This is a genomic window from Kitasatospora sp. NPDC049285 (genome assembly GCF_040678815.1).
In the GTDB taxonomy this organism is placed as follows: Bacteria; Actinomycetota; Actinomycetes; order Streptomycetales; family Streptomycetaceae; genus Kitasatospora.
Genome location: NZ_JBFAQR010000003.1, coordinates 169362 through 225727, shown reverse-complemented (window position 1 = coordinate 225727; position 56366 = coordinate 169362). Strand labels below are relative to the sequence as shown.

The 56366-nt window shown below is 74.4% G+C and carries 52 protein-coding genes (1 of these 52 only partly in view); 29 read left to right on the top strand and 23 right to left on the bottom strand.

What is annotated here, in order from left to right; all coding sequences use genetic code 11:
• Nucleotides 1-177 precede the first annotated feature (177 nt).
• Nucleotides 178-1167: a hypothetical protein gene (locus AB0K51_RS04025; RefSeq protein ID WP_363450211.1), complete on the bottom strand. Its 990-nt coding sequence runs from the start codon at nt 1165-1167 to the stop codon at nt 178-180.
• 147 nt (nt 1168-1314) lie between these two features.
• On the opposite strand from AB0K51_RS04025, the gene dapE reads away from it, so the two are divergent.
• Together dapE and AB0K51_RS04015 are read left to right on the top strand one after the other, a co-directional pair.
• Nucleotides 1315-2388, top strand: a complete 1074-nt coding sequence (gene dapE, locus AB0K51_RS04020; protein WP_363450209.1) for a succinyl-diaminopimelate desuccinylase — start codon at nt 1315-1317, stop codon at nt 2386-2388.
• 61 nt (nt 2389-2449) lie between these two features.
• Nucleotides 2450-3262 carry a TIGR00730 family Rossman fold protein gene (locus AB0K51_RS04015; protein ID WP_363450207.1) on the top strand — a complete coding sequence of 271 codons (813 nt, stop codon included), beginning with the start codon at nt 2450-2452 and terminating at the stop codon, nt 3260-3262.
• Between the two features lie 24 nt (nt 3263-3286).
• Here the strand turns inward: AB0K51_RS04015 and folP are convergent, their stop codons facing one another.
• Nucleotides 3287-4099, bottom strand: coding sequence for a dihydropteroate synthase (gene folP / locus AB0K51_RS04010; protein ID WP_363450286.1), 813 nt, complete (start codon nt 4097-4099; stop codon nt 3287-3289).
• A gap of 181 nt (nt 4100-4280) precedes the next feature.
• Here folP and AB0K51_RS04005 point away from each other — a divergent pair, with 181 nt between their 5' ends.
• A complete protein-coding gene (locus tag AB0K51_RS04005) occupies nt 4281-4706 on the top strand; it encodes a DivIVA domain-containing protein (RefSeq protein ID WP_363450205.1) in 426 nt (141 codons plus the stop codon).
• Nucleotides 4703-5269 (top strand): DNA-3-methyladenine glycosylase I, encoded by a 567-nt coding sequence (locus AB0K51_RS04000; RefSeq protein ID WP_363450203.1) that lies wholly within the window; start codon nt 4703-4705, stop codon nt 5267-5269. Before AB0K51_RS04005 ends, AB0K51_RS04000 begins: the two co-directional genes overlap by 4 nt.
• 95 nt (nt 5270-5364) lie before the next feature.
• Here AB0K51_RS04000 and AB0K51_RS03995 read toward each other — a convergent pair whose 3' ends face one another.
• A complete protein-coding gene (locus tag AB0K51_RS03995) occupies nt 5365-6165 on the bottom strand; it encodes an enoyl-CoA hydratase-related protein (RefSeq protein WP_363450201.1) in 801 nt (266 codons plus the stop codon).
• 337 nt (nt 6166-6502) lie between these two features.
• On the opposite strand from AB0K51_RS03995, the gene AB0K51_RS03990 reads away from it, so the two are divergent.
• Entirely contained in the window at nt 6503-6670 is a 168-nt protein-coding gene (locus tag AB0K51_RS03990) for a DUF3117 domain-containing protein (protein WP_014137929.1), read from the top strand.
• A gap of 133 nt (nt 6671-6803) precedes the next feature.
• Here AB0K51_RS03990 and AB0K51_RS03985 read toward each other — a convergent pair whose 3' ends face one another.
• A complete protein-coding gene (locus AB0K51_RS03985; RefSeq protein WP_363450284.1) occupies nt 6804-7436 on the bottom strand; it encodes a class I SAM-dependent methyltransferase in 633 nt (210 codons plus the stop codon).
• A 178-nt stretch (nt 7437-7614) separates the two neighbouring features.
• On the opposite strand from AB0K51_RS03985, the gene sigE reads away from it, so the two are divergent.
• The 4 genes from sigE (at nt 7615) to AB0K51_RS03965 (ending at nt 10765) form a co-directional block, all read left to right on the top strand.
• Nucleotides 7615-8436: an RNA polymerase sigma factor SigE gene (gene sigE, locus AB0K51_RS03980; protein WP_363450199.1), complete on the top strand. Its 822-nt coding sequence runs from the start codon at nt 7615-7617 to the stop codon at nt 8434-8436.
• Complete coding sequence (locus AB0K51_RS03975; RefSeq protein ID WP_363450197.1) at nt 8433-9299, top strand: zf-HC2 domain-containing protein; 867 nt, start codon at nt 8433-8435, stop codon at nt 9297-9299. Before sigE ends, AB0K51_RS03975 begins: the two co-directional genes overlap by 4 nt.
• Before the next feature lie 136 nt (nt 9300-9435).
• Nucleotides 9436-9870, top strand: coding sequence for a sec-independent translocase (locus AB0K51_RS03970; protein ID WP_363450195.1), 435 nt, complete (start codon nt 9436-9438; stop codon nt 9868-9870).
• A gap of 268 nt (nt 9871-10138) precedes the next feature.
• Nucleotides 10139-10765: a hypothetical protein gene (locus AB0K51_RS03965; RefSeq protein ID WP_363450282.1), complete on the top strand. Its 627-nt coding sequence runs from the start codon at nt 10139-10141 to the stop codon at nt 10763-10765.
• Between the two features lie 46 nt (nt 10766-10811).
• Here AB0K51_RS03965 and AB0K51_RS03960 read toward each other — a convergent pair whose 3' ends face one another.
• Nucleotides 10812-11075: a hypothetical protein gene (locus tag AB0K51_RS03960; RefSeq protein ID WP_363450193.1), complete on the bottom strand. Its 264-nt coding sequence runs from the start codon at nt 11073-11075 to the stop codon at nt 10812-10814.
• Between the two features lie 148 nt (nt 11076-11223).
• Here AB0K51_RS03960 and AB0K51_RS03955 point away from each other — a divergent pair, with 148 nt between their 5' ends.
• Nucleotides 11224-12033, top strand: a complete 810-nt coding sequence (locus tag AB0K51_RS03955; RefSeq protein ID WP_363450191.1) for a protein phosphatase 2C domain-containing protein — start codon at nt 11224-11226, stop codon at nt 12031-12033.
• Nucleotides 12034-12108: 75 nt separating this feature from the next.
• Here the strand turns inward: AB0K51_RS03955 and AB0K51_RS03950 are convergent, their stop codons facing one another.
• From AB0K51_RS03950 to AB0K51_RS03935, 4 genes are all read right to left on the bottom strand, one after another.
• The gene (locus AB0K51_RS03950; RefSeq protein ID WP_363450189.1) at nt 12109-13269 is read right to left on the bottom strand and encodes an Mrp/NBP35 family ATP-binding protein; all 1161 of its coding nucleotides are present in this window, start codon (nt 13267-13269) and stop codon (nt 12109-12111) included.
• A 56-nt stretch (nt 13270-13325) separates the two neighbouring features.
• Entirely contained in the window at nt 13326-13961 is a 636-nt protein-coding gene (locus tag AB0K51_RS03945) for a DUF1003 domain-containing protein (RefSeq protein ID WP_363450187.1), read from the bottom strand.
• Nucleotides 13951-15258, bottom strand: coding sequence for a CBS domain-containing protein (locus AB0K51_RS03940; protein WP_363450185.1), 1308 nt, complete (start codon nt 15256-15258; stop codon nt 13951-13953). Before AB0K51_RS03940 ends, AB0K51_RS03945 begins: the two co-directional genes overlap by 11 nt.
• Nucleotides 15259-15465: 207 nt before the next feature.
• Nucleotides 15466-15996, bottom strand: coding sequence for a hypothetical protein (locus AB0K51_RS03935; protein ID WP_363450183.1), 531 nt, complete (start codon nt 15994-15996; stop codon nt 15466-15468).
• 195 nt (nt 15997-16191) lie between these two features.
• Here AB0K51_RS03935 and AB0K51_RS03930 point away from each other — a divergent pair, with 195 nt between their 5' ends.
• The gene (locus AB0K51_RS03930; protein ID WP_363450280.1) at nt 16192-17052 is read left to right on the top strand and encodes a DMT family transporter; all 861 of its coding nucleotides are present in this window, start codon (nt 16192-16194) and stop codon (nt 17050-17052) included.
• A gap of 21 nt (nt 17053-17073) precedes the next feature.
• Here AB0K51_RS03930 and corA read toward each other — a convergent pair whose 3' ends face one another.
• Nucleotides 17074-18192: a magnesium/cobalt transporter CorA gene (gene corA / locus AB0K51_RS03925; protein WP_363450181.1), complete on the bottom strand. Its 1119-nt coding sequence runs from the start codon at nt 18190-18192 to the stop codon at nt 17074-17076.
• 405 nt (nt 18193-18597) lie between these two features.
• Here corA and AB0K51_RS03920 point away from each other — a divergent pair, with 405 nt between their 5' ends.
• Complete coding sequence (locus AB0K51_RS03920; protein ID WP_363450179.1) at nt 18598-19242, top strand: suppressor of fused domain protein; 645 nt, start codon at nt 18598-18600, stop codon at nt 19240-19242.
• Nucleotides 19243-19249: 7 nt separating this feature from the next.
• On the opposite strand, the gene AB0K51_RS03915 is transcribed toward AB0K51_RS03920, so the two are convergent.
• The 6 genes from AB0K51_RS03915 to AB0K51_RS03890 all read right to left on the bottom strand — a co-directional run bounded on the left by AB0K51_RS03915 (nt 19250) and on the right by AB0K51_RS03890 (nt 25941).
• A complete protein-coding gene (locus AB0K51_RS03915; protein WP_363450177.1) occupies nt 19250-19876 on the bottom strand; it encodes a MarC family protein in 627 nt (208 codons plus the stop codon).
• Between the two features lie 54 nt (nt 19877-19930).
• Nucleotides 19931-20779 (bottom strand): PHP domain-containing protein, encoded by an 849-nt coding sequence (locus AB0K51_RS03910; RefSeq protein WP_363450175.1) that lies wholly within the window; start codon nt 20777-20779, stop codon nt 19931-19933.
• A 31-nt stretch (nt 20780-20810) separates the two neighbouring features.
• On the bottom strand, nt 20811-21449 hold the full coding sequence (locus AB0K51_RS03905; protein WP_363450173.1) for a DUF6758 family protein: 639 nt from the start codon (nt 21447-21449) through the stop codon (nt 20811-20813).
• A gap of 270 nt (nt 21450-21719) precedes the next feature.
• A complete protein-coding gene (locus tag AB0K51_RS03900; protein ID WP_363450171.1) occupies nt 21720-21863 on the bottom strand; it encodes a hypothetical protein in 144 nt (47 codons plus the stop codon).
• Between the two features lie 427 nt (nt 21864-22290).
• A complete protein-coding gene (locus AB0K51_RS03895; protein WP_363450169.1) occupies nt 22291-23136 on the bottom strand; it encodes an alpha/beta fold hydrolase in 846 nt (281 codons plus the stop codon).
• A gap of 324 nt (nt 23137-23460) precedes the next feature.
• Nucleotides 23461-25941 (bottom strand): DEAD/DEAH box helicase, encoded by a 2481-nt coding sequence (locus AB0K51_RS03890; protein ID WP_363450167.1) that lies wholly within the window; start codon nt 25939-25941, stop codon nt 23461-23463.
• 576 nt (nt 25942-26517) lie between these two features.
• Here AB0K51_RS03890 and AB0K51_RS03885 point away from each other — a divergent pair.
• Nucleotides 26518-27243: a ferritin-like fold-containing protein gene (locus AB0K51_RS03885; RefSeq protein WP_363450165.1), complete on the top strand. Its 726-nt coding sequence runs from the start codon at nt 26518-26520 to the stop codon at nt 27241-27243.
• A gap of 42 nt (nt 27244-27285) precedes the next feature.
• Here the strand turns inward: AB0K51_RS03885 and AB0K51_RS03880 are convergent, their stop codons facing one another.
• The 3 genes from AB0K51_RS03880 to AB0K51_RS03870 form a co-directional block, all read right to left on the bottom strand.
• Complete coding sequence (locus AB0K51_RS03880) at nt 27286-27600, bottom strand: hypothetical protein (protein ID WP_363450163.1); 315 nt, start codon at nt 27598-27600, stop codon at nt 27286-27288.
• Between the two features lie 132 nt (nt 27601-27732).
• Nucleotides 27733-27960, bottom strand: coding sequence for a DUF3107 domain-containing protein (locus tag AB0K51_RS03875; RefSeq protein WP_363450161.1), 228 nt, complete (start codon nt 27958-27960; stop codon nt 27733-27735).
• 152 nt (nt 27961-28112) lie between these two features.
• Nucleotides 28113-28769 (bottom strand): TetR/AcrR family transcriptional regulator, encoded by a 657-nt coding sequence (locus AB0K51_RS03870; protein ID WP_363450159.1) that lies wholly within the window; start codon nt 28767-28769, stop codon nt 28113-28115.
• A 206-nt stretch (nt 28770-28975) separates the two neighbouring features.
• On the opposite strand from AB0K51_RS03870, the gene AB0K51_RS03865 reads away from it, so the two are divergent.
• The 6 genes from AB0K51_RS03865 (at nt 28976) to AB0K51_RS03840 (ending at nt 35363) form a co-directional block, all read left to right on the top strand.
• On the top strand, nt 28976-29896 hold the full coding sequence (locus AB0K51_RS03865; RefSeq protein WP_363450157.1) for an alpha/beta fold hydrolase: 921 nt from the start codon (nt 28976-28978) through the stop codon (nt 29894-29896).
• A 280-nt stretch (nt 29897-30176) separates the two neighbouring features.
• Nucleotides 30177-31748, top strand: a complete 1572-nt coding sequence (locus AB0K51_RS03860; RefSeq protein ID WP_363450155.1) for a DUF3492 domain-containing protein — start codon at nt 30177-30179, stop codon at nt 31746-31748.
• Nucleotides 31745-32689, top strand: coding sequence for a hypothetical protein (locus AB0K51_RS03855; RefSeq protein ID WP_363450153.1), 945 nt, complete (start codon nt 31745-31747; stop codon nt 32687-32689). The genes AB0K51_RS03860 and AB0K51_RS03855 overlap by 4 nt, the downstream gene beginning before the upstream one ends.
• Before the next feature lie 106 nt (nt 32690-32795).
• Nucleotides 32796-33740, top strand: a complete 945-nt coding sequence (locus AB0K51_RS03850; RefSeq protein ID WP_363450151.1) for an NAD(P)-dependent oxidoreductase — start codon at nt 32796-32798, stop codon at nt 33738-33740.
• A gap of 161 nt (nt 33741-33901) precedes the next feature.
• A complete protein-coding gene (gene moeZ / locus AB0K51_RS03845) occupies nt 33902-35080 on the top strand; it encodes an adenylyltransferase/sulfurtransferase MoeZ (RefSeq protein WP_363450149.1) in 1179 nt (392 codons plus the stop codon).
• 64 nt (nt 35081-35144) lie between these two features.
• Complete coding sequence (locus tag AB0K51_RS03840; protein WP_363450147.1) at nt 35145-35363, top strand: hypothetical protein; 219 nt, start codon at nt 35145-35147, stop codon at nt 35361-35363.
• Here the strand turns inward: AB0K51_RS03840 and AB0K51_RS03835 are convergent.
• Entirely contained in the window at nt 35360-37912 is a 2553-nt protein-coding gene (locus AB0K51_RS03835; RefSeq protein WP_363450145.1) for a lysylphosphatidylglycerol synthase transmembrane domain-containing protein, read from the bottom strand. The two genes, AB0K51_RS03840 and AB0K51_RS03835, sit on opposite strands and share 4 nt — an antisense overlap.
• Before the next feature lie 275 nt (nt 37913-38187).
• Between AB0K51_RS03835 and AB0K51_RS03830 the strand changes: the two genes are divergently transcribed.
• From AB0K51_RS03830 to AB0K51_RS03815, 4 genes are all read left to right on the top strand, one after another.
• Nucleotides 38188-38538 (top strand): MGMT family protein, encoded by a 351-nt coding sequence (locus AB0K51_RS03830; protein ID WP_363450143.1) that lies wholly within the window; start codon nt 38188-38190, stop codon nt 38536-38538.
• A gap of 130 nt (nt 38539-38668) precedes the next feature.
• Nucleotides 38669-41920: an ATP-dependent DNA helicase gene (locus AB0K51_RS03825; RefSeq protein ID WP_363450141.1), complete on the top strand. Its 3252-nt coding sequence runs from the start codon at nt 38669-38671 to the stop codon at nt 41918-41920.
• Nucleotides 41907-45128, top strand: coding sequence for an ATP-dependent DNA helicase (locus AB0K51_RS03820; RefSeq protein WP_363450139.1), 3222 nt, complete (start codon nt 41907-41909; stop codon nt 45126-45128). The genes AB0K51_RS03825 and AB0K51_RS03820 overlap by 14 nt, the downstream gene beginning before the upstream one ends.
• 196 nt (nt 45129-45324) lie before the next feature.
• Nucleotides 45325-46533 carry a PP2C family protein-serine/threonine phosphatase gene (locus tag AB0K51_RS03815; protein ID WP_363450137.1) on the top strand — a complete coding sequence of 403 codons (1209 nt, stop codon included), beginning with the start codon at nt 45325-45327 and terminating at the stop codon, nt 46531-46533.
• A gap of 136 nt (nt 46534-46669) precedes the next feature.
• On the opposite strand, the gene AB0K51_RS03810 is transcribed toward AB0K51_RS03815, so the two are convergent.
• Nucleotides 46670-47587 (bottom strand): endonuclease/exonuclease/phosphatase family protein, encoded by a 918-nt coding sequence (locus AB0K51_RS03810; RefSeq protein WP_363450135.1) that lies wholly within the window; start codon nt 47585-47587, stop codon nt 46670-46672.
• Nucleotides 47588-47664: 77 nt separating this feature from the next.
• Between AB0K51_RS03810 and AB0K51_RS03805 the strand changes: the two genes are divergently transcribed.
• The 5 genes from AB0K51_RS03805 to nudC all read left to right on the top strand — a co-directional run bounded on the left by AB0K51_RS03805 (nt 47665) and on the right by nudC (nt 54384).
• Nucleotides 47665-48306 (top strand): PadR family transcriptional regulator, encoded by a 642-nt coding sequence (locus AB0K51_RS03805; RefSeq protein ID WP_363450133.1) that lies wholly within the window; start codon nt 47665-47667, stop codon nt 48304-48306.
• Between the two features lie 16 nt (nt 48307-48322).
• Nucleotides 48323-49087 carry an ABC transporter ATP-binding protein gene (locus tag AB0K51_RS03800; protein ID WP_363450131.1) on the top strand — a complete coding sequence of 255 codons (765 nt, stop codon included), beginning with the start codon at nt 48323-48325 and terminating at the stop codon, nt 49085-49087.
• Entirely contained in the window at nt 49084-51918 is a 2835-nt protein-coding gene (locus tag AB0K51_RS03795) for an FtsX-like permease family protein (RefSeq protein WP_363450129.1), read from the top strand. Before AB0K51_RS03800 ends, AB0K51_RS03795 begins: the two co-directional genes overlap by 4 nt.
• 74 nt (nt 51919-51992) lie before the next feature.
• Nucleotides 51993-53390 carry a dipeptidase gene (locus tag AB0K51_RS03790; protein WP_363450127.1) on the top strand — a complete coding sequence of 466 codons (1398 nt, stop codon included), beginning with the start codon at nt 51993-51995 and terminating at the stop codon, nt 53388-53390.
• 52 nt (nt 53391-53442) lie between these two features.
• Nucleotides 53443-54384 carry an NAD(+) diphosphatase gene (gene nudC, locus AB0K51_RS03785; protein WP_363450125.1) on the top strand — a complete coding sequence of 314 codons (942 nt, stop codon included), beginning with the start codon at nt 53443-53445 and terminating at the stop codon, nt 54382-54384.
• A 69-nt stretch (nt 54385-54453) separates the two neighbouring features.
• Here nudC and AB0K51_RS03780 read toward each other — a convergent pair whose 3' ends face one another.
• Nucleotides 54454-54981 (bottom strand): ATP-binding protein, encoded by a 528-nt coding sequence (locus AB0K51_RS03780; RefSeq protein WP_363450123.1) that lies wholly within the window; start codon nt 54979-54981, stop codon nt 54454-54456.
• 186 nt (nt 54982-55167) lie between these two features.
• Between AB0K51_RS03780 and AB0K51_RS03775 the strand changes: the two genes are divergently transcribed.
• Complete coding sequence (locus AB0K51_RS03775; RefSeq protein ID WP_363450121.1) at nt 55168-55956, top strand: GntR family transcriptional regulator; 789 nt, start codon at nt 55168-55170, stop codon at nt 55954-55956.
• Between the two features lie 162 nt (nt 55957-56118).
• Here AB0K51_RS03775 and AB0K51_RS03770 read toward each other — a convergent pair whose 3' ends face one another.
• Nucleotides 56119-56366, bottom strand: partial view of a mycoredoxin gene (locus AB0K51_RS03770; protein WP_363450119.1) — the 3' portion only. Its footprint extends 4 nt past the window's final position; the window shows 248 of its 252 coding nt (coding positions 5-252); its start codon lies beyond the right edge, outside the window — the gene reads right to left on this strand; the stop codon is at nt 56119-56121.

The following is a 56366-nucleotide window of genomic DNA, read 5'->3' as shown; positions in this document are numbered from 1 at the left end:
GGGAAGCGCTGAAGAACCGTCACTCCGCTTGCCGCGACTGGGCTGCGGCGGTCTCGCCGGGAGCCGCCCGCCACCCGGCGCGCCAGGGTCCGCGCCGTCAGGTCCGGTTGACGAGAATCACCCGGCAGGCGGTAACCCGTGCACCAGTGCGTCAACGGAGCGAACCGGCGCGCGGCCTCACTTCGAGGCCGGCGCGCCCAGCGTCACCAGCACCCGGTCGGACGGCGCGCCCGCCAGCGGCTTCCAGCCGTCGCGCGGCCGGTCCATCCGCCACACCTTGCCGTCGAACGCCACCGCGCCGATCCCCAGGTCCGCCGCCCGGGCCACCGACCAGTGCGCCAGCGCCCAGCCGGTCTGCTTCGCGCCGCCGCCGCCCGCCGTGCTCGCGGTGGCCTGCGGGGTGAGCGCCAGCACCTCGCGCGGGTCCTTCGCCGCCTTCGGGCCGGCCGCCACCGCGACCGCCTTGCCGAACTCCCGGCGCACCCGCTCCGACACCCCCGAGGGTGGCGCCGCACCGGCCGGCGAGGCCGTGGCGGACGCGCCGGACGGCGACGCCCCCGGGGCGGGCAGCGCGTGCACCACGCAGTCCAGCGCACCCGGCTCACGGCCCGTCAGCACCGAGGCCACCAGCATCGCGTCGTTCTCGTGCTTGGCGTACGCCTGCGGGTAGCCGCTCTTCTGCACCTGCTGGGCGGCGTCGGTCAGCGGCATCTGCGCGTAGCCGTTCACCTTGACCAGCGCGTCCAGGAACTTGTTGGTCGCGTACACCGGGTCCATGATCTGGTCGACCGTGCCCCAGCCCTGCGAGGGGCGCTGCTGGAACAGGCCCACCGAGTCCCGGTCGCCGCCCTCCAGGTTGCGCAGCTTCGACTCCTGCATCGCGGTGGCCAGCGCGATGGTCACCGCGCGCTCCGGCAGCCCGCGGGACATCGCCACCGCGGTGATGGTCGCCGCGTTCGCCGCGGCCGGCAGCTCCAGCGTCCCGGAGCCCGCGGCGGTGGCGATCTTGCACTGCTCGTCGGGGACCGAGATCTTGTCCCGGTTCAGCCACACCACCAGGGCGCCGACCACGGCCAGCGCCAGCACGCCGACCAGCACCCGTCGCCACGGCCGCCGCCGACGCGCCCCGCCCGCGGCGTTCCCGTCGTTACCGGCGTACTCGGCCACCGTGGCCCCTCTCCCTCGTGCGACGCGACCGTCCTGTGCCCGGCGCGCTCCGTTCGCGGACACCGTAACCGCTCGGACGGCCGTACGGGTCCGCGCGGTTGCGCGCCCGCCTCCGGGGGCGTCCGGCGCCTCGATAAGGTGACCGCCATGAGCAGCCCGATCGAGCCCCTCGACCTCACCCTCGACGGCGGCACGCTGACCGCCCGCCTCGTCGACTTCCCCTCCGTCAGCGGCGACGAGGCCGCCCTCGCCGACGCGGTCGAGGCCGCGCTCCGGGCCTACCCGCACCTCACCGTCGACCGGTTCGGCAACAACGTGGTGGCCCGGACCCAGCTCGGCCGCGCCGAGCGGGTGGTGCTCGCCGGGCACCTGGACACCGTGCCGATCGCCGACAACCTGCCCTCCCGGGTCGAGGGGGACCTGCTCTACGGCTGCGGCACCTCCGACATGAAGTCCGGCGTCGCCGTGCAGCTGCGGCTCGCCGCCACCGTCACCGAGCCCAACCGGGACCTCACCTTCGTCTTCTACGACTGCGAGGAGGTCGAGGCCTACCGCAACGGCCTCGGCCGCCTGGTCGAGACCCACCCCGACTGGATCGCCGCCGACTTCGCGGTCCTGATGGAGCCCAGCGGCGCCGTCGTCGAGGGCGGCTGCCAGGGCAGCCTGCGCGCCGACATCGTGCTCACCGGCACCCGCGCCCACGCCGCCCGCAGCTGGCTCGGCGACAACGCCATCCACAAGGCCGCCGACGTGCTGCGCCGACTCGCCGAGTACCAGTCGCGCCGGGTGGTCATCGACGGGCTGGAGTACCGCGAGGGCCTGAACGCCACCCGGATCGCGGGCGGCGTGGCCGGCAACGTCATCCCCGACGAGTGCCGGATCCACGTCAACTTCCGCTACGCGCCCGACCGCAGCGTCGAGGAGGCGAAGGCCCACCTGCACGAGGTCTTCGACGGCTACGAGCTCGACCTGGTCGACGTCTCGCCCGCCGCCCTGCCCGGCCTGTCCCAGCCCGCCGCCCAGGCCTTCCTGGCCGCGGTCGGCGGCGAACCGCGGGCCAAGTTCGGCTGGACCGACGTGGCCCGGTTCTCCGCGCTCGGCGTCCCCGCGGTCAACTACGGCCCCGGCGACCCGAACCTGGCGCACAAGCGGGACGAGTACTGCTCGCTCAGCGCGATCGCCGACGTCGAGAAGCGGCTGCGCGACTGGCTGACCCGATAGGCCGCTTCGGCTTTTCCCGGTGTTCCCCGGAAAGTTGCCTCGTCAGGCGTAGGGTTTCGTCATGACAGCCAACGGAGATGAGCCGTACTACGGACACGGTCCGGAAGAAGTCTCCGCGCCCGCGCGCAAGAAGCCGTGGCCGGAGAAGCGCAAGGGCCCGGTGCTGCTGCGCCGAGACCAGGTCGAGACCAGCACCACCGACCAGCGGCTGCTGGACACCACGGGACCCACGGACTGGTTGCACACCGATCCGTGGCGGGTCCTGCGGATCACCTCGGAGTTCGTCGAGGGCTTCGGCGCGCTGGCCGAACTCCCGTCCGCCGTCAGCGTCTTCGGCTCCGCCCGGACCCCGGTGGACTCCCCGGAGTACGCCGCGGGCGTGGCGATCGGCCGGGCCCTCGCCGAGGCCGGCTACGCGGTGATCACCGGCGGCGGCCCCGGCGCGATGGAGGCCGCCAACCGCGGCGCCTCCGAGGCGGGCGGCCTGAGCGTCGGCCTCGGCATCGAGCTGCCGTTCGAGCAGGGGCTGAACGAGTTCGTCGACCTCGGGCTGAACTTCCGGTACTTCTTCGTCCGCAAGACGATGTTCGTGAAGTACGCGCAGGGCTTCGTGGTCCTCCCCGGCGGCCTCGGCACGCTGGACGAGCTGTTCGAGGCGCTCACCCTGGTGCAGACGAAGAAGGTCACCCGGTTCCCGGTGATCCTGTTCGGCACCGACTACTGGGGCGGCCTGGTGGAGTGGCTGAAGTCCACCCTGGTCGCCCAGGGCAAGGCCGCCCCGCAGGACCTGGAGTTGTTCCACGTCACCGACGACATCGCCGACGTGCTGAAGATCCTGGACGCCAGCCGCGCGCCCAAGGGCACGCCCGCGTAACGCCGCCGACCGGGCGTCAGGCCGCTACGCCAGCCCCCGGCGGGCCACCGCCGGGGGACGGGTGCCGCGGATCGACGCCACCATGTCGAGCACCTGCCGGGTCTCCGCCACCTGGTGCACCCGGTAGACCTGCGCGCCCAGCCAGGCCGAGACCGCGGTGGTCGCCAGGGTGCCCAGCAGCCGCTCGTGCACCGGCTTGTCCAGCGTCTCGCCGACGAAGTCCTTGTTGGAGAGCGAGACCAGCACCGGGTACCCGGTCGCGGTCATCTCCGGCAGCCGGCGGGTGGCCTCCAGCGAGTGCCGGGTGTTCTTCCCGAAGTCGTGGCCCGGGTCGATGATCAGACCGTCCCGGCGCACGCCCAGCTCCAGCGCCCGCTCGGCCAGCCCGACGGTCACCCGCAGGATGTCCGCCATCACGTCCTCGTACCCCACCCGGTGCGGACGGGTCCGCGGCTCCGCACCGCCCGCGTGCGTGCACACCAGCCCCGCGCCGTACCGGCCCGCGACCTCCGCCAGCTTCGGGTCCCAGCCGCCCCAGGCGTCGTTCAGCAGGTCCGCGCCGACCTCGCAGACCGCCTCGCCGACCTCGTGCCGCCAGGTGTCCACGCTGATCACCACGTCCGGGTGGCGCTTGCGGAGCTCGGCCACGAACGGGACGGTGCGGCGCAGCTCCTCCTCCACCCCGACCTCCTCGCCGGGCCCGGCCTTCACGCCGCCGATGTCCAGGATCGCCGCGCCCTCGGCCACCGCGCGGTCCGCCGCGGCGAACGCGGCCTCGTCCGCGAAGGTCGCACCCTGGTCGAAGAAGGAGTCCGGAGTGCGGTTCACGATGGCCATGATGACCGGTTCGTCCGGACCGAACTCCCGCGTGCCGAGGCGTAGTGCCACCGGTGTCTCCTCCTCCGCGCCCCCGGGTGCAATGATGGGCCCCGGCCTACTGGGGACCATGATCCCACCTTGGTCCCGCCCATGGCCGATGCCGACCGGCAACTGACCGGGAACTGACGGAGGACAGCTCGTGTTCTGGGTGATCGTGGTTGCGATGGCCGTGGTCGTCGGCGGCGCCGCGCTGGTGGCGTTGGGTGGCGGCGGTTCCCTCCCCGAGGCGGAACACGACCGGCTCTCCGCCCGTCTCCCGCAGGACCGTGCGCTCAGCCGCACCGACGTCGACGAGCTCCGCCTGCCGATGGCGCTGCGCGGCTACCGGATGGACGAGGTGGACGACGTCCTCGACCGGCTCGGCGCCGAGCTCGCCCTCCGGGACGAGCGGATCGCCGAACTCGAGGCGGTCGGCGCGGTACGCGGCTCCGTCGAGGCGTCCGGCGTGGCCGGGGGCGAGCCGCTGCCCGGGCTGGAGTCGTTCACCGCGGTGCTCGAGAAGCCGGGCACGCCCGCTCCGGCGGCGGCCGAGGCCGACGAGGACGAGAAGAGCGACCGGACGTGAGTGGCGCGGTGCTCGGCGCCGACGGGCTGCGACGGTGCGGGTGGGGGGACTCGACGGACGACTACCGGGTCTACCACGACACCGAGTGGGGCCGGCCGGTGCACGGGGACCAGCCGCTCTTCGAACGCATCTCGCTGGAGGCCTTCCAGTCCGGCCTCTCCTGGATCACGATCCTGCGCCGCCGGGAGGGCTTCCGGGCCGCGTTCGCGGGCTTCTCGATCGAGGCGGTGGCGCGGTTCGGCCCGGCCGACGTCGAGCGGCTGCTCGGCGACGCGGGGATCATCCGGAACCGCGCGAAGATCGAGGCGACCATCGCCAACGCCCGGGCCGCGATCGAACTCGGCGTCGGGCTGGACGAGTTGGTGTGGCGCCACGCGGGCGACCCGGCCCGTCCGGCACCCGCGACGCTCGCGGACGTGCCGGCGGTGACCCCGGAGTCGACGGCACTGGCCAAGGACCTGAAGAAGAACGGGTTCCGCTTCGTCGGGCCGACCACGGCCTACGCCCTGATGCAGGCCTGCGGACTGGTCAACGACCACCTGGCCGACTGCCACGCCCGGTAGCCCGCGCCCCTCGCGGGACGCGGCGCTCCGTCCGGTGCCCCAGGGCGGGTCTTCCGGATCACGCCGGGCGGGCGCCGTGATCCGGAAGACCCGCCCTAGCGGCCCACGAAGTCCGGCTTGCGCTTCGCGAGGAAGGCGTCGACGGCGATCTGGTGGTCCTCGCTGTTGCCGGCCAGGGTCTGGAGTTCGTCCTCCTTGTCCAGCAGCTCGTCCAGGGAGTGCGAGGCGCCGTAGGCCAGCGACTCCTTGATCGCGCCGTAGGCGACGGTCGGACCGTTGGCCAGGGTGAGGGCGAACTCGTGCGCGGTGGCGGCGAGTTCGGCACCAGGGACGATGCGGGTGGCGAGGCCGAGGGTGAGCGCCTCGTCGGCGCGGACGGTGCGGGGGAGCATCAGCAGCTCGGTGGCCCGGGCGTGGCCGACCAGCCGGGGGAGGGTCCAGGAGGCGCCGGAGTCCGCGGTGAGGGCGACGCCCGCGAAGGACGTGTTGAAGCCCGCGGTGTCGGCGAGGATCCGGAAGTCGCAGGCGAAGGCGAGCGACGCGCCCGCGCCCGCGGCGATGCCGTTGACCGCGGCGACGGTCGGCTTGCGCATCCCGGCCAGGGCGCGGACCAGCGGGTTGTAGTGCTCGGCGACGGTGCGCAGGGCGCCTTCGCCGGTCTCCTGCTGGTGCTTGAGCAGGCCGAGGTGCTCCTTGAGGTCCTGGCCGACGCAGAAGGCCTTGTCGCCGGCGCCGGTGAGCAGCACGGCGCGGACCGAGGGGTCCTCGGCGGCGGTGGTGACGGCGTCCCGGAGGGCGACCTTGGTGGCGACGTCGAGGGCGTTCATGGCGTCGGCGCGGTCGATGGTGAGGACGGCGAGGGCGCCGTCGCGCTCGTAGCGCACGGTGTCGGACATGGGTGAGGGCTCCCGGGTCGCGGTGGGCTGCTGGGGGGCCGCCTGGGTGGTCGGCGGGCCCTGCGGGTCAGCATGCCGGAGGCGGGCGCGGCGGGGGAGTACCGTTCGGGCGAAGTGTGAGCTGCCGCACCCCGAGCAGGCGTGTCGGAGTGCGGCGCGGTGTCGCTTTCGGCAGGTAATCGACGCTTTGCGGCCGCTTGGAGCGGGTTGGCGCAGAGAGTGATGTTGGTCATCCAGCGGTCGCATGCGGGATAATGGCTTCCGATCAATGCGTTCGATGCCGGCGGTGGACGGACTGCCGGTGCGTACCTGAACGGTTGCAGGAAGGGGAACGAGCATGGCGGCCATGAAGCCGCGGACGGGTGACGGCCCGCTTGAGGTCACCAAAGAGGGGCGGGGCATCATCATGCGAGTTCCGCTCGAAGGGGGCGGGCGCCTGGTGGTGGAGCTGACGCCGGACGAGGCCGACGCGCTGGGCGAGGCGCTGAAGAAGGCCTGCGGCTGACCTCTGGCTGCTGCCCTCCACCTCCGCAGCCCGGAGGTGTGCGACGGGCCCGGATCCCACTCAGGGATCCGGGCCCGTTCCGCGTTCCCGCGGTGCTGTTCCGGCGGTGCGGGCCGGGGTTCCCGCGGTGCGGTCAGCGCTTGACCGCGCAGAGCAGGCCGTCGCTGACCGGCAGCAGTGCGGTCAGCAGCAGGTCGCTCTCCCGGATGTCGGCGACCAGTTCGCGGACCGCGTGGGTCTGCGGGTCGTCGACCAGGGGTTCGGCCAGTCGGCCCTCCTGGAAGACGCCTTCGAAGCAGACCATGCCGCCCGGGCGGAGCAGGCGCAGCGACTCGGCGAGGTAGAACCGCGACTCGGCCGGGTCGCCGTCGCAGAACACCAGGTCGTACTGGCCGTCGGCGAGCCGGGGGAGCACCTCGCGGGCGCGGCCGGGGATGAAGCGGGCGCGGTTGGCGGCGAAACCGGCAGCGAGGTAGGCCTCGCGGGCGTACTGCTGGCGGACCGGCTCGGAGTCGACGGTGGTGAGCACGCCGTCGGCCCGCATGCCGCGCAGCAGGTAGACGCCGGACACCCCGGTGCCGGTGCCGATCTCGGCGACCGCCTTGGCGTCGAGCGCGGCGGCGAGCAGCCGCAGCGCGGCGCCGCCGCTGGGGCCGATGGCGCGTATCCCGGTGCGGGCGGAGAGGGCCCGGGCGTAGGTCAGCACCGCGTCCTCGCCGACGTAGGTGTCGGCGAGCGCCGCTCGCTCGGGCCCGAACTCGGTGATGGCTGCCTCTTCCGGAGCGCAGGTGCCGACGGGGGAAGTCGACAATTCCAGCCGACAGACTACTGGCCGCCCGGGAACCGCGTTCGACGGCTGGCCGTTGTTCTTCCATGGGTGGCGCGGCCGCCCGCGGAGGCGGTTGTTCGACCGCTCTTATCCTGGCTTGACAGGTGAGGTGGATATGGTGGTGGCTCTGCTGGGCAGAAGAGCCGACCGAGGAGGTGTGGCCGAGGGCGACGTCCCTGTGCAGCGGCACTCCCGCGGCACCACGTCGGCCCGTACGCCGAAGCCCGTGATGAACCAGTCTGTGCACTCCCCCCTAGATGAGCCGACCGCAGCCGACGGCACGGCGCCCGAGGTCGCCGGCACGCTCGCGTCCTTCGCCGAGGGGCCTGACGCGCAGGGCTGGACGCCGCCCAGCTGGGAGGAGATCGTCGAGGCGCACAGCGCCCGGGTCTACCGCCTGGCCTACCGGCTGACGGGCAACCAGCACGACGCCGAGGACCTCACGCAGGAGGTCTTCGTGCGGGTGTTCCGCTCGCTCTCCACCTACACGCCCGGCACCTTCGAGGGCTGGCTGCACCGGATCACCACCAACCTGTTCCTGGACATGGTGCGCCGCCGCCAGCGGATCCGCTTCGACTCGCTCGCCGAGGACGCCGCGGAGCGCCTGGCCAGCCGCGAGCCCAGCCCGGCGCAGCACTTCAGCGACACCCACTTCGACGCGGACGTCCAGCAGGCGCTGGACACCCTGGCCCCGGAGTTCCGGGCCGCGGTGGTGCTCTGCGACATCGAGGGACTGTCGTACGAGGAGATCGCCGCCACCCTCGGGGTGAAGCTGGGCACCGTCCGCAGCCGGATCCACCGTGGCCGCTCGCACCTGCGGGCCGCCCTCAAGCACCGGGCGCCGAACACCGCCGAGGGCCGTTCCCGCCGTGGCGGGTCGGTCGAGCCCGTGCCGGTCGGCGCGGAGCCCGGCGGCAGCGACCGGAGGGGGTCATGAACGATCGCGCCCCCGAGCGCGCGGACGCCACCGGCCGCTCGCGGTGGGCACTCGCCCGCCGGGCCGAGCCGGCCCCGGCGGCGCCCGAGCTGCGCGCCGTGACGGTCCGTCCGGTCGAGCCGGCCGCCGAGGAGCACCATCTCGGCGACCGCCTCTCGGCGTACCTGGACGGCGAGTTGGGCCATGACGCCCGCGAGCGGGTGCAGGCCCACCTGGCCACCTGTCCGGACTGCCTGGCGGAGGCGGACGAGGCCCGCTCGGTCAAGCGGATGCTGACCGGCACCGGCACGCCCGGCCCGTCGGCGGCCCTGATGGCCCGTCTGATGGCCGTCGCCGCGCTGCCCGACGAGGACTCCGGTCCGGACGGCCCGGGCGCGTCCGGCGGGGTGTTCGGCGGCAGCCGGCTCACCGGCGGCTCGTTCGGCTCCGGCTCCGGTTTCGGCGGCGGGGCGCTCGGGGCGGAGGCCCCGATACCCGGGATCGATCCGCGGGCCGCCGGGCCGTTCGGCTCCCGGCCGGCCTTCGGGGCGCGCCGCCCGGCCGCGATGCCGCGTCCGCTGGCCGCCGCGCTCGGCGAGCTGCCCTCCGTCCGCCCGGCCGCGCCGCGCGGACGCCGCCTGGTGTTCGCCGCCGCCGGGGCGTTCTCGGTCGCCGCGGTCACCCTCGGCGGGGTCGGCGGCCTCCCCAACGGCCAGGCCGGCACCAACCGCCAGCCCACCACCATCACCCCGGTCGGCGGGGCGATCGTCCCGGTCAACGCCCAGCAGCCGGTCGACGTCCAGGACTACCCGATGCGCGCCGCCCGGCAGCAGGCCAGCCCGGCTCCGTCGCCCACCGGTGACCCGCGCCAACTGCTGCGCTAGCCTGCCCTCACCGGCCCGACCCGTTGGGACGGCGGTCGCCCGGGTGGTCTTCACCACGGCTTCATGAGCAGGAGGCCGCGGATCGGCCGCCCGCGTTTACTCTTGGTTCAGCGTTGTCGGGTGCTGGGGAGTTCAGGTGTTCGGAGACATAGGCGGACTGGAGGTCCTGACGATCCTCGTCATGGCCATCGTGATCTTCGGTCCGGACAAGCTTCCCAAGCTGATCCAGGACACCATGGCGCTGGTGCGCAAGCTGCGCTCCTTCGCGGACAGCGCCAAGCAGGACATCCGCAACGAGCTCGGCCCGGAGTTCCAGAACTTCGAGTTCGAGGACCTGCACCCGAAGACCTTCGTGCGCAAGCAGCTGCTCGGCGACAGCGAGGACCCGCTCGGGCTGAAGGACCTCAAGGACGGCGTCGACCTGAAGTCGGCGCTGAACGGGGAACCCGCACCGTCCTCGACGCCCACGCCCACCGCCTCGGTGGCCCCCGCCGACTTCATCAAGGTCGGCGCCGCGAGCCCGAGCCTGGCGGCCGGCGAGCGCCCCCCGTTCGACCCGGACGCCACCTGACGCGCCCCGCCCCGCACTCCGACGCCCCGCCCGAGCAGGCGGGGCGTTCGCGTTCCCGCCGCTATCGTTGCGACTACCTCCCAGGACGGCGGCACCCGTGCCGTCCGTCCGTGCCGTCGGTCACACCCGGCCGTGTCGGGCCCGGATTGCCGGACGGAGGGGCCGCGGTGCGCCACCATGGAGCCCCGCCCGTGGCAGGAGCGCACAGCCGAGGAGACCCGCAGTGGACGCCACGCACAACACCGGAGGCACCGTCACCACGCGCCCGGTGGGAGCCCAGGCCAAGCCGGCCGACCCGCTCGTCCCCTACCGGGCCGCCGACTTCCCCTGGTACGGCCTCGACGAGGGCTGGACCGGCCGCCGCTGGCTCGGCCAGGTCGGCACCGGCCAGCACCCGGGCAGCGTGGAGGGCGGCGTCCCCGACTACGGCACCCTCGGGCACGGCGACGAGCCCGCCCGGCAGCCCGACAGCCGCGACCACCGCCGCTTCGCCGTGGTGGTCACCGTCGCCCGCCGCCCCGGCCGCCGCAGCTCCGACAACACCGGCACCCTGGAAGCCACCTCCGCCTCCTCCGCCGCCTGGCTGGCCGGCGCCGGACTGCTCGCCGCCACCTGGCCCGGCAACCTCGACCGCACGCTGCGCCAGAACTGGCTCGACCAGCAGACCGCCCTCGCCTGGGACCTCGCCGACGACCTCGAAGGGTCCGCCTGGTCCTCCCTCACCCTCCCCGTCAACGGCCTCCCGCAGCCCTTCCGCTACCGCGAGTCCGAGTACGGCTGGGTGCTTGCCGGCGAGGCCCCCGGCGTCCTGATCGGCGCCTACGGCCGCTCGGTCTCCGCGTACGGCGTCGGCTTCACGGCGGTCTCCGACCTCGCGGCGTACGACGGGCGCTGAGACCTGCCGGGGCCGGTGCAGCTGGTACGGCTGGTACGGAGGTCGGCTAGAGGTCGGTGCAGACGTAGGAGCCGTCGTCCTGGGCGGAGATCCGGCTGCCGTCGCAGGCGAGCATCGGGGCCAGCACCGTCATCCGGAAGACGCCGAAGGCCGGCAACGGCACGGCGACCGCGGCGACCGCGATGCGGCGGGCCCGGCCGCCCGCGCGCAGCGCGAGGACGGCGCCGGCGAGCAGCATCAGCAGACCCGGGACCAGGAGCAGCACGGCCGGCCCGGCGGCGTTGTCCTGGAAACCAGGATGGGTCTGCATCGGGCCCTCCAGCTCCAGTGTGAAAGCCGCGCTGAGGAGCATGACCGGGGCCGAGATTCCCACCAGGGCCAGGCCAAGGGATCCTTGTGCTCGTCTGTCCATGCCGAGTGGACGGCGTCCCCACCCGCCCCGGTTCCGGAGTCCGCCCGTGCAGATCTCGCTCGCCACCGCCCCCGGCACCGCCCACCCCAACGAGGACTACGCGCTCGCCGGGCCCGACACCGTGCTGGTCCTCGACGGCGCCGGGCTGCCCGAGGGCACCCCCACCGGCTGCGTGCACGGGGTGGGGTGGTTCGTCCGGTCGCTCGGCGTGCGGCTGCTGCGCCACGCCGCCGAGCGGGACGCAGAACTGACGGAGTGTCTGGCCGACGCGCTCGCGGAGACGGCCGGGCTGCACGCGGGCGGCTGCGACCTCGGCGACCCGATGACGCCGAGCGCCACCGTCGCGGTGGTGCGGCGGCGCGGCGAGCGGCTGGAGTGGCTGGTGCTGGCCGACTCCACCGTCCTGCTCGACCTGGCGGACGGCCTGCGGGTGGTCGCCGACCACCGGGTCTCCGAGGTGACGACACGTCAACGTTTTGAACTGGCAGGGCGGTTGGAAGGTCTGCCGGCCGGCGAGCGGCGTGCCCTGCTCACCGCCGCCCAGCGCGAGGCGATGAACACCTCCGACGGCTACTGGGTCGCCGCCGCCAACCCGGACGCCGCCGCCCACGCCCGCACCGGCAGCGCCCCCTGGACCGACCTCCGGCACGCCGCCCTGCTCACCGACGGCGCCGCCCGCCCCGTCGACGACTTCGCCACCGACGACTGGCCCGGCCTGCTCACCCTCCTCCGCGAGGCCGGCCCACAGGCCCTCATCGACCACACCCGCGCCCTCGAACGCACCGACCCGCACCACCACCGCTGGCCCCGCACCAAGACCCACGACGACGCCACGGCCGCCTTCCTGACCCCGTGACCGGGCCACCGGACCAGGCGTGCGCGCACATGCGACGGCCCCGGGACACACGTCCCGGGGCCGTCGGCGGGTGGATCAGAACTTGTTCTTCGGGGTGAGGCCGAGGGAGAGGCCGGAGAGGCCGCGCTGGCGGCCGGAGAGCTTGCCGGCGATGGTGCGGAGGGCGGCGGCGGCGGGGGATTCGGGGGTGGAGAGGACGACCGGGCGGCCGTCGTCGCCGCCCTCGCGGAGGCGGACGTCGATCGGGATGGAGCCGAGGACGGGGACGGTGGCGCCGACGGTGCGGGTGAGGGCGTCGGCGACGGTCTGGCCGCCGCCGGTGCCGAAGACGTCGATCATCTCGTCGCAGTGCGGGCAGGGCATGCCCGACATGTTCTCGATCACGCCGACGATCTTCTGGTGGGTCTGCAGCGCGATCGTGCCGGCCCGCTCGGCGACCTCCGCGGCGGCCATCTGCGGGGTGGTGACGATCAGGATCTCGGCGTTGGGGACCAGCTGGGCGACCGAGATGGCGATGTCGCCGGTGCCCGGCGGCAGGTCGAGCAGCAGGACGTCGAGGTCGCCCCAGTAGACGTCGGCGAGGAACTGCTGCAGGGCGCGGTGCAGCATCGGTCCGCGCCACACGACGGGCGCGTTGCCCGGGGTGAACATGCCGATCGAGATGACCTTCACGCCGTTCGCGGACGGCGGCATGATCATGTCCTGGACCTGGGTGGGCCGGCCCTCGACGCCCAGCATCCGGGGGATGCTGTGGCCGTAGATGTCGGCGTCGACCACGGCGACCTTCAGGCCGTCGGCGGCCAGCGCGGCCGCCAGGTTGACCGTCACCGAGGACTTGCCGACGCCGCCCTTGCCGGAGGCGACCGCGTAGACCCGGGTCAGGGTGCCGGGCTTGGCGAACGGGATCTCCCGCTCGGGCGCGCCGCCGCGCAGCAGCGTGGACAGCTCGCGGCGCTGCTCCTCGCTCATCACGTCGAGCTCGACGGCCACCGAGGTGACCCCCGGGACGCGGGAGACCGCGTCGGTGACCCGCTGGGTGATCGTCTCGCGCATCGGACAGCCCGAGACGGTCAGGTACACCGCGACCTGCACCGCGCCGCCGTCGCCGATCTCGACGGATTTCACCATGCCGATGTCGGTGATCGGGCGGTTGATCTCCGGATCGTGGACGGTCGCCAGGGCCTCGCGGACGGACTGCTCCGTCACCCCGGCCGCCACCTCTGTCTCGTTGGCCATGTGTTGATGGTACGGCGCGGCGCGCCGCGCCCGACTCGCCGGTAGCGTGCCGCCGGTCACAACCTGTCGGCGGACTCCCGGAGGTCCTCGATCTCCTTGAGCAGCGACTGCAGTTCGGAGCGGATGAAGTCGCGGGTCGCCACCTCGCCCAGGCCCTGGCGCAGCGCCGCGACCTCGCGGGTGAGGTACTCGGTGTCGGCGATGTTGCGGTCGCTGCGGGCCCGGTCCTGCTCCATGTTGACGCGGTCGCGGTCGTCTTGGCGGTTCTGCGCGAGCAGGATCAGCGGGGCGGCGTACGAGGCCTGCAGGGAGAGCATCAGGGTGAGGAAGATGAACGGGTAGTCGTCGAAGTGCACGGTGTCCGGCAGCAGGGTGTTCCACACCACCCACGCCACGATGACCACCGACATCCAGACGATGAAGCGGCCGGTGCCGAGGAAGCGGGCGATCCGCTCGGACAGCTTGCCGAACGCCTCCGGGTCCCAGGCGGGCAGCGTGATCAGGCCGGGGCGGGCGGTGCGCGGCTGGTCCAGGCGGGAGCGGGCGGGGCCGGACGGCGCGCGTTCCTCGCGGCGGTCGCGATCCCGGCCGCGTTCGCGGGAGCGCAGTTCGCGCAGCTGGCGGAGTTCCCGCAGCTCGCCCTGGAGGCGCTGGCGCGGCGTCTCCTCGCGCTTCTTGCGGTCACTGTCCACCGGGTACTCCGCTCGTCTCGTCGTCCGGCACGTCGCCGCGGGCGGCGATGCCGTGCACCGCGCCCTCGCGCCAGTCCTCGGGCAGCAGGTGGTCGAGCACGTCGTCGACGGTGACCGCGCCGAGCAGGTGGTCGCCCTCGTCGACCACGGCGGCGGCCACCATGTTGTACGTCGCCAGGTAGCTGGTGATCAGCGGCAGCGGGGTGTTCGGCGGCAGCGGGTCGAGGTCGTCGTCGACCAGCGCGCCGACCAGGGTGAACGGCGGCTCCCGGAGCAGGCGTTGGAAGTGCACGGTGCCGAGGTAGGTGCCGGTCGGGGTCTCGTTGGGCGGCCGGCAGACGTACACCTGGGCGGCCAGCGCGGGCTTGGTGTCGGCGATCCGCACCCGGGCCAGTGCCTCGGCGACGGTCGCGTCCGGCTCCAGCACGATCGGCTCGGTGGTCATCAGGCCGCCCGCGGTGTCCTCCTCGTAGGAGAGCAGGCGGCGCATCTCCTCGGCGTCCTCCGGCTCCATCAGGCGCAGCAGCCGTTCGGCGTCCTCGGCGGGCAGGTCGGAGAGCAGGTCGGCGGCGTCGTCCGGGTCCATCGCCTCCAGGATGTCGGCGGCCCGTTCCTCCTGCAGCTTGCCGATGATCTCCACCTGGTCGTCCTCGGGCAGCTCCTCCAGGACGTCCGCCAGCCGGTCGTCGTCGAGGGCGGCGGCGACCTCGGCGCGGCGCTTGGACGACAGGTGGTGCATCACGTTGGCGAGGTCGGCGGGGCGCAGCTGCTCGAAGGTGGCGAGCAGGTTGGCGGCGCCCTGGCCCTCCTCGGTGAGCGAGAAGCCGGTGACGGCGGACCAGTCCAGCAGCAGCTGCTCGCCCTTGCCCTTGCGCAGCCGCCCGGGCCGGCCGACCTGGACGAAGACCCGGTCGATCTCCCACTCGCGCAGCCGGGTCTGCACCATGGCGACGTCCAGGACGGTCACCTCGTCCGCGGTCTTGGTGCGGGTGACGGTGCGGTCCAGCAGTTCGGCGAGGACCAGGGTCTCGGACGGGCGCTGCTCGAAGCGGCGCATGTTCAGCAGGCCGGTGCTCAGCACCTGCCCGGACTCCATGCTGGTCACCCGGGTCATCGGCAGGAAGATCCGGCGCCGCCCGATCACCTCGATCACCAGCCCCAGCACCCGCGGGGGCCGGCCGCCCAGCCGCAGCGTCACCACGACGTCCCGCACCCGCCCGACCTGGTCGCCGTTCGGGTCGAAGACGGCCACCCCGGAGAGGTGCGAGATGAACACCCGACTTCCCGGCCCCGCCACGGCAGCTCCTCCCAAAACGGACTTAACCCGACAAATCTAGCGGGCGGGGCGAGTGTGGAGCCTGCGGCTCGCGCGGGAGCGGGACGGGAAGGGGAGGCAGGGGAAGGGGAACGGGACGGAGAGCATGACGCCAGGGGCTCGCGCGGAGCGGGGCCGACGGGGCGGGATGCGGCTCGCGCGGAGCGGAGGGCTCGCGGCCCGCGAGGGCTAGCGCTTGCGCTTCTTGAAGAGGAGTTTCGGGAGGCCGGCCGGGATGGGCTGACGGGTCGTCACCGGGGTGGGCATGGGGGCGGCGGCGAGCGAGTCCTCGGGGAGGGGCGTGAGCGGGCCGGTGGGGGTCAGGCGCAGGACGCGGCACTCGCGGGACCAGCGGTCGGTGATGGTGTCGGTGTCGGGGGCGTTCAGGCGCTTGCCCTTGAGCTCCTCGACGGCGCCGTCCCAGCCGGCGGTGCCGGGGTCGACGGCGGTGACGGTCGCGGTGAAGGCGACCAGGCGGCCCCACTTGTCCTTGCTGCGCAGCGTCACCGCGGCGGTGGAGCCGGCGGTGAGGCCGTGCAGGGGCTGCTCGGCGCCGTCGCCGACCACGACCACCGCGCCGTCGTGCCAGGCGTGCCAGAGCGGGCGGGCGGACGGCTCCCCGGCGGGCTGGACCCACAACAGGCCGGACTTCTTGGCGGCCTCTTCCACCAGTGCCCGGTCGAGGAAGTCTGCCGCGCTCGCGGCCGTCGTACGCTCCATGGCGGACAGCGTACGGCCTGGGTGTCCGCGGCCGGTCCCATCCCCCGGGACGACAGTGCCGTCGGTGGCGGACAGCCCTTACCGTAGGGGGGCCTCCCGTACCGCCAGAGCACCGTAAGGAGAGCCGTGCCCGCCGCCCGGCCCGCCACCACCGCACCTGCGACCACCCTCGCCACCCCCGTCGAGCGGCCCCGACTGCCGCGCACCGACCTGTTGCTGCTCGCGGTGTCGATCGGCGGGATCTCGCTGTCGGCCCCGCTGATCAGCGCCACCGCCGCGCCGGCGCTGGCGATCGCGTTCTGGCGCAACGCCATGTCGGTGGCGGTGCTCGGCCCGTACGCGCTGGTGCGGCACCCGGCGGAGCTGCGGGCGATCCCGCGTCGCGCGCTGCTGCTGGCGATGGCGGCCGGCGTGCTGCTGGCGCTGCACTTCGCGCTGTGGATGCCGAGCCTGCGGATGACCTCGGTGGCTTCGGCGACGGCGCTGGTCACCACCACGCCGTTGTGGACGATCCTGCTGATGCGGCTGTTCGGCGTCCGCGCGCCGCGGATGGTGTGGCTGGGTACCGGCCTGGCGTTCGCCGGGGTGCTGGTGCTGACCGGCGTCGACCTGTCGGTGTCGCCGCGGGCGCTGCTCGGCGACGCGCTGGCGCTGGGCGCGGGCGCCGCGGCGGCCGGGTACATGCTGCTGGGCGCGGAGGTGCGCCGGACGGTGTCGACCACCGCGTACACCCTGGTCTGCTACGCGACCTGCGCGGTGGCGCTGCTGACGGTGTGTCTGCTGACCGGCACCTCGATGGCCGGCTGGTCCGCCGGGGTGTGGTGGCAGATCTTCCTGCTGATGGTGGCCGCCCAGCTGCTCGGGCACTCGCTGAGCAACCGGGTGGTGCGCACCCTGGGCCCCTCGGTCACCTCGACGGCGATCCTGCTGGAGACCCCGGGCGCGGCGCTGATCGCGGCCGTGTGGCTGGGCCAGTGGCCGCCGGCCGCCGCCTACCCGGCGGTCGGCCTGATCCTCGCGGGCCTGGTGCTGGTGGCCCGCGCCGGGCGGCGCTGACGCCCCGTCGGGGCGCGGGCGTCAGAGCCAGCCGTTGCGGCGGAAACCGCGGTACATGCCGACGCAGATGACGGCGATCACGCCGAGCACGGTCGGGTAGCCGTACGTCCAGCGCAGCTCGGGCATGTTCTCGAAGTTCATGCCGTAGACGCCGGTGATCATGGTCGGGACGGCGAAGATGGCCGCCCAGGCGGTGATCTTGCGCATGTCCTCGTTCTGGGCCACCGAGACCTGCGCCAGGTTGGCCTGGAGCAGCGAGTTGAGCAGCTCGTCGAAGCCCTGCACCTGCTCGGCGACCCGGGCCAGGTGGTCGGCGACGTCCCGGAAGTACTTCTGGATCTCCGGGTCGACCAGCCGCTGCAGCGGCTCGGAGAGCTGCACCATCGGGCGCAGCAGCGGGGTGACGGCGCGCTTGAACTCCAGCACCTCGCGCTTGAGCTGGTACACCCGGCCGACGTCGGCGCCGCGCCCGCCCTTGTTGGCGAAGACGTCGTACTCGATCTCGTCGACGTCGTTCTGCAACCGGTCGGCGACCACCAGGTAGTTGTCGACCACGTGGTCGGCGATGGCGTGCAGCACCGCGGCCGGGCCCATGGCGAGCAGGCCGGTGCCCTCGGCGTCGGCCTCCAGGCGGTGGCGCAGCTCGCGCAGCGAGGAGTGCGCGCCGTGCCGGACGGTGATCACGAAGTCCGCCCCGGCGAAGACCATCAGCTCGCCGGTCTCCACCACCTCGCTGGTCGGGGTGAGCTGCTCGTGCTCGACGTAGCGCACCGTCTTGAAGACCGCGAACAGCATGCCGTCGTACCGCTCGACCTTCGGGCGCTGGTGCGCGTGCACCGCGTCCTCCACCGCCAGCGGGTGCAGGCCGAAGCGCTGCGCGATGCCCTCGAACTCGGCCTCGGTCGGCTCGTGCAGCCCGATCCAGCTGAACGAGCCGGGCCCGGCCGCCTGCGCGGCCTTCACCTGGCGGGCGGCCTCGCGCGGGCTGCAGCTCTCCCCGGCCCGCTTGCCCTCGTGGTAGACCGCGCAGTCGACCACGGCGGACGGGGTGTGGCCGGGGTGCAGCGGGTAGCCCGCGTCGTCGGCACGGCGGCGGGCGGGACGGACGACGGCGGCGCGCAGGTTGTTCATCATCGACATGGCGCAGGCTCCTAGGGCCGGACCGGCGCGCCCCGGCGGGTGGGGGGCGCGGCGGTGGGAAACACCGGTGGGCGCCGGAGCCGATGGATCGTCAAAACGCCGCTGGCGTACGGTGTTTCGAGGTGCGGACTCCGGGGAAGGTGCTCTCCCGGGCCGTGGCGCGACGCTGCGCGGGTGCCTGGTTCAGCCGAAGTGACGGCGGAGCCGGGTGGCCGAGGGAGAGCTGCCGGTACTGCATGGTCGACTGCTATCCACCGTGACCACCTCCTCCACGCCGGGGCCCCGGGCGGGCCGTTGGGCCCTGGTTGGTGTTCACAAGGCCAGCCGCCCATATTAACGGTTCCTGCCCCGCCGAGGCCCCCGGGTGGGCCAACTCCTCGGTAAAGATCGCGCTAAGGTCGCGTCATGGCGCACGACTTCCCGCTCTTCGGCGACTTCTCCGACCCGGACGCCGGCTCCGGCCCCACCCGCCAGGACGTGCTCACCGCCGTCGAGGCGCGGCTGATCACCACCTTCGGCGAACCCACCGGCCGGGCCGCGGTGACCTTCCTCGGCGCGGACCGGATCGAGGTGCTGCGCTTCGGCCCGGACGCCGACGGCCTGGTCCGCTACGCCACCCTCGGGATGTCCGCCGCGCCGATGGCCGACCCCGCCGCCCCGGTCGCCGACCCGGTCCGCGGCCCGCGGGTCGAACTGGTGCTCACCGTCCGCGGCGGCCGCGACGAGGCGCACAAGGCGCTCGCCGTCTTCGCCGCCAGCCCGCAGGTGGAGGGCCTGGTGGTGGCCCCCGGCGGCTCGCTCGACCTGGGCTCCCCGCTGTGGGCCGGCGCCCCGTTCACCTCGGTGCTGGCCGCCGAGCCCGGCGGCCTGGTGGAGGACCTCGACCTGCCCGCCCCCGCCGACCCGGTCCGCTTCCTGCCGCTGCTGCCGATGACCCCCAACGAGGCCGCCTTCAAGCGGGTCCAGGGCGCCGCCGCCCTGGAGGAGCGCTGGCTGCAGCAGGGCACCGACCTGCGCGACCCGCAGCGCCGCGGCGTCCCGCTGGACTGACGCTCCGTCAGCCCTGCGCGGGGTAGGCGTCGATGAAGCCGAACACCCCGCTGGCCACCAGCTGCACCGCGATCGCCGACAGCAGCAGGCCGGACAGCCGGGTGATCAGCACCACGCCGCCCTCCTTGATCACCCGGATGATCACCAGCGAGAAGCGCATGGTCAGCCAGAGCACCACGTGGATCGCCACGATCGCCGACCACACCGCCACGTACTGCGCCGAGCCGTCGGCCTGCTGCACCGCCAGGATCACCGCGACGATCGCCCCGGGCCCCGCCAGCAGCGGGGTGCCCAGCGGCACCAGCGCCACGTTGACGTCCTTGGTCTGGGTCGGTTCCTCGATCTTCCCGGTCAGCAGGTCCAGCGCGATCAGCAGCAGCAGGATCCCGCCGGAGACCTGCAGCGCCGGGATCGAGACGTGCAGGTAGCTGAGGATCTGCTGCCCGAACAGTCCGAAGCAGGTGATCACCCCGAGCGCCACCGCCGCGGCCTGCCAGGCCATCCGGCGCTGCACCCGGTGCGCGCGCCCCGAGGTGAGCGCCAGGAAGATCGGGATGGTGCCCGGCGGATCCATGATCACGAACAGCGTGACGAACAGCGATCCGAAGACCTTGCCGTCCGCGAAGCCGCCCATACCGGGCATTGTGCGCGCCCCGGCCGCCCGCGGACGGGGGACGCGCCGAACGGGTCACCCGGTGATCGGCTTCGCCCCCGTCGCCTGCGCCACCAGCGCCTCGTACACCGCCGGGTCGGTGGTGTACTCGCCCAGCCGGACCGTCTTGCGGCTGCCGTGGTAGTCGCTCGACCCGGTCACCAGCAGGCCCAGCTCCGCAGCGAGGCCGCGCAGGTGCGCCCGGGTCTCCTCGTCGTGGTCGGTGTGGTCCACCTCCAGGCCGCCCAGGCCGGCCGCCGCCAGGTCCGCGATCACCTGGTCCGACACGGTCTCCCCGCGCTTCGCCGCCCCCGGGTGCGCGAACACCGGCACCCCGCCCGCCGCCCGCACCAGCCGCACCGCCACCGTCGGATCGGTCTCGTGCTTGCGGACGTCCGCCCGGCCGCCGTTGGCCAGCCACTCCGCGGTGAACGCGTCCGAGACGGTCGCCACCACGCCGGCCTCCACCAGCGCCGAGGCGATGTGCGGACGGCCCACCGAGCCCGCCCCGGCGATCCGCTGCACCTGCTCCCAGCTGATCGGCGCGCCCAGCTCCCGGCAGCGCTCCACGATCGCCCGGCCGCGCCGGAACCGGTCGGTGCGCACCAGCTCGCGCTCCGCCGCGAACTCCGGCTCCGTCGGGTCGAACAGGTACGCCAGCAGGTGCAGGCTGATCCCGCCGACGTGGCAGGAGAGTTCGGCGCCCGGCACCAGGGTCAGCCCCGTCCCGGCCACCGCCGCGGCCGCCTCGCCGTACCCGGCCACCGTGTCGTGGTCGGTCAGCGCCACCACGTCCAGCCCCGCGGCCACCGCGTTGGCGACCAGCTCGGCCGGGGAGTCGGTGCCGTCCGAGGCATTGCTGTGGGCGTGCAGATCGATACGCATGCCGCCCAGGATAGGGAGCCGCCCGCGGGCCTCAGCCGAGCAGGCGGGGGGAGAGCGCTCCGCAGGGGAGCAGGCCGAGTTCGGCGCCCGCGTCACGGAGGTCGGTCAACACCAGTTCGTCGTGCATCAGCAGGGCCGACTGCTCGGGCCAGGCGATCGCCCACAGCCACAGGCCGCGCGCCTCGCCCACGTAGACCGCGCGGTCGTCCGGTGCCTGCGGCACGTGGAACATCGGGGTCGGCCGGCCCGCGGCCATCAGCTTGGCGTCGGCCGGCTTGTACAGGGCCACCGACTCGCCCGGGTCGGGACCGTCCAGGCCCGCGTAGCGCGCGCCCAGGCCGACGCCCAACTCCTCGGCCACCAGGACCAGTTCACCGAAACCGCCGAGCGGAGCCGGGCCGGAGCAGGCCACCGCCGTCGCCCGGGCGCCCGACAGGTCGTCGCCGGCGTGCGCGATCCCGGTGAACAGCCAGCCCACCGGCAGCGGCCAGGGCAGCCAGACCGGCACCTGCGAACGGTTCACCGCGACGTTCAACGCCTCGACGCTCGGGGGCAGCACGGGCTGCATCGGGTACACGGCACCGTGCTGGTCGCATTGCCAGGTGTCGGAGAAGAGACCGGGGGCGCGGACCCGACCGGCGCACCTCGGGCAGCTTGGCTCGCCCCTCATAACCGACAACGGTCCTCCCTCCGGACTGCCGCGTCAAGGACGATCACCCGTAAGGGGTGCGTCGCGAGCCGCCCCCGGCGCCAGCCCGGGCCCGGCTTGGGTGATGTCCCCAGCGGGGCGGCGTCAAACCCCCGCAGGTCGGATCATGCGAACACGCGCGGGCGGATCCGAACACACTGACGCCCCGCCATCCCAGGGTTCTCCCTGCGGTGACGGGGCGTCAGCCGGGTATCGGAACGTCGGACGGCGCGGCGGCCGGTCCGCTTCCGCTCACACGGCCTTGCACGGCCGGATGTACAGGCGTTCACCGGTGAGCGCGGCGGCCTTCACATATTCGGAGACGGTCTCCGCGTCGGCGATCAGCCGATCGGTCTCCGCTCCCGCGTGATCCAGGCGAAGGATCTCGAAACGCATGGGCCTCTCCCTTCCCGACCTCGGTATCCGAGGCGGACTCGGCCGACGGTCGGCCATCTCCCGATGGCTCGCCGGCACTGGTTGAGTCGGACGTCAGGTACTGACACCCCTGTCGCTCCCCCTACTCTCGGGCAGGACTGCCTTGGTGGCACTCCCCTTGTGGCACTGGAGGGAGGCGACGGTGCCTCATTCGTCCACAGTGCCGCGACGCTGCTAACGGGCGGTTGCCCGCCCGTAAATCCGTGGTTTCGGCGGCCGGAGGGTGCGACCGACGGAGGGTGTGGTGATCCCGGACAGAATCAAATATTACCCGACCTAACGATCGGTGTCGCGTGAAAACCCCGGCCGACTTCTGAGTGGACGTCAGTAAGCCTGCAAGGGGCGGTGGTTGGGGCCGAAGCGGGCCCGCGGCGGGGTGTGTCCCGGGTCAGGCGGTCCAGAAGGCGGCCAGCGCGGCGGCGGTCTCGGCCGGGCGTTCGGCGTTCGGCGAGTGGCCGGCGCCGGCCACCACCGTGCGACGGGCGTGCAGGCGCTCCGCCATCGCGGACTGCTCCGGCACCGGCCAGGCATAGTCCTGCGTGCCGGAGACCACGTGGGTCCGAAGGCCGACCGCGGCCAGCTCGTCCACCCGGTCCTGGGCGGAGACCAGATGCGCGCCGGTGGTCTTCAGCGACTGCGGGACGTTCGCCAGCCAGCGCCGGTGCAGGAACTCCGCCACCGCGCGGCTCGGCGGCGGGTTCTTGCCCTCGTCCAGCTGCTGCATCACCTGCCAGATCGACTCCAGGTCCATCGACTCCAGGGCGTCCAGCAGCAGCTTCGTACGGGCCGCCTCCGAGGGATCGATCGCGGCCGGGCCGGTCGACAGCAGCGTCAGCGAGCGCCACGGGCGGGCGTCCTGCAGCACCGCCTCGCGGACCACGTGGCCGCCGAAGGAGTGGCCGAGCAGGTGGATCGCCTCGTCCCCGGTACGGCGGAGGATCTCGGCGGTCAGGGCGTGGACGTCCGCGCCGAGGGCCGCGGTCGCGTAGGCCGACGGGTCGTCGGGGCCGCCGGTCTCGTACTGGCCGCGCTGGTCCACGGCGACGATCCGGAAGCCCGCGTCGGCCAGCGGCTCCAGCAGGGCGACGAAGTCCTCCTTGCTGCCGGTGAACCCCGGCACCAGCAACGCCGTCCCGGCGACCGGCCCCGTCGGCTCCGCCCACAACGCGGCCCACCCCGCGAGGCGGACCGCCCGCGCGCACTCCGGCAAGGTCAGGAACGGCGGCGTACTCATGCCCGGCACCTCTCAGATCGCCCGAAACCCGAGGCCAACAGTAGGGGGTGGGGGAGCCGGGGGCGGAGATGGGAGGTGGCGTGGCGCGGTGAGGGTGAGGGGCACGGCGGGGTGGGGGAGTGGGGGGCGGAGACGGGAGGTGGTGTGGCGGGGCGGGGATGGCGAGCGGCTGGGCGGGGGTGGGGCGATCGGGGGACGGGCGGCGGAGGTGGTGTGGTGGGGGCGGATGTCGGAGGTGGTGTGGCGGGGGTGCCCCGGGGGCGGGAATGCCGACGGGGAGGGCCGACGTGGTGGTCGGGCCCTCCCCGGTCGGGGTGGTGCGGGTTACTGCTCGACGGCCTTGCGGGTGCGTCGCGGGGCCGGGATCTCCTCGGCGGAGGACTCGGCCGCGGCGGCGGTCTTCCGGGTGGCCCGCTTGCGCGGGGCCGCCGGCTCGTCGGTGGTGGTCGCCTTGCGGACGGCACGCTTGCGCGGAGCCGGGGCGGTCTCGGCGTCGGCCTCGACCGGTGCGGCGGCGGCCGCCTTGCGGGCGGTGCGCTTGCGCGGCGCCGGGACCGCCTCGTCCGCCGCCGGGGCGGCGTCGGTGACGGGCGCGGCGGCCTTCCGGGTGGCCCGCTTGCGCGGGGCCGGGGCGACCTCGGTCTCCACCGGCTCGGCCGGGGTCTCCACCACGGAGGTGGTCGCCTTCCGGACGGCGCGCCTGCGCGGGGCGGGGGCCTCGACGGTGGCGGCGGCCTCGGCCACGGGGGTTTCGTCGACGGGCGCGGCCGGGGTCTCCACCACGGAGGTGGTGGCCTTGCGGACCGCGCGCCTGCGCGGGGCCGGGGCCTCGACGGCGGCCTCGGACACCGGGGTCTCGTCGACCGGCGCGGCGACCGGCTTGCGGGCCGGACGCTTCTGCGGGACGCGCGCCGCGGGAGCCTCGGCCGGAGCCTCGGTCACCACGGTCTCCTCCACCGGGGAGACGTCCGCCTTGCGGGCGGTGCGCTTGCGCGGGGTCCGGGCCGGGGCCTCGTCCGGGGTCCGGACCGACGGCTCGTCGACCAGCGAGGTGATCGGCTTGCGGACCGGGCGGCGCTGCGGGACGCGGGACGACACCGGGGCGTCGGCGGTCGCGACCGGCGCGGCCGGGGCCTCGACGGTCTCGGCCACGGTCTCGGTCGCGGTCTCGGTCGCGGTCTCGGTCGCGGTGACGACCGCGGTCTCGGCCACGGCCTCGGTCACCGGCTGGGCGCCGCCGCCACGGCGGGTGCGCTTGCGCGGGGAGCGGGCGGCCGTGTCCTCGACGGTCTCGACAGCCGGGGCGACCGGGGCGGCCGGAGCCTCGACGGTCACGGTGTCGACCGCCACCGCCTCCACCGCGGCAGCGCCGGACCGGCGGTTGCGGCTGCGCTTGCGCGGGCTCCGGGCGTCGGCGGGGGCGTCCACGGGGACGGCGGTGGTCTCGGCGGTCAGCTCGCCGGCGGGGGCGAGGCCGCCGCTGCGGGTGCGGCGCCGCTCGCGCGCCTTGCGGGCCGGACGCTCGGCGGGCGCCGGGGTCTCGGGAGCCCCGCCGCGCCGACCGCGGCCGTTGCCGCCGCCGGTCCCGCTGCTGCTGCGGGCGTTGCGCTGACCGGTCTCGCCGAGGTCCTCGACCTCTTCGGCGGCCAGGCCGGCCCGGGTGCGCTCGGAGCGGGGCAGGATGCCCTTGGTGCCCGGCGCGATGCGCAGCAGCTCGTAGAGGTGCGGCGAGCTGGAGTAGGTCTCCTCCGGCTCGTTGAACGGCAGGTCCAGCGCCTTGTTGATCAGCTGCCAGCGCGGGATGTCGTCCCAGTCGACCAGGGTGACGGCGGTACCGGACGCGCCGGCGCGGCCGGTGCGGCCGACCCGGTGCAGGTAGGTCTTCTCGTCGTCGGTGCACTGGTAGTTGATGACGTGCGTGACGCCCTCGACGTCGATGCCACGGGCGGCGACGTCGGTGCAGACCAGCACGTCGACCTTGCCGTTGCGGAAGGCGCGCAGCGCCTGCTCGCGGGCGCCCTGCCCGAGGTCGCCGTGGACGGCGCCGGCCGCGAAGCCGCGCTTGGTCAGCTGCTCGGCGACGTCGGCGGCGGTGCGCTTGGTGCGGCAGAAGATCATCGCCAGCCCGCGGCCGTCGGCCTGCAGGATGCGCGAGACCATCTCGACCTTGTCGAGCGAGTGCGCACGGAAGACGTGCTGCTCGATGTTGGCGACGGTGGCGCCGGTGTCGTCCGGCGCCGCGGCGCGGATGTGGGTGGGCTGGCTCATGTACCGGCGGGCCAGCGAGATGACCTGGCCGGGCATGGTGGCGGAGAAGAGTAGGGTCTGCCGCTTGGCGGGCAGCATGGTGATGATCTTCTCGACGTCCGGCAGGAAGCCCAGGTCGAGCATCTCGTCGGCCTCGTCCAGGACCAGCGCGCGGACCTGCGAGAGGTCGAGCTTGCGCTGCCCGGCCAGGTCGAGCAGGCGGCCGGGGGTGCCGACGACGATGTCGACGCCCTTCTTCAGCGCCTCGACCTGCGGCTCGTACGCCCGGCCGCCGTAGACGGCGAGGACGCGGACGTTTCGGACCTTGCCGGCGGTCTGCAGGTCGTTGGTGACCTGGGTGCACAGCTCGCGGGTGGGCACCACGATGAGCGCCTGCGGGCTCTCGGTGAGCTGCTCCGCGGTGGCCCGGCCGGCCGCCACGTCGGCCTGCACGACGACCCGCTCGATCAGCGGGAGGCCGAAGCCGAGGGTCTTGCCGGTGCCGGTCTTGGCCTGGCCGATGACGTCGTGGCCGGTCAGCGCGACCGGCAGGGTCATCTCCTGGATCGGGAACGGGTGGACGATGCCGACGGCCTCCAGGGCCTCGGCCGTCTCCGGGAGGATCCCGAGTTCCCGGAAAGTGGTCTTGGTGGGTTCAGCGGTGGTGGACAGGGTGCTGCCTCTTCCATGTGGAGGGCCGAGTCCGAGCGCGTCCTGCCGTACCCGGGCAGCCCCGAACCGGGGCGCGTCGGGCGGGCGGCGCGGGGGAGGGTGTCCCGTGAGGGGGTCGCGCGGCCCGGCGCTCCTGGCGCGGTTCGCGGCGGCCCTCGCTCGGCCTGATGCGGTGCCTGGGCCCGAGGCTCGGGCCAGGTCGGAGCCGATCGGGTCTCCGACCGGGCATCCGCGTACGTGAGCGCCGGGTGTGTTTCGTACCGGGCGGCTGATGCCGCCGGGGCACGACTGCGCGGCCTGCCGATTGAACGGACGGGCCGCGCCTACACCTGGCCTCGGTACCACCATACAGTCAAGCGACGACTCGAACACGTGACGGGTACTACTCCGACCGGCCCCGCCCGGGTGGCGGAGCAGGTCCGGCCGGGCCTCGGGCGGGTACGGGCCACTAAGGTCTGTGCCATGGAGACTCAGGAATCTGGCGACGCCGTCCCCGACTCGATCGGCAGCTGGGAGGCCCGGGCGGCCGACCCGCAGTACCGCGCGGCGGTGCTCGACCTGCTGGGCGCGCTGGCCTACGGCGAGCTGAGCGCCTTCGAACGGCTGGCCGAGGACGCCAAGTTCGCGCCCGGGATCGAGGACAAGGCCGCACTGGCCCGGATGGCCTCCGCCGAGTTCCAGCACTACCAGCTGCTGCACGACCGGCTGGCCGAGGTGGGCGCCGACCCGACCGAGGTGATGGACCCGTTCGTGGAGCCGCTGGAGGCCTTCCACCGGATGACCGCGCCCTCGGACTGGCTGGAGGGCCTGGTCAAGGCGTACGTCGGCGACTCCATCGCCACCGACTTCTACCGCGAGGTGGCGGTCCGGCTGGACGACGACACCCGGGAGCTGGTGCTGAGCGTGATGTCCGACACCGGGCACGCCCAGTTCGCGGTGGACCGGGTGCGGCAGGCGATCGCCGAGGACCCGCGGGTCGGCGGACGGCTCGCCCTGTGGGGCCGGCGGCTGATGGGCGAGGCACTCAGCCAGGCCCAGCGGGTGGTCGCCGAGCGGGACGCGCTCTCCAACCTGCTGGTCGGCGGCGCCCAGGTGGCGGGCTTCGACCTGGTCGAGGTCGGCAAGATGTTCAACCGGATCACCGAGTCGCACACCCGCCGGATGGCCGCGCTGGGTCTGGCCTCCTGACCCACCCTGGCCTCCTGGCGCGCGTCGGCCGGGCCTGACCCGCTAGCCGTGCCCGACCCGCCGGCCGTGCCCGACCCGCCGGCCGTGCCGGTGCCGGCCGCGCGGGTGCGGGGCCAGGTCCGGGCGGGCCGGTACCGACACCAGCAGCGCCGACACCAGGGCCGAGATCAGCAGTTGCACCACGGGCGCGTTCCCGTCCAGCACGTAGTGCGAGAGCCGGCCGGCCAGCACGGCGGCGACCAGTGCGGTGCCGACGGTCAGCGCCCGCGGGCCGGGGAACAGGTCCGGGAACAGCCGCAGCGCGGCCGCGCCGACGGCCAGGCCGATCAGGACGAAGGCGGTCGTCTCCCAGAGCATCGGACTGCCTCCCGGGGGTGCGAGGATGCGGCACCCACGCCATACCCGCCGCCGGCCCCTCGTACGCGGAGCAGGCGGACAGCACGGTGCCCCGTCCCCCCGGCGGGGGAACGGGGCACCGGTCGAGCAGGCTCAGAGCGTGCCGAAGCCGACCTTGCGGATGCTCGGCTCGCCGATCTCCACGTAGGCGAGACGGTCGGCCGGGATGAGCACCCGGCGGCCGTGCTCGTCGGCCAGCGAGAAGAGCTTCGCCGTGCCGTCCAGGGCCTTGGCGACCGCGTCCGCGACCTCTTCGGCAGTTTGCGCGCTCTCCAGGACGATCTCCCGGTTCGCGTTCTGCACGCCGATCTTGACCTCCACGGCTTCCGTCCCTCCGGTAGCTGGCAGCACGCGCTCGAACCGCTGTTCGCGGACGGGCGCGCCGTACGGGCTCACCTTAAGGCAGCGGGGCGGCTCGGCGGTGAAGGTCCGGGGGCGCTCCGCTCAGGGCTGATTCCGCGGCGGCCGGGCGGTCACTCGCCGGGCTGGGCGACGCCGTCCTGCGCGGGGTGCATCGGGAAGCCCTTCAGGCCGCGCCAGGCCAGGCTGGCGACCAGCCGGACCGCCTCCTCGCTGGGGATCTCGGCGTCCTGCGAGAGCCAGTAGCGGGCGGTGATCTGGGCCATCCCGCAGACGCCGACGGCCAGCAGCTTGGCCTCCGCCTCCGGCAGGTCGGTGTCCTCGGCGATCACCTTGGAGACCAGCGTGGCGCTCAGGTCGGTGGCGCGCTCCACCCGCTCGCGGACCGCCGGGTCGTTGGTCAGGTCCGACTCGAACACCAGCCGGAACGCGCCGGACTCGCTGGAGACGTAGTGGAAGTACGCCTCCATGGTCGCGGCGACGCGCTGCTTGTTGTCGGTGGTCGCCTCCAGCGCGGCGCGGGTGCCGTCGACCAGGGCGTCGCAGTGCTTGTCCAGCAGCGCGAGGTAGAGCTCGAGCTTGCCCGGGAAGTGCTGGTACAGCACCGGCTTGCTGACCCCGGCCCGCTCGGCGATGTCGTCCATCGCGGCCGCGTGGTAGCCCTGGGCGACGAACACCTCCTGGGCGGCACCGAGCAGTTGTTCACGGCGGGCGCTTCGCGGCAGGCGGGCACCGCGCGGGCGCTCCTGCGCCTCCTGGATGGCCGTCACGGCGGTCCTCACTTCACGGTCAGCTTGGGCTGGCAAGGCAACTGATTCTACTTTTCGGTAACCCCGGTGTGCGCGGGTGAAGCCGAGTAAAGCGCACAACAGCCCTTGTCGGGAGCCCACAATACGACCCGACCCGATTCGTCCACAGGTCGAGACGACGGCCAGGCGCGCGGCCGGCGGGCCCGGCCTCACTACCATCGTGCTCCATGAGCGCCGACCAGTACCCCCTCGCCGCCCTGGAGCCCTACCGCACCGTCGAGGTGCCCGGGGCTTCGCTGGCGGTCAGCCGCCACTCCGAACCCGTCGGAGGCCTGCCGCCCGCGCTGTTCGTGCACGGCCTCGGCGGATCGGGCGACAACTGGCTGGAGCTGCTGGCCGAACTCTCCGCCGACGTCGACGGCGAGGCGGTCGACCTGCCCGGCTTCGGGTACTCCGCGCCGCCGCTGGACGGCAACCTCTCCCTCAACGGCCACGTCCGCGCGGTGATCGGCTACCTGGAGGAGACCGGGCGCGGGCCGGTCCACCTGTTCGGCAACTCGCTCGGCGGCGCGGTCGCCGTCCGGCTCGCCGCGCTCCGGCCCGACCTGGTGCGCAGCCTGGTGCTGATCTCGCCCGCCCTGCCGGAACTGCCCCCGCAGTACACCGCCTGGCCGACCGGCCTGCTCGCCGTCCCCGGCCTGGCCGAACTGGTCCGCCGGCGCAGCAACTCCGGCACCGACGCCGAGACCGCCACCGAGGAACTGCTGCGCCTCGTCTACGCCGACACCGCCGCCATCCCCGCGCACCGCCGGGCCCGCGCCGTCGCCGAGTACCGCCGCCGCTCCACCCTGCCGTATGCGCTGCAGGCCGTGGTCGGCTCCGCGCGCGGGATCGTCTCCGCGTACACCGAGCGCGGCGGGCAGTCGCTGTGGCGGCAGGCCGAGCAGGTCACGGCGCCGGTGCTGCTGGTCTACGGGCTCAAGGACAAGCTGGTCTCCTACCGCTCCGCGCGCCGGGCCTGCGCCGCGTTCCGGGACGCCAGGCTGCTGGTGCTGCCCGACTCCGGCCACGTCGCGATGCTCGAACACCCCGAACCGGTGGCCCGCGCGGTGCGCGAACTCCTCGCGGAGGCCGACGCCCGGAGCTAGCCCGCGCAGGGCGTGCGCCGGGCGCGTGGGGCGGAAACGCGGGGGGTGCGGGCGAGGACACGGGCGTTCACTCGATCAGGTGGCAAGCGGGGCCGGGTTCCTAGGGGGCTCGGCCCGGCGCTCTACCGTCGTGTTGTCGGACCGAACAGGTGTGGGGGGCGAGACGGCGAGGACGGCGGACGCGGGGAGCGGACACCGGCTCAGCGGCCGTCGAGCACCGACGGGATCCCCTGTGTCGTAGGCCGTGAACCCAGTCGAAACGCTCTGCTCTGGAGGCGTCGTGCGCATTGCTCTGCTCACCGAGGGCACCCTTTCGAACGCGCAGCGTGGTGACGGCGGCTGGTGCGGCCGCCTGGTCGAGGGGCTGCCGGAGCACGAGTTCAGGCTCTACCGGCTGCTCCCCGCCGACCGCCCCGCCGCGCCGGCCGGCGTGCCCGGCCCGCACGGCGTCCACGAGCTCGCGCTCTGGGGCCGCCGCCCCGGCGGCCGCGGACCGGCACTGCACCGCCGCCGCGGCTACCAGCGGGCCTACGAGGAGCTGATCCGCTCGCTGGTGATGCCCGGCGAGCGCGGACTCTTCGGCCCGGCCCTGTACCGGCTCGCCGCCCTCAACCGGGAGGACGACGCGCTGCCCGCCTTCCTCGCCTCCGGCCACGCCCAGCGCGTGCTGGAGCGGATCTGGCGCTCGCCCGGCGCCGACACCGCCGCCGGCGAGCCGCTGGTCTGCGACGTCCTGGTCGCCGCCGACCTGCTGGAGCAGAGCCTGCGGCCGCTCTCCGCCCCCTGGTACGGCACCGGCGCGGCCGGGCTCGGCGGCACCGACCTGTGCCACGTGGTCGGCGGCGGACCCGCCGCGCTGCCCGCGCTGGTCGCCCGCGAGCTGCACGGCATCCCGTTCGTGGTCACCGAGCACGGGCTGCACCTGCGCGAGCAGTACCGCGGCTACCGCAGCGCCCCCTACCGCTGGCCGGTGCGCGCCCTGCTGCTGGCGTTCTTCCGGCAGCTCACCGAGGAGACCTACCGGCAGGCCGCCGTGCTCACCCCGGGCAGCGCCTACGACCAGCAGTGGCAGCAGCGCTGCGGCGGCGACCCCGCCCGCACCCGGGTGGTCTACGAGGGCACCCCCGCCACCGGCCGGGCCGCCGCCGGCGCCGAACCCGACGCGCCCACCCTGGTCTGGGCCGGCGCCCTGGAACCCGGCCGCGACCCCGAACTGATGCTGCACGCCTTCGCCCACGTCCGAGCCGAACTGCCCGACGCCCGGCTGCGGATGTACGGCGAGGAGAGCGCCCGCGGCTACCTCGCGCACTGCGGGGCGATCGCGGAACGGCTCGGCATCGCCGACGCCGTCGAGTTCGCCGGGCGGCCCGCCGCGCTGGCCGACGCCTGGGAGAGCGGCACCGCCGCGGTCTTCACCGCGCTCGCCCAGCGCAGCCCCCGGCTGCTCGCCGACGCCATGCTCAGCGGCCGCGCCGTGGTCGCCACCGAGGTCGGGGTGGCCCGCGAGGTACTCGGCCCGACCGGGCTGCTGGTCCCGCCGCGCAGCCCGCGGGCGCTCGCCGCGGCCTGCCTCGCGCTGCTCGGCGACGCCGAACGCCGCTCCCGGCTCGGTCTGGCCGGCCGGTTGCGGGCGCAGGAACGCTTCGCCGTGGAACCGGTGGTCGGTGCCTTCCGCGAGGTCTACCTCGAACTGGTCTCCCGTTACCCCGCGTTCCCCGCCCGCCCCGGCGCCGAGGCGCGGCCGTTCGCCCGCCCCGCCGAGTACTGGGTGGCCGGTGCCACCGCCGCGCCCGAACGCGCCGCCGGCGGCGGCCGGTTGGCGGCCGGGCCCGCCCTCGCGGAGGCGCTGTGACGCCGCCCGCCGACCCCGTCCGCGAACTGCTCGACGCCAACCGGGAGGTCTGCGAGCAGGCCACCGACCCGCTGGAGATCGCCGCCGCGCTGGAGGACTCCGGCCTGCCCACGGCCGGCACCGGGCGCTACCGGCACGCCGACATCTTCGGCCTCGCCGAGGAGCTGTACGCCCGCGTCCCGCGCCGCCCGCCGGTCGAGGAGTCGCCGCCGCCCGTCCGCGAACGCGCGCTCGCCCCGGCCGCCCTCGGGCTCGCCGCACACCTGCTGCCGTTGGCGCCGGTCGCCCTGCTCGGGGCCGGGGCGGCGGGCGGTGCGCTCGCGGTGCTGTGCGGCGCGCTCGGCGGAGCGGCGGCCGAGCACTGGTCGCCGCGGGCCGCGGGCGCGGAGCCGGCGGGGCGGCCCGGACGTGCCTGGGCCGCGCTCGGGCACGGGGCCGGGACCGGACTGCTGCTCGCGCTGCTGGCCGGTTCGGCGCCCGGGGCGGCGCTCGCGGTCGCGCTCGGCGGCGGGACGGCCGGCTGGTGCGCGGCACGGCTGCGCCGGGTCGGGCGGCGACAGCTCACGGCGGCGACGCTGGGGGAGTTCCGCTCCCGGCTGCGCCCCGCGCTGCCGCTGGCCGTGCTGGCGCAGCTCACCGCGACCGCCGCGCTCGCCGTCCTCACCGCGCGCGGTGCGGGCGCCACCGGCTGGGCCGCCCTGCTGGTGCTCGGCACCCTGCTGCTGCTCGCCGCCGTGGTCCGCGGCGGCGGACGGCAGGGCACCGCCGCGACCGCCGTGCTGACCGCCGCGGCGGGTGCGGCGGCCCTCACGCTGCCCGCCCCCGCCCACTGGCTGGGCGCCCCGCCCCCGGGCGGACTGCTCGCCGCCTGCCTCGGGCCGACGGCCCTGCTGGCGGCGGCCGCCTGGCCGCTCACCGGCCGCCCGGGGGCGTACCGGTGAGGGCGGCCGGGGCCGAGCGCCGGACCGGCGCCCTCGGCTCGGCGCGTTTCCCGTTCCCATCTCTCTGCCCGGTCGTCTCCGGGCCTCGTGGAAGGACTTCGGCCCGATGAGGGTGCTGCTGCTGGGAGCCGACGGGTTCATCGGCCGGCGGGTGGCCGACCGGCTGCTGGCGGAGGAGGGGCTCCAGGTGACCGTGCTGGGGCGTAGCGACGCCGCCGACATCCGGTTCGACCTGGCCGCGGGGAGTCCGGGCGCGCTGGCCCGGTTCCTGGACGCGGTCGCGCCGCAGGTGGTGATCAACTGCGCGGGGGCGACCTACGGGTCGTCGCGGGCGCTGATCCGGGCGAACACGCTGGCCGTGGCCACCGTGTGCGAGGCGATCCGGCGCAGCCGGGAGCCGGCCCGGCTGGTGCACGTGGGATCGGCGGCGGAGTACGGGCCGACCCCGCCGGGCGGGCCGGTGCCGGAGAGCGCGGAGCCGCGCCCGGTCGGGCCGTACGGGGTGTCGAAGCTGGCGGGCACCGAGCTGGTGCTGAGCTCGGGGCTGGACGCGCTGGTGCTGCGGGTGTTCGACGTGGTGGGCCCGGGGTCGCCGACGGCGTCGCTGTTCGGGCGGCTGGCGGAGGGGCTGCGGCGGGCGCTGGAGCAGGACGAGTCGCAGGTACGGATGCCGGACCTGTCCGGGTACCGGGACTTCGTGGACGTGCGGGACGTCGCGCGGGCGATCCAGGCGGCGGCGGTCTCGGCGGCCACCGGGGTGATCAACATCGGCAGCGGCCACGCGGTGCGGGCTCGGGACGCGGCGCACCTGCTGGTGCGGGCCTCCGGCTTCGAGGGCGCCGTGATCGAGGACGCCCGCCAGGTGGTGCTGCCCGCGCAGGCGGCGGGCGGGGACGGGCTGCGCGCGGCCGAGGCCCGGCCGGCCGCGGAGCCGGTGCAGTGGCGGCAGGCGGACGTCCGGACCGCCAGGGACCGTCTCGGATGGCGGACACAGGTGCCGCTGGAGGAGTCGCTGGGAGACGTCTGGCTGGAGACCGCCTGCCGGGTCTGATCCCGGCCGCCCCGGGCTGACCAGCGGCGATGGTGCGAGGGGCGGCGTCTCGGCATGCGATGTCGCCCATCTCACCCAGTGGACCCCTTGCCGTGGAATACCCCGGGCACGTGACACTGTTGGCGTAGTCGAACGTGAAACTGACGACCATCGGAGTCTTCGTGTCGCTGCCACCCCTGGTCGAGCCCGCCGCCGAGCTCACCGTCGACGAGGTCCGCCGGTACTCCCGCCACCTGATCATCCCCGACGTGGGCATGGACGGGCAGAAGCGGCTGAAGAACGCCAAGGTGCTGTGCGTCGGCGCCGGCGGCCTCGGCTCGCCGGCCCTGATGTACCTGGCCGCCGCCGGCGTGGGCACGCTCGGCATCGTCGAGTTCGACACCGTCGACGAGTCGAACCTGCAGCGCCAGATCATCCACGGCCAGTCGGACATCGGCCGCTCCAAGGGCGAGTCGGCGCGGGACTCCGTCAAGGAGATCAACCCGTACGTCAACGTGATCCTCCACGACGAGCGTCTCGACAACGACAACGTCATGGAGATCTTCTCCGGCTACGACCTGATCGTGGACGGCACCGACAACTTCGCCACCCGGTACCTGGTGAACGACGCCGCGGTGCTGCTCGGCAAGCCGTACGTGTGGGGCTCGATCTACCGCTTCGACGGCCAGGCCAGCGTGTTCTGGGCCGAGCACGGCCCCTGCTACCGCTGCCTCTACCCGGAGGCCCCGCCGCCGGGCATGGTCCCGTCCTGCGCCGAGGGCGGCGTGCTGGGCGTGCTGTGCGCCTCGATCGGCTCGATCCAGGTCACCGAGGCGATCAAGCTGCTGGCCGGTGTCGGCGACCCGCTGGTCGGCCGACTGATGATCTACGACGCCCTGGAGATGCAGTACCGCTCGGTGAAGGTCCGCAAGGACCCGAACTGCGCGCTCTGCGGCGAGAACCCGACCGTCACCGAGCTGATCGACTACGAGTCGTTCTGCGGTGTCGTCTCGGAGGAGGCCCAGGAGGCCGCCCAGGGCTCGACGATCACCTCCAAGCAGCTCAAGGAGTGGATCGACGGCGGCGAGAACATCGACATCATCGACGTCCGCGAGATCAACGAGTACGAGATCGTCAACATCCCGGGCGCCCGCCTGATCCCGAAGAACGAGTTCCTGATGGGCAACGCCCTGCAGGACCTGCCGCAGGACAAGCGGATCGTGCTGCACTGCAAGACCGGCGTGCGCTCCGCCGAGGTCCTCGCGGTGCTGAAGTCCGCGGGCTTCGCCGACGCCGTCCACCTGGGCGGCGGCGTGATCGGCTGGGTCAACCAGATCGAGCCCGAGAAGCCCGTCTACTGACGGACGCCCGCACGTCGCAGGACCATGACCGCCCGGTCGGGGAGCTCCCCGGCCGGGCGGTCCCGTGCGTTCAGCGGTCCCGTGCGTTCAGGGCGCGGTCGGGCCGGTGCTCGCCCTGCTCGGACTGGTGAACCCGACGGTGCGCGCGGCCCGGGGGACGGCGTACCAGTTCCAGCGGCCGTTCGTGCTCGACGACCGGGCCGGCCGCGAGCTGTTCGGGCTGGCCCCCGTGCCGTGGGAGCGGATGCTGGCGGAGATCGCCGCCGTCCACGCGCAGCGCTAGATCGCGCCCTTGCGCTGCAGCACGTTGTAGGCCACCCAGCCCGGCAGCACCGGCAGCCAGAAGGTGAGCAGGCGGTAGAGGAAGACCGCGGGGGTGGCGGCGGTGGCCGGGACGCCGGCCACCGTCAGGGCGGTGATCAGGGCGATCTCGACCGGGCCGATGCCGCCCGGGGTGGGGATCGCCGAGCCGGCCGCGTTGGCGGTCAGGAAGACCACCGCGACCGCGGCGAAGGTGACGTGGCCGCCGCCGAAGGCCTGCACCGAGGCGTCCAGGCAGGCGGTGAAGGAGAGCGTCAGGAGCAGGATGCCGCCGAAGCCGGTGACCAGCTTGCGGGGGGTCTGCATCAGGTCGAGCATCCGCGGGATCACGCCGAAGAACAGCGAGCGCACCCGGGTCACCACGAACCGGCGCAGCGGCGCGACCGCGGCCACCACCAGGGCGAGCACCGCGGCGGTCAGCACGCCGATGATCACCGCCCGGGAGGCGCCCAGGTCGCCGTTGGTCTGGGTGCCGGTGATCAGGCCGAAGGAGAACAGCAGCAGCAGGTGCCCCCCGAGGCCGGCCAGCTGGGAGGCGCCGACCGAGGCGACCGCCTGCACCGGACGGATGCCGGCCCGCTGCAGGTAGCGGGTGTTCAGCGCGATGCCGCCGACCGCGGCGGGCGCCACCAGCTTCACGAACGAGCCGGCGAGCTGCGCCGCGACGGTCCGGCCGAACGGCAGCCGCTCCGGGACGAAGCCGGTCAGGCTCATCGAGGCGGCCACGTACGAGACGGCGGAGGCGGCCAGGGCCAGCGCGGCCCAGCCCCAGTTCATCTGGGAGACCTTGAACTGGTCCGGGCGGATGGTGGTCAGCGCCAGGTAGGCGGCGAAGGTCAGCGCCACCACCATGATCAGCGTCTTCGGCTTGAGCCGTTCCAGCTTCGCCGGGGCCATCGGCGCCTCGGGGACGATCGCCAGGATCTGCCCGCGGATCTTCGACAGCAGGTCCTCGCCGGCCTGCGCGATGTCCTCCTCGGCCTGCTGCTGGGTGCGCTCGCCGGCCGCGACCTGCTCCAGGGCCAGCGCCTGCGCGGCGGCCTTCCGCTCCTTGGTCATCCGCTGCAGGTCGGCGCGGGTCTGCCGGCTCAGGCCGACCGGCTGCAGCAGCGGCAGCGCCTCGGCGACCCGGGTCGGCCCGAGCACCGTGGTGGCCACCGCGACGGCCCGCTCCGGGCCGATCCGCAGCGCGAAGGTGGTGAGCAGCTGGGCGACGTCGATGCGCAGCGTCAGGTCGCCGGCCGCGATGTCGCCGCCGGACAGGTTGACCAGGCAGCCGGTCTTGTCGTCGACCGCCAGCAGGGACTCGCCGGTGAGCCGGCGGTGCGCGATCCGGCGCTCGTGCAGGGTGGCCACCGACTCCCAGAACGAGGCCATCACCGCGTCGGTGATCTCCTCGGCGTCGAGTTCGTCGAGGGTCCGGCCGGCCACGTTCTCGTAGACCAGGATCGCCGCGTCCGGGCCGAGCTCGGAGGTGGCCACCAGCTGCGGGGCGCGGGCCCCGGAGGCGGCCGCGGCGTACGCGATCAGGGCTTCCTGTTCGAGCGCCTGGCGCAGCGACTGCGGGCTGCGGCGGACCGCCACCGAGCGCAGCCGCAGCCGGCGCCAGGCCCGGTAGAAGAAGCCGGAGGCCTGCTGCTCGCGGTCGATGACGTGGACGTCCAGCAGCGGGCCGTGCTGCTGGGTGACCAGGTAGCGGCGGGTGCCGCCGGGCGCGTCCGGGGCGAGGTGCGCGGCGGACGGCACGAAGCCGACCTTGCGCAGGCCGATCATCAGGTGCTGCCCGGTCGGCCGGATGTTCGGCGAGCCGATCGCGTACAGCGTGCCGTACGCCACCGACCAGCCGATCAGCACGGTCAGCAGCAGCGACAGCGGGGTGGTGTAGCCGCTGATCAGCTCGGTCGCGCCGGAGAGGATCACCACCACCCACAGCGCCACCCGCCAGCGGGGTCTGCTCGACATGCCGACGGCGGTCATGTAGGCGATCACGGGGGCGAGGTAGCCGTGCACCGGGTCGGTGAGGGTCTCCCCGCCGCCCGGTGGGAACTGGGTGAGCGCGTTGCGGATCGCGTCGGGCGCGCTGGCCGCCACCCACCAGTCCACGCCCAGCGAGACGCCGTACGCCAGCACCGAGGCCAGCACGCCGTCGGCGACGCGCAGGCCGTCGCGTTTGATCAGCCGTTCCACCGCGAAGGCCAGCGGCACCGCCAGCACCGCGATGGAGGAGACCAGCGCGGCGATGGTGGAGAGCACGCCGGGGATGCGCTTGGCGTTGACGGTGATGTCGTTCTCGATGCCGGTGGTGGTGGAGACCGCCACCTGCGCCAGCACGAACACCGCGATGATGCCGAGCAGCCCGGCGAGGAAGCGCAGCAGATCGGACGGTCGGTGGGCGCGCGGCGGCAGCAGGGGTTCGTCGACCGCCAGGTACTCACCGGCCGGTTCCTCGGCCGGCGGCTCCGGCGGCCGGTCGTCGGCCGGCCCGTCGTCCGGCGGCTGCTGAGCGGCCACCGTGTCCTCCCCCGTGTGATGCGTGTCCCGCGCCCCGTGGCGCAGGGAGACCGTCGGGGCGTACCCGCCCCGGCCGGCGGAACCGGGCGTGGCGGACTCCCCGGAGTCCTCGTCCACGTTCAATTCTGCCGTCCCGGTCATCTGCTCTGGTTTCCTCGTCGTTCGCGTCGCCCCGAAGATGCTGCCATGCCCGCCCGCCCCGTGCGGGCCAGGGGCGGTATCCCGCGCGGCGGGTCGCCCGCACGGGGTGCTGGAAATCGACCGGATGGGGAAGAATGCGTCGGATGACCGAGCCCGACGACGCCGCCGAGGCGCCCGAACTCCCGCCGTACGCCGAGGCGGTGCTCGACCTCGCCGAGCGGATCCCGGCGGGGCGGGTGATGACCTACGGAGACGTCGCCGAGTACCTGGGCCGCGGCGGACCCCGCCAGGTCGGCCGGGTGATGGCGCTGTACGGCGGCTCGGTGCCCTGGTGGCGGGTGATCCGCGCGGACGGCCGCCCGCTGCCCGGCCACGAGCACCGGGCGCTGCCGGAGTACCGTTCCGAGGGCACCCCGCTGCGCACCACCGCCGGCGGCGAACCGCGCGTCGACCTGCGGACCGCCCGCTGGGACGGGACGGACTGACCGAAAGCCGAGCGCGGCCGGGGACTGACGGTGCAGGATCGTAGGCTCGGTGCGGGCGGTCCTGCCGCCACCGCCCGCCGAACCGCCGTACGACCCTGGACCTACCGCAGTGACCTCACCGTTCCGCCTGGTGCGCAGCCCCCTCGCGCAGCCCGACCCGCCCGCGCTGGACGACTACCAGCGGGCGGTGGTCGAGCACGCGTCGGGGCCGCTGCTGGTGCTCGCCGGGCCGGGCACCGGGAAGACCACCACGCTGGTCGAGGCGGTCGCCCGGCGGATCGAGCGCGGTACCGCCCCCGAGCGGGTGCTGGTGCTCACCTTCAGCCGCAAGGCCGCGATGGAGCTGCGCGACCGGATGACCGCCCGGATCGGCGCCACCGCCCCGCAGGCCACCACCTTCCACTCGTTCTGCTACGCCCTGCTGCGCGCCCACCAGCCGCCCGAGGAGTACGCCGAGCCGCTGCGGCTGCTGTCCGGCCCCGAGCAGGACGTGATGGTCCGCGAGCTGCTGGCCGGCGGCGCCGAGGACGCGAAGGCGGGCACCGGCACCATCCACTGGCCGCTCGACCTGCGGGCCTGCCTGACCACCCGCGGCTTCGCCGACGAAGTCCGCGCCGTGCTCGCCCGGAGCCGCGAACTCGGCCTCGGCGAAGCCGAGTTGGCGCGCTTCGCGGAGGGAGTCCAGCGTCCCGACTGGGCGGCCGCCGCGCACTTCCTGGCCGAGTACCTGGACGTCCTGGACCTGCGCGGGGTGCTCGACTACGCCGAGCTGGTGCACCGCGCCGTGCTGCTCGCCGAGCGCGAGGAGGGCGCCGCCGAACTGCGCGCGCGCTACGACGTGGTCTTCGTCGACGAGTACCAGGACACCGACCCGGCGCAGGTCCGGCTGCTGCGGCGGCTGGCCGGCGGCGGCCGGGACCTGGTCGCGGTCGGCGACCCCGACCAGTCGATCTACGCGTTCCGCGGCGCGGACGTGAACGGCATCCTGGAGTTCCCCGACACCTTCCGCCGCGCCGACGGCCGCCCCGCCGAGGTGAAGGTGCTGCGGGTCTCCCGGCGCTCCGGCGCGGTGCTGCTGGCCGCCTCCCGCGAGCTCGCCCGGCGGATGCCGATGAGCCGGCTGCCCGCAGACAAGCTCGCCGCGCACCGCGCGCTGCTGCCGTCCCGCGAGGGCGGCGCGGTCGAGGTGTACACCTACCCGACGCCCGGCGCCGAACTCGACTCGGTCGCCGACCTGCTGCGCCGCGCCCACCTGGAGGACGGCGTCCCCTGGGGCGAGATGGCGGTGCTGGTGCGGGCCGGCGGCCGGTCGATACCGGGCGTCCGCCGCGCGCTGTCCGCCGCGGGCGTCCCGCTGGAGATCGACGGCGACGACCTGCCGCTGCGCGAGGAGCCCGCCGTCACCCCGCTGCTGCTCGCCCTGCGGGTCTGCGCCGAGGGCGAGGCCGCGCTGACCGCGGAGCTCGCGCACACCCTGCTCACCGGCCCGCTCGCCGCGCTGGACGGCTCCGACCTGCGCCGGCTCGGCCGCACCCTGCGCGAGGAGGAACGCCGCGCGCTGGCCGCCGAGGGCACCCCCGGCGTGGTCCGCCCCGCCGAGGAACTGGTCCGCGAGGCGCTCGCCCAGCCCGAGCTGCTGGCCCTGGTGGACGCCTCCTACGCCCGCCGCGCCTACGAACTCGGGCTGCTGCTGCGCAAGGTCCGCGAGCTGCTGGCCGGCGGCGCGAGCGCCGAGGAGGCCCTGTGGGAGCTGTGGGACGGCTCCAGGCGCTGGCGCGAGCGCCTGGAGCGCGCCGCGCTGCGCGGCGGCCCGGCCGGCCGCAACGCCGACCGCGACCTGGACGCGCTGTGCGCCCTGTTCGAGACCGCCGCCCGCGCCGAGGAGCGGGTCAGCGGCCACCGCGGCGCCCTCGACCTGCTCGCCGAGGTCGAGGCGCAGGACATCGCCGCCGACACCCTGCACGTGCGCGCCGTGCGCCCCGACGCGGTCCGGCTGATGACCGCCCACCGCGCCAAGGGCCTGGAGTGGCGGCTGGTGGTGGTCACCGGCGTGCAGGACGGCCTGTGGCCCGACCTGCGCCGCCGCGGCTCGCTGCTGGAGGCCGACCGGATCGGCCGGGACGGCCTCGCCGAGCCGCTCTCCCCGGCCGCGCTGCTCGCCGAGGAGCGCCGGCTGTTCTACGTCGCCGCCACCCGCGCCAAGGACCGGCTGGTGGTGACCGCCGTCAAGGCTCCCGCCGAGGACGGCGACGAGCCGTCCCGGTTCCTGCGCGAGCTGTACCGGGAGACCGTCGACCCGCGCACCGGCCGGGTGCTGGAGCGCACCCCGCAGGTGCAGGTCGCCGACGTCACCGCCCGCCCGCGCCGCCCGCTGTCGGTCCCCGCGCTGGTCGCCGAACTGCGCGCCGTCACCGTCGACCCGGACCGCTCCCCGCAGCTGCGCCGGGCCGCCGCCGAACGGCTCGCCACGCTCGCCGCCGCCCTCGACGAGGAGGGCCGCCCGCTCGTCCCCGCCGCCCACCCCGACCAGTGGTGGGGGCTGGTGGACGCCACCGCCGCCCCGCAGCCGCTGCGCGAGCCGCAGGCACCGGTGCGGCTGTCCGGCAGCGGCCTGGAGCAGCTGGAGTCCTGCACCCTGCAGTGGTTCCTGGAGAAGGACGTGCAGGCCGGCCGGACCGCCAGCGCCGCCCAGGGCTTCGGCAACGTGGTGCACGCACTGGCGGACGAGGTCGGCTCCGGCCGCACCCCCGCCGACCTGGCCGTGCTGATGGAGCGCCTGGACACGGTCTGGGACGCGCTGGCCTTCGACGCGCCGTGGAAGTCCCAGCAGGAGAAGACCGAGGCCCGCGCCGCCCTGGAGCGCTTCCTGCGCTGGCACGTGCTGGAGCGCGACCGCACCACGGTGGCCACCGAGCACGGCTTCGACCTCACCCTCGACGTCGGCGGCGTCGCGGTGCGCATCCGCGGCTCGATGGACCGGGTCGAGACCGACGCGGTGGGCCGCGCGTACGTCGTCGACTTCAAGACCGGCAAGCAGATCCCCACCGAGAAGTCGCTCCCCGACCACCGCCAACTCGCCGTCTACCAGCTCGCGGTGCGCGGCGGCGCACTCGACGGCCTGCCCGGCTTCGAGGACGGCGCGACACCCGGCGGTGCCGAGCTGGTCCACCTGCGCGAGCCCGCCAAGGGCGACCCGGACGCCCCCAAGGTGCAGCGGCAACTGCCGGACGACAGCACCCCGTGGATCGAGGACCTGCTGGTCGACACCGCCGGGAAGGTCCTCGCCGAGCGGTTCACCCCCACCGCGGGCGAGCGCTGCGGACGCTGCGCCTTCCGCGGTAGCTGCTCCGCGCAGCGGGACGGGCGGCATGTCGTCGACTGAGCCGTTGGAGGCCGGGCTGCTGGAACACCCCGCACAGCTCCGCGAACTGCTCGGCATCCCGTTCAACGGCGAGCAGGTGGCGGCGATCGGCGCGCCCCTGGAACCCGGCGTGATCGTGGCCGGCGCGGGCTCCGGCAAGACCACCGTGATGGCCGCCCGAGTGGTGTGGCTGGTCGGCTCCGGCGCGGTGCGCCCCGAGCAGGTGCTCGGCCTGACCTTCACCAACAAGGCCGCCGGCGAACTCGCCGAACGCGTCCGGGCCTCGCTGCTGCGGGCCGGCGTGCGCGACCAGGACGAGGACGCGCTGGGCGAGCCGCAGATCTCCACCTACCACGCCTTCGCGGGCACCCTGCTCAAGGAGCACGGCCTGCGGCTGGGCATAGAGCCGGACGTCCGGCTGCTCGCCGACGCCACCCGGTTCCAGCTCGCCGCCCGGGTGCTGCGCCAGGCCCGCGGCCCGTTCCCGGCGCTGACCGGCACCTTCAGCGCGCTGGTCGCCGAACTGATCGCGCTGGACTCCGAGTTGGCCGAGCACCTGGTCGAACCCGCGCAACTTCGGTCGTACGACCAGGAGTTGCTCGACACCCTGGCCGGCGTCCGGTTGAGCAACGACGACCTCCGGGCCGTCCCGAAGGCCGCCCGCGGCCGGCAGGAACTGCTGCACCTGGTCGAGGACTACCGGGCCCGCAAGCAGCAGCTCGGCCTGCTCGACTTCGGCGACCAGATCGCCGCCTCCGCCCGGCTCGCCCAGCAGCGCCCCGAGGTCGGCCGGCTGCTGCGCGAGCAGTACCGGGTGGTGCTGCTGGACGAGTACCAGGACACCTCGGTCGCCCAACGCCTGATGCTGGCCGGGCTGTTCGGCGGATCGACCGGGGCCGGCCACCCGGTCACCGCGGTCGGCGACCCCTGCCAGGCGATCTACGGCTGGCGCGGCGCCTCGGTCGCCAACCTGGACGACTTCCCCCACCACTTCCCGCGCTCCGACGGCAGTCCCGGGTACCGCTTCGCGCTCAGCGAGAACCGCCGCAGCGGCGGCCGACTGCTCGCCTTCGCCAACGAACTCGCCGCCCCGCTGCGGGAGATGCACGAGGGCGTGGAGGCGCTGCGGCCCGCGCCCGGCGCCGAACTCGACGGCTACGTGCGGACCGCGCTGCTGCCCACCCACGCCGAGGAGGTGGACTGGCTGGCCGACTCGATCGCCCACCTGGTCCGCACCGGCACCGCGCCCGGCCGGATCGCGGTGCTCTGCCGGGCCGGCAGCTCCTTCCCCGACATCCACGCCGCGCTGGTCGCCCGGCAGGTCCCGGTCGAGGTGGTCGGCCTCGGTGGACTGCTCCAACTTCCGGAAGTTGCCGACCTGGTGGCGGTCTGCGAGGTGCTCCAGGACCCCACCGCCAACGCCGCGCTGGTCCGGCTGCTGATCGGCCCGCGCTGGCGGATCGGCCCGCGCGACCTCGCCCTGCTCGGCCGCCGCGCCGCCGACCTGGTGCGCACCGCCCGGCTCGGCGACCAGGACCCCCTCGCCGCCGCCGTCGCCGAGACCGACCCCACCGAGGTGGTCTCGCTGGCCGACGCGCTGGAGACCTTCGTCGACGCCGAACAGCCCGACGAGCTGCCGTTCTCCCCGGAGGCCCGGGTGCGCTTCGCCCGCTTCGCCCGGGAGATCCGCGAACTGCGCCGGGCGCTGGCCGAACCGCTGATGGACGTGCTGCACCGGGTGCTCGCCGCCACCGGCCTGGAGGTCGAACTCTCCGCCTCCCCGCTGGCGTTGGCCGCCCGCCGGCGGGAGACCCTGCACTCCTTTCTGGACGTCGCCGCCTCCTTCGCCGACCTGGACGGCGACCCGGGACTCGCCGCCTTCCTGGCCTTCCTGCGCGCCGCCCAGGAGTACGAACGCGGCCTGGACGCCGGCCTGCCCGGCGGCGAGGACACCGTCAAGGTGCTCACCGCGCACAAGTCCAAGGGCCTGGAGTGGGACGTGGTCGCCGTCCCCGGCCTGGTCAAGGGCGGCTTCCCGTCCGGCCAGGGCCGCGAGCGCTGGACCTCCACCCGCAAGGTGCTGCCGCACGCGCTGCGCGGCGACGCCGCCACCCTGCCCGCCGACCCCGAGTGGAACGCCAAGGGCATCGGCCTGTTCAAGAAGGAGACGACCGCGCACGGGGCGGTCGAGGAACTCCGGCTCGGCTACGTCGCGTTCACCCGCCCGCGGAGCCTGCTGCTGGCCTCCGGACACTGGTGGGGGCCGTCCCAGAAGCGCCGCCGCGGCCCGTCCGACTTCCTGCTGCAGGTGCGCGCGCACTGCGAGGCGCCCGGCAACGGCGAGATCGAGCACTGGGCCGAGGAGCCGCTGCCCGACGCCGAGAACCCGGCGTTCGACGTCTCGGTGGAGACCCCCTGGCCGCTGCCGCTCGACCCGGACGCCCAGCTCGCCCGCCGCCGGGTCGCCGAGGTGGTCCGCCGCCGCCTCGACGGCGCGCCCGCCCCGGAACCCGAGCCGATGGCCGTCGAGGACCAGCGGCTGGTCGCCTCCTGGGACCGCGACCTGACCGCCCTGCTCGGCGAGTTGGAACGCTCCCGGCGCACCGTCCGGGAGGTCGAACTGCCCGCCTCGCTCTCCGCCTCCGAGCTGATGCGGCTGGCCGCCGACCCCGACGGCTTCGCCTGGGAGCTCGCCCGCCCGATGCCCCGTCCGCCCGCGCCCGCCGCCCGCCGCGGCACCCGCTTCCACGCCTGGGTGCAGTCCCGCTACGACCAGCCGCTGCTGCTCGGCCCCGACGCGCTGTTCGGCCCCGACGCCCTGCCCGGCCTGGACGCCGAGGAGATCGAGGACGAACGCGACCTGGAACGCCTCAAGGAGGCCTTCCTGCGCGGCCCGTACGCCCACCGCACCCCGTACCGGGTCGAGGCCCCGTTCCAACTGGTGCTCGCGGGACGGGTGGTGCGCGGCCGGATCGATGCGGTGTACCGGGGCGCCGACGGTGGCTCAGGGTCACCGCGGTACGAGGTGGTCGACTGGAAGACCGGCCGCGAGGAGAGCGCCGACCCGCTGCAGCTCGCGATCTACCGGCTCGCCTGGGCGGAACAGGCGGGCGTCCCGCCGGAGCAGGTCACGGCCTCGTTCTGCCACGTCCGCAGCGGCCGGATCGAGACTCCGTCAGGACTTCCCGGCCGAAAAGAGTTGAGCGATCTTCTGATCGGGAATAGGTAAGAAAGAGTCACGCAGAGCATTCAACTCGTCACCAGCTCGTTCGAAACGTGTGCGCCGTGCACGTTTCGTGCCTATTGTGGGGTCGGTAACCGGTCACCACCCGTACTCCGGCCGCCGTCAGGGCGCCACCCCTGACCACCCGTCAACACCCGCAGGTGCCCCGCCGCACCCGCACCTCCCGCTGGAGAGACCGACCTTGAGCGCGACCGGATGGATCAGGGACGTCCTGCGCGGCCCCAACCCCGGGCCGGCACCCGGCACCGTGACCGGAACCTGGCCCAAGACCTCCCACGCACTGCCGCTGATCGGCATGCTGCTGGTGGTCTCCCTCGACTTCCTCACCAACAGTCAGGTCACCGTCGAACCCGCGCTGACCGCCGTCCCGGCCCTCGCCGCGGTGGTCAGCCGCCGCACCTGGTACCCGCTGCTGATCGGCGCCCTCGCCGAGGCCTGCGCCTTCGCCATGGCCTGGTACAACGGCGTGCTCGGCCAGTCCGTGCACACCGCCACCGTCGCCGCGATCGTCCTGGTCGCCGGCATCGGCTACGTCAGCGCCACCCTGAGACTCCGTCAGGAACTCGCCCTCGCCGAGGCCCAGCTGGTCGCCGAGATCGCCCGCCGGGTCCTGCTGCGCTCCGTCCCCGACCGGGTCGGGCCGGTCCGCGCCGCCGTCCGCTACGCCGCCGCCGCCGCGCACGCCTCCATCGGCGGCGACCTCTACGAAGTCGTCAACACCCGGCACGGCGTCCGTGCGGTGGTCGGCGACGTCCGCGGCAAGGGCCTCGCCGCCGTCGAGACCGCGGCCGCCGTCCTCGGCGCCTTCCGCGAGGCGGCCCACCAGGAACCCGCCCTCGACCGCGTCGCCGGCTGGCTCGCCGTCAGCCTCGACCGCGCCCTCCACGAGAACGACCATCCCGGCGTCGAGGAGGAGTTCGTCACCCTGGTCCTCATCGGCGTCCGCCCCGACGGCGTCCTGGAGATCGCCAACTGCGGCCACCCCCCGCCGATCCTGCTCCGCGAGGACGGCGTCCGCCTGCTCGCCCTCGACGACACCGTCCCCCCGCTCGGCGTCCTCGACCCCGCCGACGTCTGCCCCCCGCTGCAGACCGTCCCCGTCGAGCCCGGCGACCGGGTCCTGCTGTACACCGACGGCGTGATCGAGGCCCGTGACCACCGCGGCGCGTTCTACCCCCTGACGGACCGGCTGCCCCTGATCGCCGACGGCGGCCCGGTCGACGTCCTGCGACGCCTGCACGACGACGTGGTGCGGCACGTGGGGCACAAGCTGGGGGACGACGCGGCGATGCTGATGCTGCAGTTCGAGCCGGTCGTGCTGCCGCAGCAGATGGCAGCGCCTGAAGTGGCAACACCTGGTGGCTCGGGGAACTGCGAGGCGAGTGCCTGACGGTCTCGAGCCGGCTGGGGGTCTTCGGAGACCTCCATGCGCCCAGACCTCGCAGCGCCCTGTGACCCCGACCGCCACGCACTCCCGCCGTTCCGCCCCCAGCCCCAAGGGGGGCCGGGAGGTACCCCCAGGGCCCCTAAAGACCCATCTGTACGTCGACCACCAGGGGCCGGTGGTCGGAGACCTCGGTGCGGGGGGCGGAGACGGAGCCGACGGTGTTGCGGGGGACGCCGATGCCGAGGATGTGGTCGAACTGGACGCTGGGGCGGTGGGAGGGGTAGGTGGGGGTGCGGGCCAGGTCGTACCAGCCCTGGAGGCGGGTGCGGCGGGCGGTGCGGACGCGTTCGCGTCGCGCGGTGCGCTGGATCGCGTGGGCGGAGCCGAGGACGGTGCGGGGGACGGCGCCGATCAGGTTGAAGTCGCCGAGGACCAGGTAGGGCTGCGGCAGGTCGGCGATCCAGCGCCGGATCGCGGCGAGTTGTGCGACGTTCCAGCCCGGCACGAAGGAGAGGTGGGCGGCGACCGCGGTGAACTCGCCGCCGGGGCCGGCCAGGACGGCGGCGAGTGCGGCGCGGGGTTCGTCCGGCACCGGTGTGAGGCCGCGGCGGCCGGCGACCCGTAGCGGGAGGCCGAAGGGCGCGGGGGCGAAGCGGCGGGCCCGCCAGTGCAGGACGGGGAGCCGGGTCAGCAGCGCGGTGCCGTAGGAGGGCTGGCCGGTGGCGGCGTCGAGGTCGTCGGGGCCGTAGACCTGGAGTCCGGGGACGGCGGGGTCGGTGACCCAGCCGGCCGACGGGGCGGGGGTGCCGTGCAGCGCGGCGGCGAACCGCCAGTCGGTGGCGCCCATCGCCTTGGCGGCGACGGCGGCCTGGTCGGTGCGGCCGGAGCGGTCCTGGTGGCGGTCGACCTCCTGGAGGGCGAGCACGTCCGCGTCGAGGGCGGCGACCGCCTCGGCGAGCGGTGCGCCGGGGTCGGCCGGGAACGGCGCGGGGCTGCCGTCGGGGGCCACCGGCTGGCCGTGCAGCAGGTTGTACGTGGCGATCCGCAGAGTGGTCACGGGCCCGACCGTACCGGGTGGGTGTGAACGCCAGGGCCGCTTGAGTAGGGGGAGCATACCGGGTATACATACTCGGTATGTCGATCCGTCACGGCCTGCTCGCCCTGCTCGACCAGGGCCCCCGCTACGGCTACCAGCTGCGAACCGAGTTCGAGGCGCGCACCGGCGCGACCTGGCCGCTGAACGTCGGCCAGGTGTACACCACGCTGGGCCGGCTGGAGCGGGACGGCATGGTCGAGCCCGCCGGCGAGGACGCCGAGGGGCACCAGTTCTACGCCGTCACCGATGAGGGACGCGCGGAACTGCGCCGGTGGTTCGACACCCCGGTGCCGCGTACCAATCCGCCGCGCGACGAGCTGGCGATCAAGCTGGCGATGGCGGTGACCGTCCCCGGCGTGGACGTCGCCGCCGTGGTGCAGGGCCAGCGCCGGCACAGCATGCGGGCACTGCAGGACTACACCCGGCTCAAGGGCCAGGCACTGGCCGCCGACCACGGCGGCGACGGGGACCTGGCCTGGCTGCTGGTGCTGGAGCAGCTGATCTTCCAGACCGAGGCGGAGATCCGCTGGCTGGACCACTGCGAGTCCCGGCTCGGCCAGCGCGCCGAGCGGCGGTCCGCCGAGGCGCCGTCCGCGCCCGACCCGGCCGCGCCCGCGCAGCCCGCTGTGCCGACGGCCGAGCGCCGCACCGTCCGAGGCCGCAGTCGCGGCCGACTCTGAAACTCCTGGGGGAGCGATGTCCGATCAACTCAAGCCCGCCGAACCGGTGCTGCACCTGGACCAGGTCAGCCGGGTGCACGGCCACGGCGCGGCCGAGGTGCACGCGCTGCGCTCGGTCGACCTGAAGGTGTTCCCCGGCGAACTCGTCGCCGTGATGGGGCCCTCCGGGTCCGGCAAGTCCACCCTGCTGACGCTGGCGGGCGGTCTGGACAGCCCGACCGGCGGCCGGGTGCTGGTGGAGGGCGTGGTCCTCGGCGAGCTGAACCGCAAGCAGCAGGCGGCCGTCCGCCGCCGCGCGGTCGGCTACGTGTTCCAGGACTACAACCTGATACCGGCCCTGACCGCGGCCGAGAACATCGCGCTGCCACGGGAGTTGGACGGCCTGTCGACCCGGGCCGCGCGCCGCGAGGCGCTGGCCGCGCTGGCGGAGCTGGGCATCGGCGAGCTGGCCGACCGCTTCCCCGACGACATGTCGGGCGGCCAGCAGCAGCGGGTCGCCATCGCCCGGGCGCTGATCGGCGAGCGCCGGCTGGTGCTCGCCGACGAGCCGACCGGCGCGCTGGACTCCACCACCGGCGAGGCCGTCCTCTCGGTGCTGCGAGCCCGCTGCGACGCCGGCGCCGCCGCCATGATGGTCACCCACGAGGCCCGGCACGCGGCCTGGGCGGACCGTGTGGTCTTCCTGCGCGACGGCCTGCTGGTCGACGAGACCGTCCGGCAGGACGCCGCCAGCCTGCTGGTCACCGCCGCCGCCAACTCGGTGAAGGGCGAAGAGCAGTGAGGCTCACCGCCTGGCGCTCCGCGCTGCGGATCGCCCGCCGCGACGCCGTCCGCGCCAAGGGCCGCAGCGCCCTGGTGCTGGCGATGATCGCGCTGCCGGTGCTCGGCGTCACCGGCGCGGACGTGATGCTCCGCTCCGCCGACCTCAGCCCCGCGGAGCACGCCACCCGGGTGATGGGGCGGGCCGACGCGATGATCACCGCGTCGGACCTCGGCAGGACGATCCTGCAGGCACCCGACCCGCAGAGCGGCACCATGACCCAGGGCGACGGCACCGAGACGCCCACCGCCGAGCAGAAGCGGGCCCGCGAGGGCACGCCCGCCGAGGCGCTCGCCGCGCTGCTGCCGCCCGGCACCACCCTCACCCCCGAGGGCAGCGGGCCGCGCACCACGACCACCACCAAGGAAGGCCGGATGAGCGTCGGCCTCACCGAGGCCGACCTGACCCTGCCGCTGCGCAAGGGCATGGTCGACCTGGTGGGCGGCAGCGCGCCCAGCCAGCCCCAGCAGATCGCCGTCACCCAGGCCTTCCTCGACCAGTCCAAGCTGCGGATCGGCGACGCCACCGCGCTGCACGGCCTGGAGGGCAAGCCGTACACCATCACCGGCGTGGTGGAGTACCCCGGCGACCTGAAGCGGGTCGAGCTGGTGGGCCGGCCCGGCGCGCTCTTCCAGGCGCTCGCCGAGTCCCCCAAGGACAAGGTCAACGCCGACCCGCACAGCTGGCTGGTCAGCCTGCCCACCGGGTCCGCCGCGCTGGACTGGCCGGCGGTGCTGAAGCTGAACCAGATCGGCTTCGTGGTCACCAGCCGGGCCGTGCTGGTCGACCCGCCCGCCCGCGCCGACGTGCCGTACTACACCGAGATGGCGAAGCACGGCTGGAGCAGCGCCGGGGTCAGCACCACCGCGCTGGCGATCCTGGCGACCGTGGTCGGCATGGCGCTGCTGGAGATCGTCCTGCTCGCCGGTCCGGCGTTCGCGGTCGGCGCCCGCCGCTCGCGCCGCCAGCTCGGCCTGCTCGCGGCCGGCGGCGGCGACCGGGCGCACGTACGGGCGGTGGTGCTCGGCGGCGGCGTGGTGCTCGGCCTGGCCGGCGCGATGGTCGGCGTGGTGCTGGCGATCGCCCTGGTCGCGGTCTTCCGGCCGCTCGCCGAGGACCTGGCCGGCAGCCGCTTCGGGCACTTCGCCCTGGAACCGCTGGACCTGCTGGCGATCGCCGCGGTCGGCCTGGTCACCGGCCTGCTCGCGGCCGTGGTGCCCGCCGTCCAGGCGTCCCGGCAGGACGTCGTCGAGGCGCTCACCGGCCGCGGCTCGATCAAGCCCGCCAACCGGATCATCGCGGTGCTCGGCCTGGTCATGGTGGTGGCCGGCAGCACGGTGGCGCTCGGCACCGCCGCCGCCGGACGCGCGGTGACGGTCGGCCTGCTCGGCGGCTCGGCGATCGCCGAACTCGGCATGGTGCTGTGCACGCCCACCCTGGTCGGCCTGTTCGGTCGACTCGGCCGGATGCTGCCGCTCAGCCCCCGGCTGGCGCTGCGCGACGCGGTCCGGCACCGCGGCCGCACCGCACCCGCGGTGGCCGCCGTGATGGCCGCCGTGGCCGGCTCGGTCGCGGTGGGCATCTACACCGCCAGCGCCGACGAGCAGAGCCGCCGCGACTACGTGGCGATGCTGCCCTCCGGCGCGGTCTCGGTGCAGATCGGATGGGGAACGGACGGCGACCCGGGCCGGCTGTCCGCGCTGCGCGACGCCGTCCAGCGCAACGTCGCCGACCTCGGCGAGCGCGCCGACATCGGCGACCTGCGGACCGGCGAGCAGTGCCGGCAGCACCCCTCCCGCGGCTGCGCCTACATCCGGCCGCTGAAGCGCGAGGAACTGCGCTGCCCGCTCGACGGCGTCGGCCGGCCGGACCCCGGGGCGATGGCCGCCGCCCGGAACGACCCGCGCTGCCACAGCGACGGCCTCCGCAGCGGTGGCTACGGCGAGTTCGGCAACATCGCGGTGGGCGACGCCGCCGCGCTGCACCTGCTGTTCGGGGTGCACGACCCGGCCGCCGAGCAGGCGCTGGCGGCCGGCAAGGCGCTGGTCTTCCTGCCGGACTACCTCAAGGACGGCCGGACCACGCTGGAGATCGAGAACGTCACGTCGCCGACCTCCGGCGGCGCGGCCCAGCCGGAGCCGAGCACCCGTCAGATCGCCGTGGACGCCGTGGCGGTGTCCTCCCCGCACCCGTACGGCACCGTGCTGCTCAGCCCGGCCGCCGCCAAGGCCGCGGGCCTGGACAGCGTCGTGGTCGGCTCGCTGTGGCAGCCCGCCGCCCCGCCGTCCTCGACCGCGGAGCAGAAGACCACCGCCGCGGTCGCCGCGCAGGACGACGGTGCCAGCCTGACCGTGGAGCGCGGCTACCGCTCCAACGACAGCCTGTTCACGATCGGCCTGACCGCCTTCGCCGGCCTGGTCGCGCTCGGCGCGGCGGGCATCGCCACCGGCCTGGCCGCCGCCGACTCCCAGCAGGACCTGACGACGCTGGCCGCGGTCGGCGCGCACGGCGGGATCCGGCGCCGGCTGAGCGGCTTCCAGTGCGGCGTGATCGCCGCGATGGGCGCGGTGCTCGGCACGGTCTGCGGCGTGGTGCCCGCGGTCGCCCTGCGGTTGCTGGAGGGCCAGGGGCAGAAGCGCTTCCTCGGCCCGCTGGACAAGGTCCCGGACACCGTGATCGCCGTCCCGTGGGCCCAGCTGCTGGCCACCGCGGTCGGCCTCCCGCTGCTCGCCCTAGCCCTGGCGGCACTCCTCACCCGCTCCCGGATCACCCTGACCCGGCGCGCGGCCTGACCCGCGGGTGACGGTGCTCACGGCGGGGGGAGGCCGTGGGCACGCACCCGCTCGGGCGAACTAAAGTCGTCCGTATGACGAAAACCCCGGACAGCGCCGTCCGCTCCTTCATCGACCAGCACGAGGCCGCCTTCCTGGCCGACCTCGCCGACTGGCTGCGCATCCCGTCCGTCTCCGCCGACCCGGAGCGGGCCGGGGAGGTCCGCCGCTCCGCCGAGTGGCTGGCCGGCAAGCTGCGCGAGACCGGGTTCCCGGTCGCCGAGGTGTGGGAGACGGACGGGCTGCCGGCGGTCTTCGCCGAGTGGCCGTCCGGCGAGCCGGACGCGCCGACCGTGCTGGTCTACGGCCACCACGACGTGCAGCCCGCCGCCAAGGCGGACGGCTGGGAGACCGAGCCGTTCGAGCCCACCGTGGTCGGCCGCCGGCTGTACGCGCGCGGCGCCGCCGACGACAAGGGCCAGGTCTTCTTCCACACCCTCGGGGTGCGCGCCCACCTCGACACCACCGGCCGCACCGCCCCCGCGGTCAACCTCAAGCTGCTGATCGAGGGCGAGGAGGAGTCCGGCTCGCCGAACTTCGCCGCACTGATCCGGCGCGAGGCCGAGCGGCTGGCCGCCGACGTGGTGGTGGTCTCCGACACCGGCATGTGGAACGAGACCACCCCGACCGTCTGCACCGGCATGCGCGGCCTGGCCGACTGCCAGATCGACCTGTACGGCCCGGACAGCGACATCCACTCCGGCTCCTTCGGCGGCGCCGTCCCCAACCCGGCCGACGTGGCCGCCGCGCTGGCGGCCGGCCTGCACGACGCCGAGCGCAAGGTGGCGGTCCCCGGCTTCTACGAGGGCGTGGTCGAACTCACCGAGCAGGAGCGGGAGCTGTTCGCCAAGCTGCCCTTCGACGAGGCGCAGTGGCTGCGCACCGCGAAGTCGTACGGCACCCAGGGCGAGGCCGGCTACACCACCCTGGAGCGGGTCTGGGCCCGGCCCACCGCCGAGGTCAACGGCATCTGGGGCGGCTACACCGGCCCCGGCGGCAAGACCATCGTCCCGGCCGAGGCGCACCTGAAGCTGTCCTTCCGGCTGGTCGCCGGGCAGGAGGTGGAGAAGGTCCGCGAGGCGGTCGCCGCCTGGGTCGCCGAGCAGGTCCCGGACGGCATCCGGCACGCGATCGTCTTCCCCGGCGCCACCCGTCCCTGCCTGACCCCGCTGGACCACCCGGCGCTGCAGTCGACCGTCCGGGCGATGGGCCGGGCCTTCGAGCAGGAGATCCTGTTCACCCGGGAGGGCGGTTCCGGACCCGCCGCCGACCTGCAGGACGTGCTCGGCGCGCCGGTGCTCTTCCTCGGCATCTCGGTGCCCTCGGACGGCTGGCACTCCGTCAACGAGAAGGTCGAGCTGGACCTGCTGCGCAAGGGCGTCGAGACCTCCGCCTACCTGTGGGGCGACCTCGCCGAGAACTTCCGGCGATGACCCGCCGGCCCTGCACCCTGCCGAACCGAGAGCCCGCCGAAGCGACCTGGGGATGGACGAGTTGAGCAGCGCGCCCGACAGCAAGCACCTCGCACTGGCCCGCGCCGGGCTGGACCGGGCGGCGCACCGCCGGCTGGACGAGCCGTGGCTCGCCGCGGCGTGGAGCCACCCCTCCACCAAGGTGCTGCCGATCTCCGGCGGCGAGGCGTTCGTGGTGGACGCCGGCAGCGGCACCGAACTGGTGCTGCTGCCCTCCTTCGAGGCCCCGGAGAGCGGCGACCGGTACTTCCTCGGCACCGACGACGCGGGCGTCCACTACTTCGCGCTGGACTGCGAGTCGCTGCCCGGCCGGCTGGACGGCGACGCCCGCCCCGCCGGGCTGCGCGAGGTCGGCGGCTCGCTCTCCGACCGGGACGCCGGACTGCTGGTGCACGCCGTGGCCCTGGAGCACTGGCACCGGCTGCACACCTTCTGCTCGCGCTGCGGGCACCGCACCGAGAAGGCCGGCGCCGGGCACCTGCGCCGGTGCACCTCCTGTGCGGCCGAGCACTACCCGCGCACCGACCCGGCGGTGATCATGCTGATCACCGACGAGGAGGGGCGCTGCCTGCTGGGCCGGCAGGCGCTGTGGCCGGAGGGCCGCTGGTCGACGCTGGCCGGGTTCGTCGAGCCCGGCGAGTCGATCGAGCAGGCGGTGGCCCGCGAGGTGCTGGAGGAGGCGGGCGTGCGGGTCGCCGAGGCGACCTACGTGGCCAGCCAGCCCTGGCCGTTCCCGTCCAGCCTGATGCTGGGCTTCCTCGGCACGGCCGACCCGGCCGGCACCAAGATCGAGGTGGACGGCGAGGAGCTCTCCGAGGCCCGCTGGTTCACCCGCGAGGAACTGCGGGCCGGGATGGCCGCGGGCGACATCGTGCCGCCCTCCGGCATCTCGATCGCCCGCCACCTGGTGGAGCTCTGGTACGGAGAACCGCTGCCGTCGGCGGCCCGCTGGTGAACGGATCACTGCGGGGGCGTGTGGATCACTCCGCACGCCCCCGTGGTGCATCCGCCGGTCGGCCGCCGGTCAGTCCTGCCCGGCGCCCGGCCGGTCCGGCTCGGCGGCCGGCCCGGCGCCGTCCGGCGGGAGCAGGCACTCCACCGTCTTGCCGGTCAGCCGGGTGGTCACCGACCAGTGGTCGCAGAGCGCGCTGACGATCGCCAGGCCGCGCCCGCCGGCGTCCCCGTCGGCGGCCTCCCGGGCCTCGGGCAGCGCCGGACCGTAGTCCGCCACCGCGATCCGCAGCCCGTCCTGATCGAGTGTCAGGTCCAGCGAGACCGCGCCCCGGCCGTACCGGATCGCGTTGGTGACCAGTTCGGAGACCACCAGCTCGGCGGCCTCGGCCAGCCCGGAGGCGTTCCAGGCGGCGAGTGAGACGGTGGCCAGCCGCCGGGCCAGCGCGACGTTGCGCGGACACGGCGGGAAGGTCGCCGACACGGTCCAGATGCCGTGCTCGGCCGCCGGGAGGTCCCGGCCGGGGCGCCCGGCGGCGCCGGAGGGGTCGTGGGCCTCGGACGCTGTGCCGAGTCGCTGCGGGGTACTGCTCACGGGCATGGATCGGCCCCCGGAGTGTGCGTGGATGTGCGGTTGTGGGGGGAGCCCGATCCGCCGTCCGGACCGCCGACGGAAATGTTCCAATGCGGTCCACAGTGATTCGGAAGGGATGCGGAATCCCCAATCCCGGCCAATGTTGGCGGGTTCCGCTGAAATGGCGCAAGCAGAATGGCTACATTCACTCGCGTGACGATCCCCCGCGGCACTGTGCCGTCACCGAAGTACCAGCGGCTGGCCGCCGATCTGCGCCGCCGCATCGAGGCCGGCGAATGGCAGGGCGGCGGCCGGCTGCCGGTGGAGGGCGAACTGGAGGAGCAGTACGGGGTGGCCCGCAACACCGTCCGGCTCGCCGTCGACGTGCTGGTCAACGAGGGCCGGGTGGTGCGGATCCAGGGCAAGGGCACCTACCTGCGCCACCGCGCCCGGCACGACCACCGGGTGTACGCCCCGCCCCGGACGCCCCCGCGCCACCAGCCGCTGCCGCCCAGCGCCGAGGTGTACGCGGCCGAGGCCCGGGCCACCGGCCGGCAGCTCACCGTCGACTTCGAGGTCTGGGCGGTGCGGGCCCGCCGCGACATCGCCGAATGGCTCGGACTGCGGCCCGAGGACACCGTGATGATGCGCCGTCAGCTCTGCCGGGTCGACCAGGAGCCGTACGCCATCGAGGAGAGCCACTACCGGGCCGGACTGGCCGCCGGCACCCCGCTGATGGACGAACTCCCGGTGCCCGGCGGGGACGAGCGGATACTGGCCGAACTCGGCCGCGCCGAGACCTCCGCCACCGACCACCTCACCGCCCGGATGCCCGACCCCGCCGAGGCCGCCTGGTTCGGCGTCGGGCCCGGCGTGCCGCTGCTGGTGCAGACCCGGGTCACCCGCGACCGGCGCGGCCCGATCCGGGTGGTGGAGACCCGCTACGCCGCCGACCGGGCCCGGCTGCTCTTCGAACTCGGCGACCGCACCCCGGCGGGCTGAGCCATTCCGGACCGGCCAATTCCGCGGGAATTCCGGCGGCCGGCGCAATTCCGCCGCCGTCCGGCCCCGGCGGACCGGGGAATTCGAACGGCGGCGGAATGCGGGTTCCGATCGAAAGCGACCGGATCGTTTCCCGGGTTGATCAGGCCTTTCTCGGGTTGATCAGACCAGGGCGGCCTGGACCTGGCGCAGGCTCGGGTTGGTCATCACGCTCTGCTCGCCGGCGGCGGAGACCACGATCACGGTCGGCACCGTCTGGTTGCCGTTGTTCACGGACTCCACGAAGGACGCCGAGGCCGGGTCCTGCTCGATGTTGATCTCGGTGTAGCCGATGCCCTCGCGGTCCAGCTGGCTCTTGAGGCGGTTGCAGTAGCCGCACCAGGTCGTGCTGTACATCGTGACGGTGCCGG

Excerpts from the sequence above, each read along its gene's own strand:
- AB0K51_RS03850 (WP_363450151.1), top strand. The coding sequence starts at position 32,796 with ATGAGGGTGCTGCTGCTGGGAGCCGACGGGTTCATCGGCCGGCGGGTG.
- AB0K51_RS03975 (WP_363450197.1), top strand. The coding sequence starts at position 8,433 with ATGAACGATCGCGCCCCCGAGCGCGCGGACGCCACCGGCCGCTCGCGG.
- AB0K51_RS03820 (WP_363450139.1), top strand. The coding sequence starts at position 41,907 with ATGTCGTCGACTGAGCCGTTGGAGGCCGGGCTGCTGGAACACCCCGCA.
- folP (WP_363450286.1), bottom strand. The coding sequence starts at position 4,099 with ATGGCCATCGTGAACCGCACTCCGGACTCCTTCTTCGACCAGGGTGCG.
- AB0K51_RS03990 (WP_014137929.1), top strand. The coding sequence starts at position 6,503 with ATGGCGGCCATGAAGCCGCGGACGGGTGACGGCCCGCTTGAGGTCACC.
- AB0K51_RS03915 (WP_363450177.1), bottom strand. The coding sequence starts at position 19,876 with ATGGGCGGCTTCGCGGACGGCAAGGTCTTCGGATCGCTGTTCGTCACG.
- dapE (WP_363450209.1), top strand. The coding sequence starts at position 1,315 with ATGAGCAGCCCGATCGAGCCCCTCGACCTCACCCTCGACGGCGGCACG.
- AB0K51_RS03950 (WP_363450189.1), bottom strand. The coding sequence starts at position 13,269 with ATGGCCAACGAGACAGAGGTGGCGGCCGGGGTGACGGAGCAGTCCGTC.
- AB0K51_RS03800 (WP_363450131.1), top strand. The coding sequence starts at position 48,323 with ATGTCCGATCAACTCAAGCCCGCCGAACCGGTGCTGCACCTGGACCAG.
- AB0K51_RS03880 (WP_363450163.1), bottom strand. The coding sequence starts at position 27,600 with ATGCTCTGGGAGACGACCGCCTTCGTCCTGATCGGCCTGGCCGTCGGC.
- AB0K51_RS03790 (WP_363450127.1), top strand. The coding sequence starts at position 51,993 with ATGACGAAAACCCCGGACAGCGCCGTCCGCTCCTTCATCGACCAGCAC.
- AB0K51_RS03890 (WP_363450167.1), bottom strand. The coding sequence starts at position 25,941 with ATGACCCTGCCGGTCGCGCTGACCGGCCACGACGTCATCGGCCAGGCC.
- AB0K51_RS03830 (WP_363450143.1), top strand. The coding sequence starts at position 38,188 with ATGCGTCGGATGACCGAGCCCGACGACGCCGCCGAGGCGCCCGAACTC.
- AB0K51_RS03905 (WP_363450173.1), bottom strand. The coding sequence starts at position 21,449 with ATGAGGGGCGAGCCAAGCTGCCCGAGGTGCGCCGGTCGGGTCCGCGCC.
- AB0K51_RS03960 (WP_363450193.1), bottom strand. The coding sequence starts at position 11,075 with ATGCAGACCCATCCTGGTTTCCAGGACAACGCCGCCGGGCCGGCCGTG.
- AB0K51_RS03780 (WP_363450123.1), bottom strand. The coding sequence starts at position 54,981 with ATGCCCGTGAGCAGTACCCCGCAGCGACTCGGCACAGCGTCCGAGGCC.
- AB0K51_RS03910 (WP_363450175.1), bottom strand. The coding sequence starts at position 20,779 with ATGCGTATCGATCTGCACGCCCACAGCAATGCCTCGGACGGCACCGAC.
- AB0K51_RS03805 (WP_363450133.1), top strand. The coding sequence starts at position 47,665 with ATGTCGATCCGTCACGGCCTGCTCGCCCTGCTCGACCAGGGCCCCCGC.
- nudC (WP_363450125.1), top strand. The coding sequence starts at position 53,443 with ATGGACGAGTTGAGCAGCGCGCCCGACAGCAAGCACCTCGCACTGGCC.
- corA (WP_363450181.1), bottom strand. The coding sequence starts at position 18,192 with ATGTCGATGATGAACAACCTGCGCGCCGCCGTCGTCCGTCCCGCCCGC.
- AB0K51_RS03900 (WP_363450171.1), bottom strand. The coding sequence starts at position 21,863 with ATGCGTTTCGAGATCCTTCGCCTGGATCACGCGGGAGCGGAGACCGAT.
- AB0K51_RS03935 (WP_363450183.1), bottom strand. The coding sequence starts at position 15,996 with ATGGAGCGTACGACGGCCGCGAGCGCGGCAGACTTCCTCGACCGGGCA.
- AB0K51_RS03995 (WP_363450201.1), bottom strand. The coding sequence starts at position 6,165 with ATGTCCGACACCGTGCGCTACGAGCGCGACGGCGCCCTCGCCGTCCTC.
- AB0K51_RS03865 (WP_363450157.1), top strand. The coding sequence starts at position 28,976 with ATGAGCGCCGACCAGTACCCCCTCGCCGCCCTGGAGCCCTACCGCACC.
- AB0K51_RS04015 (WP_363450207.1), top strand. The coding sequence starts at position 2,450 with ATGACAGCCAACGGAGATGAGCCGTACTACGGACACGGTCCGGAAGAA.
- AB0K51_RS03920 (WP_363450179.1), top strand. The coding sequence starts at position 18,598 with ATGGCGCACGACTTCCCGCTCTTCGGCGACTTCTCCGACCCGGACGCC.
- AB0K51_RS03885 (WP_363450165.1), top strand. The coding sequence starts at position 26,518 with ATGGAGACTCAGGAATCTGGCGACGCCGTCCCCGACTCGATCGGCAGC.
- sigE (WP_363450199.1), top strand. The coding sequence starts at position 7,615 with ATGGTGGTGGCTCTGCTGGGCAGAAGAGCCGACCGAGGAGGTGTGGCC.
- AB0K51_RS03895 (WP_363450169.1), bottom strand. The coding sequence starts at position 23,136 with ATGAGTACGCCGCCGTTCCTGACCTTGCCGGAGTGCGCGCGGGCGGTC.